This window comes from Streptomyces sp. NBC_00846 (assembly GCF_045207325.1).
In the GTDB taxonomy this organism is placed as follows: Bacteria; Actinomycetota; Actinomycetes; order Streptomycetales; family Streptomycetaceae; genus Streptomyces.
On record NZ_CP108846.1, the window covers coordinates 3,444,452 to 3,502,122 of the forward strand.

43 protein-coding genes, 1 tRNA gene and 4 pseudogenes (1 of these 48 cut by a window edge) are annotated in these 57,671 nt (G+C 67.9%); 19 read left to right on the plus strand and 29 right to left on the minus strand.

What is annotated here, in order from left to right; all coding sequences use genetic code 11:
* The 9 genes from OG936_RS15875 to OG936_RS15915 all read right to left on the minus strand — a co-directional run.
* A protein-coding gene (locus OG936_RS15875) for a DHA2 family efflux MFS transporter permease subunit (protein ID WP_406495431.1) crosses the window boundary here: on the minus strand, positions 1–1,440 show its 5' portion. 84 nt of this gene lie to the left of the window's left edge; the window shows 1,440 of its 1,524 coding nt (coding positions 1–1,440); its start codon is at positions 1,438–1,440; the stop codon falls past the left edge of the window.
* 97 nt (positions 1,441–1,537) lie between these two features.
* On the minus strand, positions 1,538–2,704 hold the full coding sequence (locus OG936_RS15880) for a MalY/PatB family protein (protein WP_406495432.1): 1,167 nt from the start codon (positions 2,702–2,704) through the stop codon (positions 1,538–1,540).
* Between the two features lie 96 nt (positions 2,705–2,800).
* On the minus strand, positions 2,801–3,832 hold the full coding sequence (gene fbaA / locus OG936_RS15885) for a class II fructose-bisphosphate aldolase (protein ID WP_406495434.1): 1,032 nt from the start codon (positions 3,830–3,832) through the stop codon (positions 2,801–2,803).
* 213 nt (positions 3,833–4,045) lie between these two features.
* Positions 4,046–4,585, minus strand: coding sequence for an orotate phosphoribosyltransferase (gene pyrE / locus OG936_RS15890; RefSeq protein ID WP_266747121.1), 540 nt, complete (start codon positions 4,583–4,585; stop codon positions 4,046–4,048).
* Between the two features lie 149 nt (positions 4,586–4,734).
* Complete coding sequence (locus tag OG936_RS15895) at positions 4,735–5,532, minus strand: aldose 1-epimerase (RefSeq protein WP_406495435.1); 798 nt, start codon at positions 5,530–5,532, stop codon at positions 4,735–4,737.
* Between the two features lie 22 nt (positions 5,533–5,554).
* Entirely contained in the window at positions 5,555–6,652 is a 1,098-nt protein-coding gene (locus OG936_RS15900) for a hypothetical protein (RefSeq protein ID WP_406495437.1), read from the minus strand.
* Positions 6,653–6,810: 158 nt separating this feature from the next.
* Positions 6,811–8,412, minus strand: a complete 1,602-nt coding sequence (locus tag OG936_RS15905) for a polyamine aminopropyltransferase (protein WP_406495438.1) — start codon at positions 8,410–8,412, stop codon at positions 6,811–6,813.
* A gap of 85 nt (positions 8,413–8,497) precedes the next feature.
* Positions 8,498–9,019: a DUF2617 family protein gene (locus OG936_RS15910; RefSeq protein ID WP_406495440.1), complete on the minus strand. Its 522-nt coding sequence runs from the start codon at positions 9,017–9,019 to the stop codon at positions 8,498–8,500.
* Positions 9,020–9,369: 350 nt separating this feature from the next.
* A complete protein-coding gene (locus tag OG936_RS15915; RefSeq protein ID WP_406495442.1) occupies positions 9,370–9,690 on the minus strand; it encodes a hypothetical protein in 321 nt (106 codons plus the stop codon).
* Positions 9,691–9,840: 150 nt separating this feature from the next.
* Between OG936_RS15915 and OG936_RS15920 the strand changes: the two genes are divergently transcribed.
* On the plus strand, positions 9,841–11,016 hold the full coding sequence (locus tag OG936_RS15920; protein WP_406495444.1) for a pyridoxal phosphate-dependent aminotransferase: 1,176 nt from the start codon (positions 9,841–9,843) through the stop codon (positions 11,014–11,016).
* A 137-nt stretch (positions 11,017–11,153) separates the two neighbouring features.
* On the opposite strand, the gene OG936_RS15925 is transcribed toward OG936_RS15920, so the two are convergent.
* Positions 11,154–11,714: a YbjN domain-containing protein gene (locus tag OG936_RS15925; protein ID WP_383752445.1), complete on the minus strand. Its 561-nt coding sequence runs from the start codon at positions 11,712–11,714 to the stop codon at positions 11,154–11,156.
* Positions 11,715–11,872: 158 nt separating this feature from the next.
* Positions 11,873–14,458, minus strand: a complete 2,586-nt coding sequence (gene clpB, locus OG936_RS15930) for an ATP-dependent chaperone ClpB (protein ID WP_406495446.1) — start codon at positions 14,456–14,458, stop codon at positions 11,873–11,875.
* A gap of 119 nt (positions 14,459–14,577) precedes the next feature.
* On the opposite strand from clpB, the pseudogene OG936_RS15935 reads away from it, so the two are divergent.
* A pseudogene (locus tag OG936_RS15935) lies at positions 14,578–15,039 on the plus strand (nitrilase).
* Positions 15,040–15,197: 158 nt separating this feature from the next.
* Here OG936_RS15935 and OG936_RS15940 read toward each other — a convergent pair.
* Positions 15,198–15,518, minus strand: coding sequence for a (2Fe-2S)-binding protein (locus tag OG936_RS15940; protein ID WP_266747139.1), 321 nt, complete (start codon positions 15,516–15,518; stop codon positions 15,198–15,200).
* Between the two features lie 475 nt (positions 15,519–15,993).
* Between OG936_RS15940 and OG936_RS15945 the strand changes: the two genes are divergently transcribed.
* The 3 genes from OG936_RS15945 (at position 15,994) to OG936_RS15955 (ending at position 18,565) form a co-directional block, all read left to right on the plus strand.
* Positions 15,994–17,001: a helix-turn-helix transcriptional regulator gene (locus tag OG936_RS15945; RefSeq protein ID WP_406500470.1), complete on the plus strand. Its 1,008-nt coding sequence runs from the start codon at positions 15,994–15,996 to the stop codon at positions 16,999–17,001.
* A gap of 164 nt (positions 17,002–17,165) precedes the next feature.
* Positions 17,166–18,155, plus strand: coding sequence for a LuxR C-terminal-related transcriptional regulator (locus OG936_RS15950; protein WP_406495447.1), 990 nt, complete (start codon positions 17,166–17,168; stop codon positions 18,153–18,155).
* A gap of 188 nt (positions 18,156–18,343) precedes the next feature.
* Positions 18,344–18,565 carry a hypothetical protein gene (locus OG936_RS15955; RefSeq protein WP_406495448.1) on the plus strand — a complete coding sequence of 74 codons (222 nt, stop codon included), beginning with the start codon at positions 18,344–18,346 and terminating at the stop codon, positions 18,563–18,565.
* Between the two features lie 36 nt (positions 18,566–18,601).
* On the opposite strand, the gene OG936_RS15960 is transcribed toward OG936_RS15955, so the two are convergent.
* The 4 genes from OG936_RS15960 to dnaK all read right to left on the minus strand — a co-directional run bounded on the left by OG936_RS15960 (position 18,602) and on the right by dnaK (position 22,831).
* Positions 18,602–19,048: a heat shock protein transcriptional repressor HspR gene (locus OG936_RS15960; protein WP_406495450.1), complete on the minus strand. Its 447-nt coding sequence runs from the start codon at positions 19,046–19,048 to the stop codon at positions 18,602–18,604.
* A gap of 1 nt (position 19,049) precedes the next feature.
* Positions 19,050–20,237, minus strand: a complete 1,188-nt coding sequence (gene dnaJ / locus OG936_RS15965) for a molecular chaperone DnaJ (protein WP_406495451.1) — start codon at positions 20,235–20,237, stop codon at positions 19,050–19,052.
* Positions 20,238–20,330: 93 nt separating this feature from the next.
* Entirely contained in the window at positions 20,331–20,981 is a 651-nt protein-coding gene (gene grpE / locus OG936_RS15970; protein WP_406495452.1) for a nucleotide exchange factor GrpE, read from the minus strand.
* Positions 20,978–22,831 (minus strand): molecular chaperone DnaK, encoded by a 1,854-nt coding sequence (gene dnaK / locus OG936_RS15975; RefSeq protein ID WP_406495453.1) that lies wholly within the window; start codon positions 22,829–22,831, stop codon positions 20,978–20,980. Before dnaK ends, grpE begins: the two co-directional genes overlap by 4 nt.
* A 423-nt stretch (positions 22,832–23,254) precedes the next feature.
* On the opposite strand from dnaK, the gene OG936_RS15980 reads away from it, so the two are divergent.
* The 3 genes from OG936_RS15980 to OG936_RS15990 all read left to right on the plus strand — a co-directional run bounded on the left by OG936_RS15980 (position 23,255) and on the right by OG936_RS15990 (position 27,384).
* Positions 23,255–23,890 carry a sugar transferase gene (locus tag OG936_RS15980; RefSeq protein ID WP_406495455.1) on the plus strand — a complete coding sequence of 212 codons (636 nt, stop codon included), beginning with the start codon at positions 23,255–23,257 and terminating at the stop codon, positions 23,888–23,890.
* Between the two features lie 102 nt (positions 23,891–23,992).
* Entirely contained in the window at positions 23,993–26,260 is a 2,268-nt protein-coding gene (locus OG936_RS15985; RefSeq protein WP_406495457.1) for a (Fe-S)-binding protein, read from the plus strand.
* A gap of 185 nt (positions 26,261–26,445) precedes the next feature.
* The gene (locus OG936_RS15990) at positions 26,446–27,384 is read left to right on the plus strand and encodes a Yip1 family protein (RefSeq protein ID WP_406495459.1); all 939 of its coding nucleotides are present in this window, start codon (positions 26,446–26,448) and stop codon (positions 27,382–27,384) included.
* A 109-nt stretch (positions 27,385–27,493) separates the two neighbouring features.
* Here the strand turns inward: OG936_RS15990 and OG936_RS15995 are convergent, their stop codons facing one another.
* A complete protein-coding gene (locus tag OG936_RS15995; protein ID WP_406495461.1) occupies positions 27,494–27,994 on the minus strand; it encodes a phosphoribosyltransferase in 501 nt (166 codons plus the stop codon).
* Between the two features lie 6 nt (positions 27,995–28,000).
* Positions 28,001–28,576, minus strand: coding sequence for a dCTP deaminase (gene dcd / locus OG936_RS16000; protein ID WP_383752386.1), 576 nt, complete (start codon positions 28,574–28,576; stop codon positions 28,001–28,003).
* 466 nt (positions 28,577–29,042) lie between these two features.
* Here dcd and OG936_RS16005 point away from each other — a divergent pair.
* Positions 29,043–29,116: transfer RNA gene (locus tag OG936_RS16005), tRNA-Gly, on the plus strand.
* 219 nt (positions 29,117–29,335) lie between these two features.
* On the opposite strand, the gene OG936_RS16010 is transcribed toward OG936_RS16005, so the two are convergent.
* Together OG936_RS16010 and OG936_RS16015 are read right to left on the minus strand one after the other, a co-directional pair.
* Entirely contained in the window at positions 29,336–30,541 is a 1,206-nt protein-coding gene (locus OG936_RS16010) for a tyrosine-type recombinase/integrase (protein WP_327259046.1), read from the minus strand.
* A complete protein-coding gene (locus tag OG936_RS16015; protein WP_327259045.1) occupies positions 30,541–30,753 on the minus strand; it encodes an excisionase family DNA-binding protein in 213 nt (70 codons plus the stop codon). The genes OG936_RS16010 and OG936_RS16015 overlap by 1 nt, the downstream gene beginning before the upstream one ends.
* A gap of 2,120 nt (positions 30,754–32,873) precedes the next feature.
* On the opposite strand from OG936_RS16015, the gene OG936_RS16020 reads away from it, so the two are divergent.
* The 4 genes from OG936_RS16020 (at position 32,874) to OG936_RS16035 (ending at position 37,022) form a co-directional block, all read left to right on the plus strand.
* Positions 32,874–33,320 (plus strand): MobC family plasmid mobilization relaxosome protein, encoded by a 447-nt coding sequence (locus OG936_RS16020; protein WP_327259044.1) that lies wholly within the window; start codon positions 32,874–32,876, stop codon positions 33,318–33,320.
* Complete coding sequence (locus OG936_RS16025) at positions 33,321–35,015, plus strand: relaxase/mobilization nuclease domain-containing protein (protein ID WP_406495464.1); 1,695 nt, start codon at positions 33,321–33,323, stop codon at positions 35,013–35,015.
* Between the two features lie 711 nt (positions 35,016–35,726).
* The gene (locus tag OG936_RS16030; RefSeq protein ID WP_327349570.1) at positions 35,727–36,680 is read left to right on the plus strand and encodes a hypothetical protein; all 954 of its coding nucleotides are present in this window, start codon (positions 35,727–35,729) and stop codon (positions 36,678–36,680) included.
* A 168-nt stretch (positions 36,681–36,848) separates the two neighbouring features.
* Positions 36,849–37,022, plus strand: coding sequence for a hypothetical protein (locus OG936_RS16035; protein WP_327259041.1), 174 nt, complete (start codon positions 36,849–36,851; stop codon positions 37,020–37,022).
* 109 nt (positions 37,023–37,131) lie between these two features.
* On the opposite strand, the gene OG936_RS16040 is transcribed toward OG936_RS16035, so the two are convergent.
* The 5 genes from OG936_RS16040 to OG936_RS16060 form a co-directional block, all read right to left on the minus strand.
* Positions 37,132–38,370, minus strand: a complete 1,239-nt coding sequence (locus tag OG936_RS16040) for an MFS transporter (protein WP_327259040.1) — start codon at positions 38,368–38,370, stop codon at positions 37,132–37,134.
* A gap of 366 nt (positions 38,371–38,736) precedes the next feature.
* Positions 38,737–39,180: an NUDIX domain-containing protein gene (locus tag OG936_RS16045; RefSeq protein ID WP_327349561.1), complete on the minus strand. Its 444-nt coding sequence runs from the start codon at positions 39,178–39,180 to the stop codon at positions 38,737–38,739.
* A gap of 30 nt (positions 39,181–39,210) precedes the next feature.
* Positions 39,211–40,002, minus strand: coding sequence for an SDR family NAD(P)-dependent oxidoreductase (locus tag OG936_RS16050; protein WP_406495467.1), 792 nt, complete (start codon positions 40,000–40,002; stop codon positions 39,211–39,213).
* A complete protein-coding gene (locus tag OG936_RS16055; RefSeq protein WP_406495469.1) occupies positions 39,983–41,047 on the minus strand; it encodes a hypothetical protein in 1,065 nt (354 codons plus the stop codon). Before OG936_RS16055 ends, OG936_RS16050 begins: the two co-directional genes overlap by 20 nt.
* Positions 41,048–41,097: 50 nt before the next feature.
* Positions 41,098–43,005 carry a nucleotidyltransferase domain-containing protein gene (locus OG936_RS16060; RefSeq protein ID WP_327349568.1) on the minus strand — a complete coding sequence of 636 codons (1,908 nt, stop codon included), beginning with the start codon at positions 43,003–43,005 and terminating at the stop codon, positions 41,098–41,100.
* A 581-nt stretch (positions 43,006–43,586) separates the two neighbouring features.
* On the opposite strand from OG936_RS16060, the gene OG936_RS16065 reads away from it, so the two are divergent.
* From OG936_RS16065 to OG936_RS16075, 3 genes and pseudogenes are all read left to right on the plus strand, one after another.
* Positions 43,587–44,906, plus strand: a complete 1,320-nt coding sequence (locus OG936_RS16065; protein WP_406495471.1) for a tetratricopeptide repeat protein — start codon at positions 43,587–43,589, stop codon at positions 44,904–44,906.
* 640 nt (positions 44,907–45,546) lie between these two features.
* Positions 45,547–48,294, plus strand: coding sequence for an AAA family ATPase (locus OG936_RS16070; RefSeq protein WP_406495473.1), 2,748 nt, complete (start codon positions 45,547–45,549; stop codon positions 48,292–48,294).
* 85 nt (positions 48,295–48,379) lie between these two features.
* Positions 48,380–48,599 (plus strand): annotated as a pseudogene (locus OG936_RS16075) (IS5/IS1182 family transposase); the annotation flags it as partial.
* 29 nt (positions 48,600–48,628) lie between these two features.
* On the opposite strand, the gene OG936_RS16080 reads toward OG936_RS16075, so the two are convergent.
* On the minus strand, positions 48,629–50,095 hold the full coding sequence (locus tag OG936_RS16080) for a hypothetical protein (protein WP_406500782.1): 1,467 nt from the start codon (positions 50,093–50,095) through the stop codon (positions 48,629–48,631).
* 1,028 nt (positions 50,096–51,123) lie between these two features.
* On the opposite strand from OG936_RS16080, the gene OG936_RS16085 reads away from it, so the two are divergent.
* Both OG936_RS16085 and OG936_RS16090 read left to right on the plus strand, forming a co-directional pair.
* Positions 51,124–52,812 carry a hypothetical protein gene (locus tag OG936_RS16085; RefSeq protein ID WP_406495475.1) on the plus strand — a complete coding sequence of 563 codons (1,689 nt, stop codon included), beginning with the start codon at positions 51,124–51,126 and terminating at the stop codon, positions 52,810–52,812.
* A gap of 137 nt (positions 52,813–52,949) precedes the next feature.
* The gene (locus OG936_RS16090) at positions 52,950–53,195 is read left to right on the plus strand and encodes a hypothetical protein (RefSeq protein ID WP_327349564.1); all 246 of its coding nucleotides are present in this window, start codon (positions 52,950–52,952) and stop codon (positions 53,193–53,195) included.
* 202 nt (positions 53,196–53,397) lie between these two features.
* Here OG936_RS16090 and OG936_RS16095 read toward each other — a convergent pair.
* Positions 53,398–53,940: pseudogene (locus OG936_RS16095) on the minus strand (tyrosine-type recombinase/integrase); the annotation flags it as partial.
* A 1,062-nt stretch (positions 53,941–55,002) separates the two neighbouring features.
* On the opposite strand from OG936_RS16095, the gene OG936_RS16100 reads away from it, so the two are divergent.
* Complete coding sequence (locus OG936_RS16100; protein ID WP_406495476.1) at positions 55,003–56,778, plus strand: hypothetical protein; 1,776 nt, start codon at positions 55,003–55,005, stop codon at positions 56,776–56,778.
* Between the two features lie 130 nt (positions 56,779–56,908).
* Here OG936_RS16100 and OG936_RS16105 read toward each other — a convergent pair.
* Positions 56,909–57,190: pseudogene (locus tag OG936_RS16105) on the minus strand (site-specific integrase); the annotation flags it as partial.
* Positions 57,191–57,228: 38 nt separating this feature from the next.
* Positions 57,229–57,528, minus strand: a complete 300-nt coding sequence (locus tag OG936_RS16110) for a hypothetical protein (RefSeq protein ID WP_406500783.1) — start codon at positions 57,526–57,528, stop codon at positions 57,229–57,231.
* Positions 57,529–57,671: the final 143 nt, after the last annotated feature.

The following is a 57,671-nucleotide window of genomic DNA, read 5'->3' on the forward strand; positions in this document are numbered from 1 at the left end:
CCGCGGCTTCGCCTCCTCGTCCGCCGTTACGGCCGGCTTCCGTACGGTCGCCCAGGCGATCAGCGAGCCCAGTACGAGCAGCCCGGCGCACATCGGCATGGCCCGCCGGAACGTCGAGGCGAACTCGCCGGCGTTCCGGTAGGCCTCCGGTCCCATCCCGGCGAGCAGCGGCAGCGCGGCCACCGCGATCAGCCCGGCGGCGCGGGCGGCCGCGTTGTTGATCCCGCTGGCGAGGCCGGCCCGTGCGGTGTCCACGGAGGCCAGCACGGTCGCGGTCAGTGGGGCCACCACGGTGACGAGTCCGATGCCGAGGACCCCGACCGCGGGGAGCACATCGGTGAAGTAGCCGGAGACGGAGCTCGATCCCGGCCCGACCCGCAGCATCAGCAGCATTCCGGCCGCGGCGACCAGGGGGCCGACGGTGAGCGGGATGCGGGGCCCGATGCGCTGTCCCAGCTCGCCCGAGGCCGCCGAGAACAGCAGCATCAGCACGGTCGCGGGCAGCAGGGCCGTGCCCGCGCCGAGGGCCGAGTACCCGGCCACGACCTGGAGCTGGATCGCCGAAAGGAAGAAGTAGCCGCCGAGCGCCGCGTAGACGCAGAGGGTGACGATGTTGACGACGGTGAACTGCCGGGACGCGAACACCGACGGCGGCAGCATCGGGTCCGGCCGCCGCCGCTCCACCCGCACGAACGCCGCCCCGAGCACGATCCCGCCGACGGCCGCCCCGATCACCGCACCGGACGCCCCCTGTCCCGGCGCCTCGATCAGGGCGTACGTCACCAGGGCGAGGGCGAGCGCGCCGAACACGGCGCCCAGCACGTCGAAGCGTCCGTGCGCACGCGGGTCACGCGATTCCGGTACGTGGCGCAGCGCCACCGGCAGGCAGACCGCGGCGAGCGGCACGTTGAGCAGGAACACCCACCGCCAGCCGGGCCCGTCGACGAGCCATCCGCCGACGAACGGCCCGACGGCGGCGCCGACCCCGCCGAGCCCCGACCACAGCCCGACGGCGCGGGCCCGGTCGTCCGGATGGAAGCTCGCCTGGATCAGCGCCAGCGAACCGGGAGTGAGGAGCGCCCCGCCGATGCCCTGGAGGGCACGGGCGGCGATCAGGACGGCGGCGTTCGGCGCGATGCCGCACAGCACGGACGCGGTGGCGAACCAGACGACGCCGACGACGAAAACCCGCCGCCGTCCGTACCGGTCACCGAGGGCGCCCCCGAGGAGGATCAGCCCGGCGAGCGTCAGCATGTAGGCGTTGACGGTCCACTGGAGGGCGGCCAGGTCGGTGCCGAGGCCCTTGCCGATGCGGGGCAGGGCCACGTTGATGACGGTGGAGTCCAGCATGGCCATGCTGGAGCCGAGGACGGTGGTGAGGATGATCCAGCGTCCGGGTGCGGAGGCGGCACGAATCCCACCGGCGGGTGTCTCGCCCATGCGAGCAGCATCCCCGCTCCCCGTCCACGCGGCCAGTTCACAGCGCGCCACCACCCGCACACCCCGGATCAGCGCGCCATCACCCGCACACCCCGGATCAGCGCGCCACCACCCGCACACCCCGAATCAGCGCCTCCACGCCCGCCTCCGCCTTGGACCGGGGGCACCCGACGTTCAGCCGTACGAAGCCCTCGGCCCCGTACACCGTCCCTGGCATCACCGCGACCTTTTCCCGCTCGATCAGCACCCGCTGCAACGCCTCGTCGTCGACGACACCCGCCGGGCGCAGATCGATCCAGGCCAGGTATCCGGCCTGCGGCGGCTCCCAGCCCAGTTCTGGGAACGCCCCGTTCAGCCGTTCCGCGACCAGCGCCAGGTTCCCGGCGACATACGCGCGGGCCTCGTCCAGCCACGCCCCGGCCTCCCGGTACGCGGCGATGTGCGCGGTGAGCGACAGCACCGCCGGGGAGGCGAGCCCCTCCGACGTCTCCATGCGGCGCAGGAACTCCGTCCGGTCGGCCGGGTCGCCGATCAGTCCGTACGAGCCGGTCAGCGCCGGGAAGTTGAACGCCTTCGACGCGGAGGAGATCAGCGCCCAGCGCCCCTCACCGCCGACCCGCGTCCACGGCACGTGCGCGCGCCCCTCGTGCACGAAGTCCGCGTGGATCTCGTCGCTGATCACCGCGACCCCGTGCCGGGCGGCGAGCGCCGACATCTCCCGGAGTTCGGCCTCCGCCCACACCCGGCCCGTCGGGTTGTGCGGCGAGCAGACGAGCAGGACCTTGCTGTCGGAGCGGGCGAGCTCGCGTTCCAGCGCGGCCGTGTCCCCCACCGGCACGCCGCGCAGTTCGCGCCCGAGCCCGGTGATCGCCTTGCGGAAACCGTCGTACGTCGGAGCGTGGACGACGACGCCGTCGCCGGCGGCCGTCCACATCTGCAGCAGCTGCGAGAGCTGACTCAGCACGGACGGCCCGTACACCAGCTGCCCGGCGTCTATCCGGGTCCCGTGCCGGGTCGCGTACCAGTGGGCTATCGCCGAGCGGAAGTCGTCCTGCTGCCACATCGTGTAGCCGAACACCCCGTGGTCGAGCCGGGCCCGCAGCGCTTCCAGCACCTCCGGCGCGGTCTCGAAGTCCATGTCGGAGATGGTGAACGGCAACAGTCCGTCCACCCCGAACCGGTCCGCGACCCCGTCCCACTGGACGCACCAGGTGCCCCGGCGGTCGACGGCGGTGTCGAAGTCGTAGCGCGCACTGGAACTCACGGCGATCCCTCATCCCTCTTCTCGGACATGCCGTGGGCCCGGCACCCCCAGGGTCTCTGGGGGTGCCGGGCCCACGGCCACGCTTCGTGCCGGCCGCTACTTCAGCTTGGTGCCGGTGGAACGCAGGTTGGCGCAGGCCTCCGTGACGCGCTTGGCCATACCCGCCTCGGCGGACTTGCCCCAGCTGCGCGGGTCGTAGACCTTCTTGTTGCCGACCTCGCCGTCGACCTTCAGCACACCGTCGTAGTTGCGGAACACGTGGTCCACGATCGGGCGGGTGAAGGCGTACTGGGTGTCGGTGTCGAGGTTCATCTTCACGACGCCGTTCTCCAGCGCGGTGGCGATCTCCTGCTCGGTGGAGCCGGAGCCGCCGTGGAAGACGAAATCGAAGGGCTGGCTACCGGCTGTCTTGCCGTACTTGGCGGCGACGCCCTCCTGGAGGTCCTTCAGCAGCTCGGGACGGAGCACGACGTTGCCCGGCTTGTAGACGCCGTGGACGTTGCCGAAGGAGGCGGCCAGCAGGTAGCGGCCCTTCTCGCCCAGACCGAGCGCCTCGGCGGTACGCAGCGCGTCGTCGACGGTCGTGTACAGCTCGTCGTTGATCTCGTGCGTGACGCCGTCCTCCTCGCCGCCGGTCGGGGTGATCTCGACCTCAAGAATGATCTTGGCGGCGGCGGCCTTGGCGAGCAGCTCCTGACCGATGGCCAGGTTGTCGGCGAGGGTCTCGGCCGAACCGTCCCACATGTGCGACTGGAACAGCGGGTTCTGGCCCTTGGCGACGCGCTCGGCGGAGATGTCGAGCAGCGGACGTACGTAACCGTCCAGCTTGTCCTTGGGGCAGTGGTCGGTGTGCAGCGCGACCGTGACGTCGTACTTGGCGGCGACGATGTGCGCGAACTCGGCAAGGGCGACGGCGCCCGTGACCATGTCCTTGTTGTACTGGCCGCCCAGGAACTCCGCCCCACCGGTGGAGATCTGGACGATGCCGTCGCTCTCCGCCTCCGCGAAGCCGCGCAGTGCAGCGTGCAGGGTCTGGGTCGACGTCACATTGATGGCCGGGTAGGCGAACTTGCCTGCCTTCGCCCGGTCGAGCATCTCGGCGTAGACCTCGGGGGTTGCGATGGGCATCTGTCCGCTCCTTGGGATGTGCGGGTGTGCGTTGCTGGTTCCCTGACCTGGGGGCGACGTCATCGTCGCCCCCATCTTCCCAGACTCTCGCTCCGGCTCCACCCGGCCAGGTGCCCCCGTGCCCGGGCAGCCCATCCACGGGGACGCGCCAAGGGTGGGCCGTTTCACGTGAAACAGCCCACCCTTGGAGAAAGCTGCAGGTCAACCCATACGTCAGGCGAGATCGAGGTCCGCCACCGTGTAGGCGTGGACATACGGGAGACCGGCCTCGGCGATGGCCGGAGCCGCACCCCGCTCCACGATCGTGGCGACGGCGACGACCTCGCCACCGGCCTCACGCACCGCTTCGACGGCCGTCAGCGGCGAACCGCCGGTCGTCGAGGTGTCCTCGACGACGAGACAGCGGCGGCCCTTCACGTCCGTGCCCTCGATACGGCGCTGCATCCCGTGCGCCTTCTGCGCCTTGCGGACGACGAACGCGTCCAGTTCCTGCCCGCGCGCGGCGGAGGCGTGCAGCATCGAGGTGGCGACCGGGTCGGCGCCCAGCGTCAGCCCGCCCACGCAGTCGTAGTCCAGTTCGGCGGTGGCGTCGAGCATGACCTGACCGACCATCGGAGCGGCCTTGCCGTCCAGCGTGATGCGGCGCAGGTCGATGTACCAGTCGGCCTCAAGACCCGAGGAGAGGGTCACTTTGCCGTGTACCACGGCCTTGTCCTTGATCTGCTGGAGCAGCTCAGCACGTACGTCAGTCATGGCTACGAGCTTAAGGCGCCCGCTTCACGGCCCCCGCCGACCGGTCTGACGGCTCCCACCGGAGCACGCGGCCCGAGCCCGAGCCCACGCCCGGATCAGAGCCTGTGCCCGAATCAGAGCACCCACCTGGATCAGAGCCCCCACCCGGATCAGAGTCGGCGCCAGCTCCAGGTTGTCGCGATCTCCAGCGGTTCGATCGGGGTGACGTACTGGGGGGCGGTGTTCAGGCCGTTCGGCGGACCGGACTGCGGCTCCACGCAGACCGCCTCGGCCTGCTCGTCGTAGATCACGACCCACTCGGCCCGGCTCTTCACGGTCAGCTCCAGCTGTTCCGGCCAGGTGAGCGTCACGTCGACGCCGTCCGGCATCCCGAAGCAGTCGTCCCACGGGCCGGGCCGGGGCGCAATGCGGCGGCCGGTCGGCAGATGGTTCTCGCCCCGCTCCTCCTGCCAGGCCGCGTCGAAGGCCAGCTGTACGTCCTTGCCGCCGCCGAGATCGCGCAGGAACCAGGGGTGCCAGCCTGCCTGTGCCGGGAACGAATCCCCGTACGTCTCGACGCCGAAGGCGAGCGTGAGCGAGTCCTCGGCCAGTTCGACCGTCTGGGTCACCCGGCCCGGATAGGGCCAGGGATCGGCGAGGTCGTAATAGAACGCGGCCTCCCGCTCGCCCACCCGGGCGGTGCTCCAGGCCGTGTCCCTGCCGGTGCCGTGGATGGCGTGCGGCGGGGCGTTCAGCGGCAACCGGTGCAGGACGCCGCCGTTGCGGAAGAGCCCGTTCTCGGTGCGCCCGCACCACGGCACCATCGGGAAGCAGCCGTACCGCTCCCCCTGCCGCAGCAACTCGGTGCCACCGATCCGCAGGCTGCTGATGCGACAGCCGTTGTCGGGGCTCACGGTCAACTCTGCGTCGCCGACGGACAGCCGGACGTCCTTCTCGCTGCTACTCACCCGACCGACATTACTGGCGCGGCTACCTCCGCCGCCTCAGCGCCCGGCTCACCACGACCGCCGACGCGAGCGCGAGTGCCGCGGCGGGGGCGACCCAGCGGAGTGTGGCGCCCGCGGTGGTCGAATCGGGTGACGGTACGGGCGCGTACCGTCCGCGCGGCGGCGCGTGGTCGACCTCCTCGGCGCTGCGGCCGATCATGGTCCGCCTGGCGTGCGCGGCCTCGGCCGGGGGGCCGTCGGGGACGGTGAACTCCACCGCCGCCTCGGGATCGAGCGACGGCGGGGGAACGGGGGCGTCGAAGACGGATCCCGTGCCCGGGGGCTTCTCACCGGCGGGCGCCTCGTCCGCGGCGGCGTCATCCGCACCGGAGTCGCCAGCATCGTCCGCGGCGGCGTCATCCGCACCGGAGTCGCCGGCATCGTCGGCGGCGCCGGTGACATCGGTGGCGGCGTCGGCGAGGTCCGCGCCGGAGTCGTCGGCGGCATCCGGAGCGGCGCCGCGGGCGCGGGTCACGCCGGTCGTGTCGGCCTCCTCGGCCGCCTCCTCGATGGCCTGTTCCACCGCGTCCCCGACGGACCGCTCGGCGTCGTCGAGAACCTCACCCACCGCCTCGCCGTCCGCCTCACCACCCGTGGAGCCGTCACCGCCCGTGGAGCCGTCCGCACCGCCCTCCGCCAGCGTCTCCGTCACCAGCTGCTGTGCGAAGCGGTCCAGCAGGCGGCAGGCCGCCGTGAGCGCCGCCGCCGGGTCCAGGTCCAGGATGCGGCCCTCGCCGCTCGCCGTACCCACGAACCCGATCGCCGTACCGCCGTCCTTCCGTGTCAGGCCGATCGTCAGGACCAGCTTCGCCGAACCGGTCCCCCGGGCCTCGACGCCCTCGCCCGTCACCAGGATCTCGGCCCCGTCCGGACCGTCCTGCGGGGAAGGGGTGAACCGCAGCGCGCCGCGGTACGTGATCGTGTGGCCGTCGACCCGGACCTTGAGCCGGCCGGACAGCAGGCCCGCGGACGCGCCGGCGTCCTGCTGGAGCCCCGGTACGCAGCGCGCGACGCGGGCGGGATCGCCCAGCGTCCGCCGAAGGGCCGGGACCGGAACCGGAACGAACACCTCATGCTCCATGGAAACCGAGCCTACTCAGCCCCGGCCGTCCCGTCAGCGATTCCGCGTCGCGGGGCCGCCGGGCTCACGGCGTACGAGGCCCGGCCCACCGCTCCTCCCCGCACCCTTCCCGACACACACCGCGCCCGGCCAAACACCCCTCCCGCACCGCGCTCGGTTCACCGCTCCTCCCAGTACCGCGGATGCACCAGCGTCGACGGCGGCAGTGGCCCGCGCGGCCGGGCGCTCTTCGCATCCCGCCCCGCGCGCACCAGCGAGGACTGTGTCAGCGACCGCAGCTTCGGCACCCCGGGTCCGAACCGGAGCGCGGGCGCCGTGCCCCGGCCGGCGAGGACGAAACCCCAGCCGCCCTCGGCCCGCGCCCGGTGCGTGGCCCGGTCGGGGCCGGCCGCGAAATCGGAGAGCCGGCCGCTGATCCGGTACGGGCGGGTGCGCAGGCCCGCCGCCCTCATCGACGCCTCCACCGTCCAGTACGTACGCGGCCGGGTGACCGGCGGGCCTCCGTGCACCACCAGCCGGCCGCCCGGGGCGAGGGTCTCGGCGATCAGACCGTAGAACTCCGCCGAGTACAGCTTCGTGCTGTCGGAGATCCCGGGGTCGGGCAGATCGGAGATCACCACGTCGTACCTGCCGTGCGCCCCCCGCAGCCAGTTGAAGGCGTCCGCGTCGACGGCCGTCAGCCGCGGATCACGGAACGCGTGGGCGTTCAGCGCCGAGAGCGCGCGGTCGGTACGGGCCAACCGGGCGAGACCGGAGTCGAGCTCGACGAGGGTGACGCCGCGTACCTCCGGGTAGCGCAGCACCTCCCGGGCGGCCAGGCCGTCGCCCCCGCCCAGGATCAGGACGCGGGCGCGCGGCCCGCTCATCGCCGGATGCACCAGCGCCTCGTGGTAGCGGTACTCGTCGCGCCCGCTGACCCGCAGTCGCCCGTCCAGATACAGATCGAGGGAGCCGCGGCCCGCCCCCGTCAGCACGACCTCCTGCACCCCGGTCTGCACCGCGACCCGCACCCCGTCCCCGTACACGGCACGCCGCGCCGCCCGCTCGAAGTCGTCGACCAGCGCGGTCGCGGTGGCGAGCGCGGCGATCACCATGACGTTGACGAGGATCAGCAGCCACCGGGAGCGTGAGGTGAGGTCCCGCCGGAACACCCACAGCACCAGCGCCCCGCCCGCCGCCGCGTTGACCGTGCCGGTCAGCAGCGCCCCCGTGAGCTGGCCGAGCACCGGCAGCAGCAGAAAGGGGAACGCCAGCCCGCCGACCAGCGCGCCCACGTAGTCGGCGGCGAACAGATCCGCGACGGTCCCGCCCGCGTCCTGCCGGTCGACCCGCTGAATCAGCGTCATCAGCAAGGGGATCTCCGCACCGATCAGGACGCCGATCGTGAGCGAGAACCCGACGAGGGCGAACCGCGACTCCCCGATCCAGGCGAACGACGCGTACAGCACGATCGCCGAGGAACCGCCGACGAGTGCGAGCACCGCCTCGATCAGCCCGAAACCGACCGCGGCACGGCTGCGTAAACGTTTCGCGAGGAGCGAGCCGACGCCCATCGCGAACACCATCACGGAGAGCACGACGGACGCCTGGGTGACCGAATCACCGATCAGGTAGGAAGCGAGCGCCACCAGTTCGAGCTCGTACACCAGACCGCAGGCGGCACAGACGAAGACAGCGGCCAGCACGAGACACCGGCCGGTCCTCGGCCGTACGGGAAGACACGCCGCGCCCCCTCGCAGCGGCACCTGCTGGTCGATCATGAGGCGAACGCTACGTCACAAGAAGGTGGCCGCCTGTCACCCACAAGGATGTAAGTGGCGTACTCACCGAGGAGTTGGGTCCGTGTCAGCGTGCTGTCGCAGGAATCCGCACCCCCACTCGGGTACGTGTCACCACCAACTGCCCCTCCTGCGGATACGCATGCCAGGTGCGCCACCGCACCTGGCCCTCGGTCCGCTGGCCGAGCATGGCGGTGAAGGCGTGCGGGCTGCCGGGGAACGTCCCGGCGAGACCGTGGGGATGGTCGGCCACGAGCGCGAGGAGCTCCTGCGCGCGCCCGGCGAACGAGCCCGCCGAGAGCGTCTCGACGCGCGCCGCGAACTCGTACTCCCATTCACCGAGCCGTTTGGCGACCCCGAGCGGCAGCGGTGTGCTGCTGCCGGGGATGCACGCGACGGTTTCGGAACAGGTACCCCGGTCCTCCTCCAGGAGGACCTGGTGGGAGGCGCCGAGCAGGCGCATCTGAAGCCGGGCACCCGCGAGATCGAGGTCGAGCACGGCCAGGGCGGGGAGCGGTTCGCGCCCCAGCGCCCAGGCCAGGTCGGCAGCACGGGTGTCGGAATAGGCCGTCTGGAGGGTCGTGAGCATGGGTCGGCTCCGCTAACAAGCGTGGACACATGGACAGTGGACGCCTCCGACGTGCTTGCACGCGGGAGGGGGGAAGCGCCCGATCAGGTCCAACTAGGGTCCGAGGGCTGGATGTTCTCTCCATCGAGGGAATCACGAATAAGCCGCATCCACAGGGTTTTTACCCAACTTGCCGCGGTTTCCATCCCCTCGGGGGGCTCCCGGGTCATCTGTTCACCGGCATCTCGCAGAACGCCCAACAAAAAGGTGTCCGGCGGGAGTTCACCCGCCGGACACCTGTCGGGCACCGGACCGCGAGGGTCCGGCACCGGGCAAAGGACATCGCCCGGTCGCGGACCAGCTGCCCCGTGTCAGCTGCCTCCGCCGCATCCGCCCCCGCCGCCGCCGCCGCACGACGAACCGCCACCGCACGAGGAGTGACCGCCGCCGCACGAATGTCCCCCGGAGTGACCACTGGAGTGACCACCGGAGTGACTGCTGCTGCCACCGCAGGAGGAGCCACCGCCGCTGTCACCGCCCGCCCACCAGCTGCCGCCCGCGGCGCTGCCACCGCCCGCGCCCCGGCGCGCGCTCCGTCCGCGCGACTTCTTCCTGCTCCCGGCCCCCTTCACGAGCGAGACGATCAGTCCGATCACCGCCGCCGCGATCACCACTCCGACAAAAGTCCCCACCGACCTCACGTCCTTCCGTTCCCCCGAAGCGAGGTCCCCCGCTTCCGCCGTCTGCTCGGTCCGCTTCTTGCGTGAGTGGGGGATGCCCTCGCCCCCGCACGGCCAAAGCAGACTTGAGCAACTCCAGAGCTTCCGCGCAGGATGGCCGCCATGACACAGGGACGACCGCTGCTCAACCGCCGCCTCGCAGAGTTCGGCACGACGATCTTCGCGGAGATGTCGGCGCTTGCCGTACGGACCGGCTCCATCAACCTCGGCCAGGGCTTCCCCGACACGGACGGCCCTCAGGAGATCCGCGAGGCCGCGATCCGTGCCCTGCGCGCCGGGCACGGCAATCAGTACCCGCCGGGCCCCGGCGTACCCGAACTGCGCACCGCGATCGCCGACCACCAGCAACGGCGCTACGGGCTTGTCCATGACCCCGACACCGAGGTCCTGGTCACCGCGGGCGCCACCGAGGCCATCGCCGCGGCCCTGCTGGCCCTGCTGGAGCCCGGCGACGAGGTCATCGCCCTGGAGCCGTACTACGACTCGTACGCCGCCTGCATCGCCATGGCGGGCGGCAGCCGCGTCCCCGTCACCCTCCACCCCGACGCGGCCACCGGCACCTACCGCCTCGACCTCGACGAACTGCGCGCCGCCGTCACCCCCCGCACCCGGCTGATCCTGCTGAACACCCCGCACAATCCCACCGGCACCGTCCTCACCCGTGCGGAACTCGGCGCGATCGCCGCACTGGCCTGCGAGCGCGACCTCCTGGTCGTCACCGACGAGGTTTACGAACACCTGGTCCTCGAGGGCGAGCACCTCCCGCTCGCCGGGTTCCCCGGGATGCGCGAACGCACCGTCACCATCGGCTCGGCCGGCAAGACGTACTCCTTCACCGGCTGGAAGGTCGGCTGGGTCACCGCGAGCCCCGAGCTGGTCACCGCCGTCCGCTCGGCGAAGCAGTTCCTGACGTACGTGTCCGCGGGCCCGTTCCAGTACGCGGTCGCCGAGGCACTGCGCCTGCCCGACAGCTACTACGACGGGCTGCGCGCCGAGCTGCGGACCAAGCGGGATCTGCTGAGCGACGGCCTCACCGAGGCCGGTTTCGAGGTCTACCGCCCGGCCGGCACCTACTTCGTCACCACCGACATCCGCCCCCTCGGCGAGAGCGACGGCTTCGCGTTCTGCCGGTCCCTGCCCGAGCGGTGCGGGGTCGTCGCCATCCCGAACGCGGTCTTCTACGACCACCGGGAGCAGGGCGCACCGTTCGTACGGTTCGCCTTCTGCAAGCGTGACGACGTGCTGGCCGAGGCGGTGTCCCGGCTGAAGCGGCTGTAGCGGCTGAAGTGACTCCGGCGGCTCCAACGGCTGTAGCGGCTGAAGCGACTCCGGCGGCTGAAGCGGAACGCGGTCCGGCCCGGGGCGGTGGTCATGAAACCGCCGCCCCGGGCCGGACCGTCACTGCTGTGCGGGGCTCAGGCGCCCGGAGGGGTCGGGTCCCCGCCGTCCGTCTTCTCCTCGGCCGGCGTCAGGCCCAGACGCTCCAGCAGCCACTTGTCGAACTCGATCGAGGCGCGCACCCAGCTGACCGTCGACGAGACGAAGTGCTCCAGGCTGACGCCCGTACCGATGAGCATCTGCGCCTCACCGATGAGACGGACCGAGACCTCGGTGTCCTCGGAGCCCTCCTCGGGCTCGTGGGTGTGCGTGTAGACCTTGGGCCACAGGGTGCGGCGGTTCCAGTCGTCGATCGCGTCGAGAAGGACCGGACGCTGGTCCGCGGCGTGCGGGCGGTCGTAGAACGTACGGACCGAGAAGACCTGCTGCTCGTCCTCGCCGCGGAACATGAAGTACGTGCGGAAGTCCTCCCACGGCGCCGCGAGGTCGCCCTCGTCGTCGACGACGTACTTCAGCTCCATCTGTTCGAGGAGCTGCTTGACGAGGTCCTGGTCAGGGACAACGGGGCCCTCGGGTCCTGCGGCCTGCGGTTCGGGCTGGCCCCCGAAATTAGGAATCGAGGACGGATCGATGCTCACCGTGTTTTTCCCTTCGTGCGGTTGCCGCCATCCTCTCCCATGGCGGGCGGGGGATGGCAAGCCCGGACGGGCCCGATCCGCCACGAGCTGACACGCAGCCGGTGCGGACCGGGCCCGTCCGGGACCGTACATGGTGACCACCACGGGGGCCGGGGCGGCTACGACGCGGGGCCGACGCGCAGGCCGTCCCCGACCCGGTTCACCCGGACGGTCTCCCCGTCCTTGACCTCGCCCGCGAGGATCTCCTTCGCCAGCCGGTCGCCGATCGCCGTCTGGATGAGGCGGCGCAGCGGCCGTGCTCCGTAGGCCGGGTCGTTGCCCTCCTCGGCCAGCCAGGCCAAGGCCTCCGGCGTGACGTCCAGGGTGAGCCTGCGCTCGGCCAGACGCCCCGCGAGCCGGTCGATCTGGAGCTTCGCGATGTGCGAGAGCTCGTCGCCGGACAGGGCGGAGAAGACCACCAGGTCGTCGAGCCGGTTGAGGAACTCCGGCTTGAACGAGGCCCGTACGACCTCCAGGACCTGTTCCTTCTTCACCTCGGGCTCGGTCAGCGGGTCCATCAGGAACTGGCTGCCGAGGTTGGAGGTCAGGATCAGGATGGTGTTGCGGAAGTCCACCGTCCGGCCCTGTCCGTCGGTGAGCCGGCCGTCGTCGAGGACCTGGAGCAGGATGTCGAAGACCTCCGGGTGGGCCTTCTCGACCTCGTCCAGCAGGACGACGCTGTACGGGCGGCGGCGGACCGCCTCCGTGAGCTGGCCGCCCTCCTCGTAGCCGACGTAGCCGGGCGGGGCGCCGACCAGCCGCGCCACGCTGTGCTTCTCGCTGTACTCGCTCATGTCGATGCGGACCATGGCCCGCTCGTCGTCGAACAGGAAGTCCGCGAGCGCCTTCGCGAGCTCCGTCTTGCCGACACCGGTCGGGCCGAGGAAGAGGAACGAGCCGGTGGGACGGTCGGGGTCGGAGATTCCGGCGCGGGTACGGCGTACCGCGTCCGACACCGCCCGTACGGCCTCGGTCTGCCCGATGAGGCGCTTGCCGAGCTCGGCCTCCATGCGGAGCAGCTTCTGGGTCTCGCCCTCCAGCAGCCGGCCGGCCGGGATGCCGGTCCAGGAGCCGACGACGTCGGCGATGTCGTCCGGGCCGACCTCCTCCTTCACCATCGTGTCCTTGGCGGCCTCCTGCTCGGCCTCGGACGCCTCCGCCAGCTCCCGCTCCAGACCGGGGATCTCCCCGTACAGCAGCTTGGAAGCGGTGTCGAAGTCGCCGTCGCGCTGGGCGCGTTCGGCCTGGCCGTGCAGTTCGTCGAGGCGTTCCTTCAGTTCACCGACGCGGTTGAGGCCCTGCTTCTCCTTCTCCCAGCGGGCGGTGAGGCCGCGCAGCTCCTCCTCCTTGTCGGCGAGGTCGCGGCGGAGCTTCTCCAGGCGCTGCCTGGAGCCGGGGTCGCTCTCGTTCTTGAGGGCCAGCTCCTCCATGTGGAGGCGGTCGACGGCCCGCTGGAGTTCGTCGATCTCGACGGGCGAGGAGTCGATCTCCATGCGCAGCCGGGACGCCGACTCGTCGACCAGGTCGATGGCCTTGTCGGGGAGGAAGCGGGAGGTGATGTAGCGGTCGGACAGGGTCGCGGCGGCCACCAGCGCGGAGTCCGCGATGGAGACCTTGTGGTGGGCCTCGTAACGGCCCTTGAGGCCGCGCAGGATCGCGATGGTGTCCTCGACGCTCGGCTCCGCCACCAGCACCTGCTGGAAGCGGCGTTCCAGGGCGGCGTCCTTCTCGATCCGCTCGCGGTACTCGTCGAGCGTCGTCGCGCCGACCATGCGGAGCTCGCCGCGGGCCAGCATCGGCTTGAGCATGTTGCCCGCGTCCATGGCGGAGTCGCCGCCGGCGCCCGCGCCGACGACGGTGTGCAACTCGTCGATGAAGGTGATGATCTGCCCGTCGCTCTGCTTGATCTCGGAGAGGACGGTCTTCAGCCGTTCCTCGAACTCACCGCGGTACTTGGCGCCCGCGACCATCGCTCCGAGGTCGAGCGAGACGAGCCGCTTGTTCCGCAGGGACTCGGGGACGTCACCCTTGACGATGCGCTGGGCGAGCCCCTCGACAACGGCGGTCTTGCCGACGCCGGGCTCGCCGATGAGCACGGGGTTGTTCTTCGTACGCCGCGACAGGACCTGGACGACGCGCCGGATCTCCTGATCGCGTCCGATGACCGGGTCGAGCTTGCCTTCCCTGGCGGCGGCCGTGAAGTCCGTACCGAACTTCTCCAGGGCCTTGTACTGACCCTCCGGGTCGGGTGTGGTCACCCGGCGTCCTCCCCTGCTCTTCTCGAACGCGTCCAGCAGCCTCTTCGCACTGGCCCCCTGAGCGCTCAGGATCTCACCGGCCCGGCCGCCCTCGGCGGCGATCCCGATCAGCAGGTGCTCGGTGGAGATGTAGTCGTCGCCGAGCTCCTTCGCGCGCTGCGCGGCGTCCGCGATGACGGCGAGCAGCTCACGGTTGGGCTGCGGCGGTGCGACGGTCGACCCGGTGACGCTGGGCTCCGCGCCCAGCAGCCGCTCCGTCTCGGTGCGTACAGCGATCTGGTCGGCCTCGACGGCGGCGAGCAGGTCGATGATGTTCTCGTTGTCCTCGCCCGCGAGCAGCGCGAGCAGCAGATGCCCGGGGGTCAGATCGGGATGTCCGTCCTTCACGGCCCTGCTGGTGGCCGCGTTGATGGCGTCCCGGCTCTTGTTGGTCAGCTCGGCGTCCACGTGCGCTCTCTCCTCCTTGCGTTGACTGGTCTCTCCGCAACACTGACTGAGTCAACGTGCACAAAGTTGAGTCTATTCCACTCAACCTAGTCCATCGCCTCTTCCGAGTGCGATTCCGGGTGCGATTCCGGGTGCGATTCCGGGTGCGGTTCCGGTTCCGACTCCGAGTCAACCGGCCGGAGAGAACCCCCGCCACCGCAGGGGCGGGCCACGGATGCGCACTCCCTGGTCTGTTCCCCATGGCAGTCGACGTGACCGATCCGAGCCCCGTGGTGCCGGTGGGCGTGACGTACGACCCCGCGGCCGGGCTCGCCCGCGTCATCACCGGCAAGGGCGGCCAGACAAGGGCAGCCAGAAGGTCGCCGGCATCCTGGCCGCGGGCCGGTCCGGCGCCCGGGTCGCGGGCTGCCAACCGCGGCCGCTGGGCGCTCCTGGAGGGCCGCGCGACGGTACGCACGGAACCGGGCGTGATCGCCGACGCGGTGCGCCGCTACGCGGAACGCCACGAACGCACACTGGCACCCGACCCGGACCGGGTCGTCATCGAGATCGCCCTGGACCGGGCGCTCGGCAGGGCGTGAGCGGGACTTCGGGCTCCGGGCTCCGGGCGGCTGTGGCCCGAGGCTTCCCGGGGCTTCCGGGGGCTTCCCGGGGCAGCACAACGGCGCCATCGCGTTCAGGTCACGATGACGCCGTTGTGTGGGGGAGTGCCGAGCGACATGTAACGACGGGGGATCGCTCAGGCACTGCGGGGGGTGGCGGAAATAGTCTCTGGCTCGAACAGCTGGTGGTCCCGGCGGTCGAGGTTGACGAAAATCATGTCGTACCGAATCGCGCAGCGAACGGGCTGCGGAGCTCCGCGCGGCTTACGGAGGCACCGGTAGGCACGCACTTCGTCGTCGTCTTCACGTGCGACGACGATGGGGTCGCCGAACAGAGTGACCATCAGCGAGTCGCCACAGCGGGGGATGGCAGTGACGAGATCGATGAAGTGCCAGCCTGATCGGTAGGCCGTAGCCATTTCCCGCCGGAAGGTCCGGTCGTCCGGCGGGATGGTCACGCGCCTGCCGACTTCCCTGGAGCTATGTCCCAGGCCAGGTCGGATGCCGCCAAGTTCCCGCTCCGCGCGCCCGTAGTGCCGGCGGGGAGCATGTCCCAGGCGAGGTCGGGGGGTGCAACGGCCACCCCAGCCGCCCCGGCGGGCACACTGTCCCAGGCAAGGTCAGGGGGTGCAACGGCCTGCACCTGCACTCCAGCCGTCCCGGCGGGCGCACTGTCCCAAGCGAGGTCGGGGGGTGCAACGGCCACCCCAGCCGCCCCGGCGGGCACACTGTCCCAGGCAAGGTCAAGGGTACCGATCGCCCCGAATGTCAGCCCGGCGGAGAAGGCCGCAGCAAGCACCGAGCGAAGCATCTTGTTACTCATAGTGGGCTTCGTCCTCACTTCCAAGGTTTCCTCTCCCCCGCATGACAAGACGATTGCTCATTGAGGCACGTCAACGCCACAGAAGCGATGCATCATGTTCCTGCAGATTCATGTTCCTGGGGGGTGGGCAAATGGTCGTAAATGAAACAAACGCGACACATCATCACCCCGTCAGTGCTCTATGCGCCGAGGGAGCACGGCTGTACGCCAGCGCGCTGAGCGTTGGCAAGATAATGCGCACCGAGGTGGCGGCGGCTCCCTGCCTGCTGGAGTTCGCGCTGCTCCACCCCGACCCCGACGACGACACCTGGCTCCGGCCGGCGCCGCCGTCCGCCGCACTGACTCAGCTGCTGCACCCGATAGAGCGTGAGATCCAGGACCGTCGACGTCTCACGGTCGAACTGACTGATGCGTTCGAACCTTTCATGGCCATCAGTGCCCAGGCGCCGCCGACCACCCATGCGATCACGGTGCTCGAAGGCATCGAACGAATCAATGCGTCCATCGAACTCGCCCTGACCGAGTGCAAGTCGGAAGTTCTCACCATCCAGCCCGGCGGCGGGCGCAGCGAGGACGCACTCAACATCGCGATGGAACGCGGGAACGTCCTCACGCAGCGCGGCGTCGGCATGCGCACCCTCTACCAGCACACGGCCCGGCACAGCCATGGAACCCTCACCTACGCGGCACGCATGGCAGAGGGGAAGGTAGAGATCCGCACCCTCGAAGAGCTCATAGAACGGCTCATGATTTTCGATCACACCGTCGCTTTCATCCCTGCCACGGACGATCGGAGAGTGGCGCTGGAACTGAGACACCCAGGCATTGTGGAGTACCTCGTCAGCGTCTTCGAGCAGTTCTGGCAGCGCGCAGTCCCCCTGCAGGAGCAGATCCCGTACGACCCGACACTCGAAGGCATCTCCGGGGTGCAGCACTCCATCGCGAAACTCCTCGTCGAAGGTCACGTCGACGAGGCCATCGCTCGCCGCCTCGGCATGAACGTACGGACATGCCGCGCCCATATCGCCAAGCTCAGCACCGCTCTCGGGAGCAACAGCCGGGCGCAGCTCGGCTACCTGATAGCCCGGTCAGGAATCCTGGAACAGGGACCGCCCTGATAGGACCAAGGCGGGCCAAGGGGGACCGCCACCGCAAACCATGGGGAGAACGACCGCGGCCCCCGACGCCGGAGAGGTTCATCACCGGGTACGACGAGCTTCTCCTGCCGCCTACGCTTTCACCACCGTCATCTTGCTGCACTGCCAGAAGTGGGGGGTCACAGATGGGCAGAGACGAGGACGAACTCGCACACTCCCACGGAGACGGCGCATTGTGCGAGGCGGCCCTCCAGCTCTACGCCGAGGCACTGAGCACCGGACGGATCGCGCGGGCCGCGCTGGAACGCGCCCCCTGCCTCACCGAGATGGCACTGCTTCACCCCGATCCGCAGGACAGCGCCTGGATGCTTCCCGTACCGCCCTCGTCCGGCCTGGCCCATTTGCTGCAGCCCCTCACCCGGGAGATCCACGAGCGGGTGCGGATCGCCGCCTCGCTCACCGAGGCACTGGCTCCACTGGCCTCCATCGCAAGCGCGGATCCCAACCTTGCCATCACCGTGCTCGAAGGCAGGCCTCTGATCGAGTCGGCCATTGCCGACACCACGCGTGGGGCCAGGCAGGAAATCCTCACCCTGCAACCCGGCAGCACCCGGCCGCCCGAGCAGCTACAACTCGCCCTGACGAACGCCAGGTCGACGCTGGACCGAAGCATCCCCCTCCGCCACATCTACCAGCACTCGGCGCGCTACAGCCCGGAGCTCAGGTCCTACGTGGGCCAGATACCCGCAGGAATTCTGCAGGTGCGCACCCTGGAGCAGACCATCGAGCGCCTCCTCATCTTCGACCGCGCCGTGGCCTTCATTCCCGCCACCCCCGACCGCGACGTGGCCCTGAAGATCCGCCACCCCGCGCTGGTCCGCTACTTCGTCCAGGTCTACGAAGTCCTGTGGGCGCAGGCCACGCCGCTCACCGAGAACCTGCCGACAACGACTCCCGGCGCCTCCGTCACCGCCGTCCAGCTCAGCATCGCCCGTCTCCTCGTCGAGGGCCACGTCGACGAGATCGTGGCCCGCAAACTGGGCATCAGCGTCCGCACCTGCCGCGCACACATCTCCCGGCTCATGCGGACGCTCAACGCCTCCAGCCGCGCTCAACTCGGGGCACGCCTCATCCAGTCGGGAATGGTCGACGAAGAGCCTCGCTGCGTCCCGTGAGCGTCACAACGAGGCCGAAGACACCGACGACACATGCAACGAAGATGAGAGCCGGCCGCGCGTTCCGCCCCTGTGCCCCGCCCGGAAAGGCGTCCCACCGGCCCTCCGCGTACATGCTCAGGTCACTGCCGTCGTGGACGTAGCCTCCGCGTTCCGGTTCGGACGGCGCCCACAACACGTTGACCGTGGTGCCGTTGCGGGGCCTGCCGAAGGTGTACGCGCCCTTCATCCCGGTAGCCGCGTACGGCTTCCTCGCTCATGTCCTTCCGCACCGCGCGCAACAGCTGCACCACGGTGGCGGCGCTCACCTCAGCGCCTCGCGCTTCTCGATGGACCGGATGGACCGGATGGACTCGATCGACTCGATGAACGAAGGAAAAAGGCCCGTCACCCGTGAAGCACACGGGTGACGGGCCTTGTCCGTCGTGCGGATACGCCTGACCCGCTCAGCTCTTCGGCCGCTTCGGCCGCCAGACCACCAACGCGCCGGTCTGCTGCACGTCCTGGTACGGCACCAGATCGCGCCGGTACGAGGCATGCACCTGGGCCTCTCGCTGCTGCATCGCCGCCGCCGCGCCGTCCACCGCCGCCGAGAGTTCGGCGACGCGCTGCTGGAGGGCCGCGACCTGGTTCTCCAGCTCGATGATGCGCTTGATGCCGGCGAGGTTGATGCCCTCGTCCTGCGACAGCTGCTGCACGGTGCGCAGCAGCTCGATGTCGCGGGCCGAGTAGCGCCTGCCGCGCCCGGCCGTGCGGTCGGGCGAGACCAGGCCGAGGCGGTCGTACTGGCGCAGCGTCTGCGGATGCAGGCCCGAGAGCTGGGCCGCGATCGAGATCACGTACACCGGTGTTTCATCGGTCAGTTCGTACGGATTACGTCGTCGGCCGTCCACCTCAAGCTCCCTTCGCTGCCTGGAAGAGTTCTGCCCGCGGGTCACGGCCCGCAGTCGCCTTCCGGTAGGCCTCCAGTGCTTCCCTGGCCTCGGTGTTCAGGTCCCTGGGCACTGTCACCTCGACGGTGACCAGCAGATCGCCCCGGGTGCCGTCCTTGCGTACGGCGCCCTTGCCCCGGGCGCGCATCGTACGCCCGTTGGGGGTGCCGGCCGGCAGTTTCAGGGTGACCGGCGGGCCGCCGAGCGTGGGCACCTTCACCTCGCCGCCGAGCGCCGCCTCCGTGAAGTCGACGGGCACGGTGACGGTGAGGTTGTCGCCCTTGCGGCCGAAGACCGGGTGGGCGTCGACATGGACCACGACGTACAGATCGCCGGCCGGTCCACCGCGCTCGCCCGGACCGCCCTTGCCGCGCAGCCGGATCCGCTGACCGTCCGAGACGCCCGCCGGAATCCTGACCTGCATGGTCCGGGAGGACTTCGCCCGTCCACTGCCCTTGCAGACATCGCAGGGGTCCTGGGCGATGAGGCCCCGGCCCTTGCAGTCCACGCAGGGGTCGGTGAGCGAGAAGCCGCCGCCGGTGCCGCGCGACACCTGCCCGGTGCCGAGACAGGTCGTGCAGACCCTGGGGGTGCCGTTCTTGTCACCGGTGCCGGAACACGCCTTGCAGGGCGCCTGGCTGGACATCCGCAGAGGGACCGTGGCCCCCTCGACCGCCTCGGTGAAGCTGAGCGTCACCTCGGACTCGATGTCCTGGCCGCGGCGCGGCTGCACCCGCGTCCCCGTACCGCCCCGGTTGAACAGGCCGCCGAAGACATCGCCCAGACCGCCGCCGCCGCCGAAACCGCCGGCTCCGCCGCCCTGGCCCCCGCCCTGGGCGCCTCCGAAGAGGTCGCCCAGGTCGAAGTTGAAGTTGCCTCCCGCGCCCGGGGGGCCGGCCCGGAAGCCGCCGTTGCCGAAGAGAGCGCGCGCCTCGTCGTACTCCTTGCGCTTCTTGCTGTCGCCGAGGATGTCGTTCGCCTCGGAGATCTCCTTGAAGCGCTCCTCCGCCTTGTCGTCGCCCTTGTTGGCGTCCGGGTGGAACTCGCGGGCGAGCTTCCGGTACGCCTTCTTGATCTCGGCGTCGGTGGCGTCCTTGGGGACGCCGAGGACCTTGTAGTAGTCCTTCTCGACGAAGTCCTTCGTGCTCATCGACGTCCCTCCTTCCGGACGATCGGCCATGCGACCGGCCCGTTGGCCGTTCGCATGGCCGGGCGGTGGGCCGCGAGGTGGTCAGACGGGATGTCAGACCTCCTCGGTGCCACCGCTCTCCTCGTCGGTTGACTTCTCTTCCTTGGCCGCGGCCGGTGTCGCACCCGGCTGGGGTTCGGCCACCGCCACCCGCGCGGGGCGGATGGTGCGCTCGCCGATCCGATACCCCGGCTGCAGGATCGCCACGCAGGTCGTCTCGGTGACGTCCGGCGCATACGAGTGCATCAGGGCTTCGTGGATCGTCGGGTCGAAGGGCTCGCCCTCCTTGCCGAACTGCTGCAGGCCCAGCTTGGCGACGACCGTCTCCACTGATTCGGCCACCGACTTGAACCCGCCCACGAGCTCGTCGTGGTCCCGAGCCCGGCCGATGTCGTCGAGCACGGGCAGGAGCTCGGACAGAAGACCCGCTACTGCGATCTCCTTGACCGTGGCCCGGTCCCGCTCGACGCGACGGCGGTAGTTCTGGTACTCGGCCTGGAGCCGCTGGAGGTCGGCCGTACGCTCGTTGAGCGCCGTGCGGACCTGGTCCAGCTGTGCCGTCAGACCGACTGTCTGTACTCCGTCCCCGGCCTCCGGCGCCTCCTCCTCCGGAGAGGAGGAGGCATCCTTCGGCTCAGCTCCGTCGGAGGCAGCGCCGGAGGGGACGTCGGGCTTCTCCTCGAAGCCCGGAGTCTCCTCGGTCACGCCGCACCGCCCTTCGCGTCCTTCTCGTCGTCCACGATCTCGGCGTCGACGACGTCGTCGTCGGCCTTGGCCTGCTGGGCGCCCGGCTGCGGGTCGCCCTGCGGGCCGCCGTCGGCCTGGGCGTTGGCGTACATCGCCTGGCCCAGCTTCTGGGAGACGGCCGCGACCTTCTCGGTGGCGGTACGGATCTCGGCGGCGTCCTCGCCCTTGAGCTTCTCCCTCAGCTCGGTGAGCGCGGTCTCCACCTCCGTCTTCACGTCACCGGGGACCTTGTCCTCGTTGTCCTTGAGGAACTTCTCCGTCTGGTAGACGAGCTGCTCGCCCTGGTTGCGCGACTCGGCGGCCTCGCGGCGGCGGTGGTCCTCCTCCGCATACTGCTCGGCCTCCTCACGCATCCGGTTGACCTCGTCCTTCGGCAGCGAGGAGCCGCCGGTGACAGTCATCTTCTGCTCCTTGCCGGTGCCGAGGTCCTTGGCGGCGACGTGCATGATGCCGTTCGCGTCGATGTCGAACGCGACCTCGATCTGCGGGACGCCACGCGGGGCCGGCGGCAGGCCGGTCAGCTCGAACATTCCGAGCTTCTTGTTGTACGCCGCGATCTCGCGCTCGCCCTGGTAGACCTGGATCTGGACGGACGGCTGGTTGTCCTCGGCCGTCGTGAAGATCTCGGAGCGCTTGGTCGGGATCGTGGTGTTGCGCTCGATGAGCTTCGTCATGATGCCGCCCTTGGTCTCGATGCCGAGGGACAGCGGGGTGACGTCGAGCAGCAGGACGTCCTTGACCTCGCCCTTGAGGACACCGGCCTGGAGCGAGGCGCCGATGGCGACGACCTCGTCCGGGTTCACACCCTTGTTGGCCTCCTGGCCACCGGTCATCTCCTTGACGAGCTCGGCGACGGCCGGCATACGGGTCGAGCCACCGACGAGAACGACGTGGTCGATCTCGGTGAGCTGGATGCCCGCGTCCTTGATGACGTTGTGGAACGGCGTCTTGCAGCGGTCCAGGAGGTCGGCGGTGAGCTGCTGGAACTGCGAGCGCGTGAGCTTCTCGTCCAGGTGCAGCGGGCCCTCGGCGGACGCCGTGATGTAGGGCAGGTTGATCGTCGTCTCGGTCGAGGACGAGAGCTCGATCTTCGCCTTCTCCGCGGCCTCGCGCAGACGCTGGAGCGCCATCTTGTCCTTGGACAGGTCGACGCCGTGCCCGTTCGCGAACTGCTTCACCAGGTAGTCGACGACGCGCTGGTCCCAGTCGTCACCACCGAGGCTGTTGTCACCGTTGGTGGCCTTCACCTCGACGACACCGTCGCCGATCTCCAGCAGCGATACGTCGAACGTGCCGCCACCGAGGTCGAAGACGAGGATCGTCTGGTCGTCCTTGTCGAGCCCGTACGCCAGCGCGGCGGCCGTCGGCTCGTTGACGATACGCAGGACGTTCAGGCCCGCGATCTCGCCGGCCTCCTTCGTCGCCTGACGCTCGGAGTCGTTGAAGTACGCGGGAACGGTGATGACCGCGTCGGTCACCTTCTCGCCCAGGTACGACTCGGCGTCCCGCTTCAGCTTCTGCAGCACGAAGGCGCTCATCTGCTGCGGGTTGAAGCTCTTGCCGTCCAGGTCGATCTTCCAGTCAGTGCCCATGTGGCGCTTGACGGAGCGGATGGTCCTGTCGACGTTGGTCACTGCCTGACGCTTGGCGACCTCGCCGACCAGCACCTCGCCGTTCTTCGCGAAGGCGACGACGGACGGCGTGGTCCTGGCGCCCTCTGCGTTGGTGATGACGGTGGGCTCGCCGCCTTCGAGAACGCTGACGACGGAGTTAGTCGTGCCCAGGTCGATGCCGACCGCACGTGCCATTTCAATTCCTCCAGCTTGACTACTTGAGTGCAACTGGCTCAAGGATGCACGACCCGCGCCTCAGTGTCAACAGAGTTGAGTCGAGCGGACTCAACTATCGTGCACGCACTTCGCGCGCATCGAGAGATCACCAACGACACCCACCCGCCCTGCGGGCCGGGCAGCCCCCACCCACCATCGCCCCATGGGATCGTTCTGTCACAAAACGGCGCCAAGCACGCAAACCAGGCAATCGATCGGCTCGATCCGCCCGACCCCAGGCAGGTGCGAACGATGCAGAGGCAGAGACAGAGACAACAGAGGCAGAGGCGCACCCGGACACACGGACAGGGACGGGAGTGGAGACAGGCAGAGCGGGTACGGCGGTGGCAGCGACAGCGACAGCGGCTGCGGGCACGCGCGCGGGTGCGGCAGTGGCCGTCGGTGCGACGATGGGCGCCGGTACGGCAGTGGCAGCGGCCGTCGGCCAAGCGCGTACTGGATCTGACGCTCGGCTCGATCCTGCTGGCCCTGGCCGCCCCTCTGCTCGCCGTGGGCACCCTTGCCCTCGCGGTACAGCGCCCTCCCGGCGGGGTGCTGACCCGATCACCCCGGATCGGCCTGTACGGCCACCCCTTCGTACTGCGCTCGCTGCGCACCCGCCGGCTGCGGCTGGATCTGCTCTCCCGGCTGCCGCACGTCGTACGGGGAGACCTCTCCCTGGTCGGGCCGGTACCCCTGACACCGGACGACGACCGGGCCGCCGGAGCCGTCGGCCCGAGCACCGCCGGCACCCCCGCGTCCACCCCCGCCCCCGCTGCGAGACACTGGCGGCAGGAACTGAAACCGGGCCTCACCGGCCTGGCGCAGGTACGTTCCCGTTCCGGAATGCCGTGGGACGAGCCCGCCCTGCTCGACCAGCACTACGCCGAGCACCACTGGGTGGGACTCGACCTGGCCATCCTGGCGCGAGCCGTGCACGCTCCCCTGTGCCGGGCGGCCCACGGACTCACCCGGCGCGGCAAGACGCACCTGAGCGACACAGATCACCGCCGGTGCGGCTACAGCGCGGCGGAATAAGTGGATAGTGTCAGCACAGACTGATTAAGTTACTGCTTAGTAATTGCCAGTATCCCCTTATAGACGCTGGATCCCACCCTCGCAGGCCCGAGGAGCCCCCAAATGCAACTCGCCGCGATCATCGTGTCGCTGGTGCTGACTGTGGTCGGCGTTGCGCTCATCGCCCGAGCCGTCGCGCAGATCTACCGGTTCGTCACGCTCGGACAGCCGGTCCCGGCGGGCAGCCGCACCGACAATCCGAAGCAGCGCACGATCACCCTGGTCAAGGAGTTCCTCGGCCACACCCGGATGAACCGGTGGAGGATCGTCGGCTTCGCGCACTGGTTCGTCGCCATCGGCTTCCTGACGCTGCCGCCGACGCTGCTCCAGGCGTACGGGCAGCTCTTCAAGGCCGACTGGGTCCTGCCGGTCATCGGCGACTGGCCGCCGTTCGAGATGTACACCGAGTTCATCGGTCTGATGACGACGGTCGGCATCCTCGTACTGATCGCGATCCGGCTGCTGAACCTGCCCTCGCGGGCCGGCCGCAAGTCCCGCTTCGCGGGCTCCAAGGCCTGGCAGGCGTACTTCGTCGAATACGTCATCCTCATCATCGGCCTGGCCATCCTGACCCTGCGCGGTCTGGAAGGCGCGATCCACCACGTGGACGGCTACGAGGCGTCGTACTTCATCTCGTACCCCCTGGTCCTCGCATTCAAGGGCCTCGCGCTCGGCACGCTGCAGAACCTCATCTACTTCACCGCGTTGATCAAGATCGGCACCTCGCTGATCTGGATGATCACGGTCTCGCTCAACACCAACATGGGTGTCGCCTGGCACCGCTTCCTCGGCTTCCCGAACATCTGGTTCAAGCGGAACGCGGACGGCGCGGTCGCGCTCGGCGCGCTCCAGCCGATGACGTCCGGCGGCAAGGAGATCGACTGGGAGGACCCGGCCGAGGACGCCGTCTTCGGTGTCTCCCAGGTCGAGCAGTTCTCCTGGAAGGGCATCCTCGACTTCTCCACGTGCACCGAGTGCGGTCGCTGCCAGTCGCAGTGCCCGGCCTGGAACACCGGCAAGCCGCTCTCCCCGAAGCTCCTGATCATGTCCCTGCGCGACCACGCGCACGCCAAGGCCCCGTATCTGCTGGCCGGCGGCGGCAAGGACATGGAAGGCAACGAGAAGGCGTCCGCGGAGCAGCTGAAGGACGTTCCGGCTGCGGCCCTCGCGGAGGCCGAGCGGCCGCTGATCGGCACGGTCGAGGAGAACGGCGTCATCGACCCGGACGTGCTGTGGTCCTGCACCACCTGCGGTGCGTGCGTGGAACAGTGCCCGGTCGACATCGAGCACATCGACCACATCGTCGACATGCGCCGCTACCAGGTGATGATCGAGTCCGCGTTCCCGTCCGAGGCGGGCACGATGCTCAAGAACCTGGAGAAGAAGGGCAACCCCTGGGGTCTCGCCAAGAAGCAGCGCGTCGAGTGGACCAAGGAGGTCGACTTCGAGGTCCCGATCGTCGGCAAGGACGTCGAGGACCTGTCCGAGGTCGACTACCTGTACTGGGTCGGCTGCGCGGGCGCTCTGGAGGACCGCGCCAAGAAGACCACCAAGGCCTTCGCGGAGCTCCTCCACATCGCGGGCGTCAAGTTCGCGATCATGGGCGGCGACGAGAAGTGCACGGGTGACTCGGCCCGCCGCCTGGGCAACGAGCCGCTGTTCCAGCAGCTCGGCCAGGAGAACGTCGCGATGCTGAACATGGCGTTCGGCGAGGACGACGAAGACGCGGAGACGAAGAAGCCGAAGTCGTCGAAGAAGATCGTCGCGACCTGCCCGCACTGCTTCAACACCATCGCGAACGAGTACCCGCAGCTCGGCGGCGAGTACGAGGTCATCCACCACACCCAGCTGCTCCAGCACCTCATCGACGAGGGCAAGCTGATCCCGGTGACGCCGGTCGAGGGCCTGATCACCTACCACGACCCGTGCTACCTGGGCCGTCACAACAAGATCTACACCCCGCCTCGCGAGATCATCGCGAAGGTCCCGGGCCTGAGGAACGAGGAGATGCACCGCCACAAGGAGCGCGGCTTCTGCTGCGGCGCCGGTGGTGCCCGGATGTGGATGGAGGAGCGGATCGGCAAGCGCATCAACAACGAGCGCGTCGACGAAGCTCTGTCGCTCAACCCCGACATCGTCTCCACGGCCTGCCCGTTCTGCCTGGTCATGCTGACCGATTCGGTCAACGGCAAGAAGAACGACGGCACGGCGAAGGAGTCGATCCAGGTGGTCGACGTATCGCAGCTGCTGCTGGACTCCGTGAAGACCCCGGCCGACCCGGCCGGGGAGACGGAGACGGCGGACGCACCTGAGCCGGAGCCGGTGAAGTAGCTCGGGCTGTCGTGCGACAGAAGCGGCCGGACCTGCCTCGGGGGCAGGACCGGCCGCTTCTGCTTCCACCCCCCCGGGCATCCCTCCGGAGCATCCCCTAGGGGATGTCACAGCTCGGCCGCAATGGCGGGCGGGATTCCCGGGCCCGCTCACCACACCCGCGCGGACCAGGTACGTTCGATGACGTGGCTGGATTCAGGATCGGACGCGGCCGGGACAACCGCACCCCGCAGCAAGCGCAGCAGCAACCGCAGCAGCAACCGCAGCAGCAGCCGTACGGCACACAGGCACCACCGCCGTACGCGCAGCAGCCATGGCCGCCGACGGGAGGCAACGGCGCCCCGCCCCCGTACAACAACGGCGGCTACGGCAACAGCAGCGGCTACAACGGCGGAGGCGGCCACGGCGAACCCGAGTACTTCGGCGACCCGTACCAGCAGCCCCACCACCCCCACGGATCACCCCAGCAGGGCGACCCGCACGCCAACTCCCCCGGCCACACCCAGGCGTTCAGCATCGGCGAGGACCCGTACGGCGACGGCAACACCTACCGCGCCGGCCAGGCCCCCGCCCAGCCCGCAGGCCCGCGGCTGCCCTGGAAGGACCTGCTCACCGGCATCGTGCTGCGCCCGGGACCGACGTTCTGGCAGATGCGCGACTACCCGGTCTGGGGCCCGGCGCTCATCGTCACGTTCCTGTACGGCCTGCTCGCCCTCTTCGGCTTCGACCAGGCCCGGGACGACGCGATCCACGCGACGATCTCCACGGCGGTCCCCTACGTCGTCATCACCGGCATCTGCTTCGTCATCGGCGGCCTGGTCCTTGGCGCGGTCACGCACACCCTCGCCCGCCAGCTAGGGGGCGACGGCTCCTGGCAGCCGACCGTGGGCCTCTCCATGCTGATCATGTCGATCACGGACGCCCCGCGCCTGATATTCGCGCTCTTCCTCGGCGGCGAGAACTCCCTGGTCCAGATCCTCGGCTGGATCACCTGGCTCGCCTCGGCCGCGCTTTTCACCTCGATGGTGAGCAAGTCGCACGACCTGCCGTGGCCGAAGGCCCTGGCCGCGTCCGCGATCCAGCTGCTCGCACTGCTGTCGATCATCAAGCTGGGCACGATCTGACGCCCCCGCCCGCACAGATGTGAAGGAACCCCTGGTCCTGGGACCAGGGGTTCCTTCACATCTGCAGAAGCCGGGAGCAAGCACACACGCCACGCGTAACGCGTCACGCTCACGCGTCGAGAACCTGCCCGCTGCGCCGTACGACGGGCTTGTCCACGCTCCACGGGAAGTTGATCCAACGATCGGTCTTCTTCCACACGTATTCGCATTTCACCAGCGAATGCGGCTTCTCGTATATGACCGCGCTGCGCACCTCGGCGACATGATCGATACAGAAATCGCGCACCAGCTTCAGCGTCTTCCCGGTGTCGGCGACGTCGTCGGCGATCAGAACCTTCTTGGCCGAGAAGTCGATGACATTCGGAACGGGCGCCAGCATGACCGGCATTTGCAGGGTGGTACCCACCCCGGTATAGAACTCCACATTCACCAGATGAATATTCTTGCAGTCCAAGGCATAAGCGAGCCCGCCCGCGACGAACACCCCACCCCGCGCGATGCTCAGCACGACATCGGGCTCGAACCCGTCGTCGACAACAGTCTGCGCCAGCTCACGCACGGCATGACCGAAACCCTCGTACGTGAGGTTCTCCCGCACCTCACCGCTCATCCGGCATCACACCTGGGTCCGGTGGAAATTCATGAACGACCGCGACGCGGTCGGCCCGCGCTGGCCCTGGTACCGCGATCCGTACCGCTCGGAGCCGTACGGGAACTCCGAGGGCGAACTGAGCCGGAACATGCACAGCTGTCCGATCTTCATCCCCGGCCACAGCTTTATCGGCAGCGTCGCGAGATTCGACAGCTCCAGGGTCACGTGCCCGGAGAAACCGGGGTCGATGAACCCGGCGGTCGAATGCGTCACAAGACCGAGCCGCCCCAGCGAACTCTTGCCCTCCAGCCGCGACGCGAGATCGTCGGGCAGCGAGATGACCTCGTACGTAGAAGCGAGCACGAACTCACCGGGATGCAGGATGAACGGCTCGTCCCCGTCCGGCTCGACCATGCGCGTCAGATCAGCCTGCTCGACGGCTGGATCAATATGTGGATAGCGGTGGTTCTCGAACACCCGGAAGTAGCGGTCGAGCCGCACATCGATGCTCGACGGCTGCACCATCGACGCATCGAACGGATCAATGCATACACGTCCGGCGTCGATCTCGGCCCGGATGTCCTTATCTGAGAGAAGCACGCCCCGAGGATACGCAGAACGCGCGGGCCCACCCCAATCCGGGACCGCCCCGCGCGCCTGACACCGCTCCTACCGCTGCTCGAACACCACAGGCACGGCATGCCGAAGCCGCGCACAACGAGGACAGCGAATGAGCCGCCCGGGACCGATCCGCCCGGGCCCGAGCTGCTGCATCGGGAACGAAGCGGTAGCGAAAACGTGACCTTCGGCACAGCGGACGACGGTGCGCTCCATGGAGTCCATCAAGTCCCTTCCCCAACAAACCGTGGACGAGAACGCCACATTAGGGGATGAACAGGACGCCACTCCAGGCGGCACTCCGACCCCCCACGCTACGCCCCCAACTCCCGCCCCCGGCACCCGTATCCATCCTCCCGCGCAACAAAAAGGCCCCGCGGCTCAAACGCCGGGGACCTGGCATGGGGTAGAGTGTGCAACAGTGCGCGACGGATCAACGATGCGCTTCGCGGGTGTAGTTTAATGGTAGAACATGAGCTTCCCAAGCTCAGAGCGCGAGTTCGATTCTCGTCACCCGCTCCATAATGAAGGCCCTGGTCAGAGACCAGGGCCTCGTTTGTTGTCTAGACCATTTTCCTGGCGCGTGCCATTCGCGTGCCATAAGGGCCCTTCCGACCTGCACCAATGGCATACATGGCGCCCCTGAGGGCGAGAGCCCCGCCATTCAGTCCCATATCTCGAGATCCACTTCAAGTGGTCTGCGTCACATACGCGGTGCGGGCAATCTGCGCCCCTGCGCGATCAACGCCGCGCAGCCCGTGGGGCGGATGGTCCGGGCGGGCGCGGCACCAGCGGGTGAACGGTCGCGCCACCCCTGCCCGAGGCTGCGGACGACTGCTGGCGGCGTACATCGAGATCGATGTCGGCGGCGAGCCTGCGCTGGTGCTCCTTGGTGGAGTGCTGGTAGATCAGTTGCGCGCGTTCGGAGGACTGGCCGGCTCGGACCATGAGGTCCTTGAGCTTGGCCCCGGTGTCAGCCGCGAGCGTGTTGCCCGTGTGCCGCAGGTCGTAGAAGCGGAAACCCTCGGGCAGCCCGACCTTGTCCCGGGCCCTGCGCCACTTGCGGCCGAAGGTGGTACCGCGCAGCACCGCTCCCCTCTCACCGACGAAGACCAGCCCGTCCGGCCCCGGCTGGGCGAACCACTCCAGGTGCCGGCGGACGTCCTCGTGCAGGAAAGACGGCAGCACGATCTCCCGTCTGCCCGCACGCGACTTGGGAGCGCCAACCACGCGGTGCCCGGTGTTGAGCTCCGGCGCGGCACGGCGGACCCAGAGCGCGCCGGCGTCAAGGTCCACGTCCCGCCGGCGGAGCTCGGCAAGTTCCTCGGGCCGCATCGAGGCGAAGGCGCCGAGCAGAACCATGAGGCGCCAGCGCAGACCGATCACCTCCGCTGCCGCGAAGACCTGCTCGACGGTCGCCACCGGCCGCTCGTCGGCGTCCTCACGGCCCGCCCCGCGGATCCGGCAGGGGTTCTTGCGCATCATGTCGTCCTCGACTGCGGTCTCCAGCACGGCTTTGAGCAGCCGGTACGACTTGGCCACCGTGGTCGCGCCGGTGACCGACAACCGCTCCGCTCGCCAAGCCCTGACACGAGCAGGACTGATCACGTTGACGTGCAGGTTCCCGAACGTCGGCTCCAGGTGGAGCCGGAACAGCCGGCGGTACAGCTCGGCCGTGGTCGGGGCGACGCCTCGTTCCACGATCCAGCGCGTGGCGTACTCGGCGAACAAGACCTCGCCGGCGGTCGGGTCGAGCCAGTCGCCCCGCATCTGTTCCGCTTGGACCTGGACGAGGAACGCCTCCGCGTCCCGCTTGGTCTCGAAGGTGTCCGGGGCTGGCCGCAGGGTGTCGTCCGTGCCGGGGTAGCGGGCCTGATAACGCCCTGACGGCAGTTGTCGTATCGCGCCGAATGTGCGGCGCGGCGCCTTCCGGCGCGAGCGGGCCATCAGGCCGCTGCCCTGTGCCCGGAGCGGCGGGTGCGCACCGGCTCAACCGTCCACGCCTCTACGTAAGCGTCGAGCGCGCTGTCGGAGATACGGACGTGCTTCCCGACCTTGACGTAGCGGATACGCCGCTCGGAGACGAGGCGACGGATGAATCGCTCACCGACGCCGAGACGTTCGGCTGCCTGGGCCACGTCGAGGAGGCGATCAGTCATTCGGGGCCACCGCCTTCCATGTGTCGGCGGGCCGTGGGGTGGTGATCACTGCAGGTCGGGGCAAGAGGGTTCCTTCTACGAGGCGGCGGGGCGACGACCGAGTTGTCCATGCGGGCGGGTGAGGTGGCGCGCCCGCTCGAGGCAGGCGTCTGGGCACCACAACCGCATAGAGCTACCGCACGACTTCCCCGCTGGGACTCTTTCGGCATCCCGTAAGTGATACCTCTGCATTGGCGGTTTGGTTAACCGGCGATCTGCGGCTATGTTCCCTCGATTCCTGCCAGGTCCCCCGCACGCTGGAGCCGAGAATGCGAACCGGCAGTCATAGGTGAAAGCCGAAACCTGGCCTGGTCGGGGGCACCCGCGGCACGCACTTTTTCGTCAACCGCCGATTCGGGCCTACCGTTTAGGGACCGCATGCCGCTAGGTGTTCGCCACCAGCTGTTCGCTTTCCAAGAAATAGCCCTGGACTTGCGCGGGACGATGTGGCTTCCTTCTTGGTCCGGCCGCTGAGACGAAGGCCGCGTGGATCGATCTTGGATACGTCGACCCCATGGGGCGGCACCGCCCTCACGGCGGTTCGCGGCCGCACCCATCACCCCCTGCTTCGAGGAGCCGCCGAACCATGAGCCACGATGCCCGCGCCTGGGTATGGGACCACAGCCTCAGCAAAGGCACCGCCCGCATGGTCCTCACCTTGATCGCCGACCGCTGCATCGATCACAACTGCACGGCCTACGCCTCCGTCCCAGCCCTGATGCGACGCGCAAACGCGTCCCGCAGCGCCGTCCGTGACGCGCTGGACAGACTGGTCGCCGACGGAGAACTGATTCGCCTCGACAGGCGCAAAGGACCTCGCGGGGAGACGTATTACCACCTCCCCAAGGCCGCCCATTTCCTGGCTGGGGAGGACTGGAAACCGACCCTCCAGGAGGATCGGATTGCAACCCCCGAGGTACCGGAATCCGGCACCCTCAGCCGCAATACGACAGGGCCGGAATCCGACCCCGGGGATCAGAATCCAACCCCGGGGGGTACCGGATTCCGGTACCTCGGGGGAACGGAATCCGACCCCCAGAACAGAAGTGAACCAATAGGAACCAGTAGGTACAGCAGCAGTGCACCAATCCCCGCTGTCCAATGGCAGATCGACGCGGGCACCGAGTCCTGGCTGCGGCGCGAGGGACACCTCACCCGCCTTGGCGAGGAGGGCGTACGGGTGGCGGACGACAAGTGGCGCGCCTTCCGGGCCAGCGGGGCACCACGCACAAGTGCCGCGTGGGGCGCCGACTGGCGAGCATGGATCACTCGCGAGCGAAGCCCCGCCCCCGTAGGGCCGCATTCAGCCGCCACGCCCAGCGGCAGACCGGTGAGCACAAAGATGACCCGGTCGGAGGCACACATGGCGGCTCTAATGGCAGCACTCGACGAACCGGTCGCGGCGATGTAGCCCTTACTTCCCCGGCTGATCCGCGAGGTGAGGTTGACCGCCGGGACCGGCCCCACGCATCTCGGTCCCCTGGGGACCGTCCCCCTGACACCCCGTCGGGGACCGGTCCCCTACTCAAGCTGGGGCCGGTCCCTACCAAACGATCCTCGGTCCCCGGCTCCTTCGGGGACCGGTCCCCGGATACTTCTGGCCACCTTGGGGACCGGTCCCCGAAGAAACGGGTGAAACCGCAGGCCAATGGGCCTCCCCTTCACCAAATCGACGGTCCCCGAATTCGCTCCTCAACACTCAGGGTCACGGGACCGGGGCAGCGGGGACCGACATCCGCCGCAGCCGGTCCCCGCTGCTCGGGGGACCCGTCGTAGCGACGACCGGTCGCACGCCTCCGCGCTCAGAAACACCGCCGGGTTCCGTCCACGCAGCCCATCAGAACGACCGGGGCCTGCGACCAAGCAACGTTCGAAGCCGAACCCTCACCTCAGAGAAGAGACCAATGCGCGACGCACATCGCAGAATCCCCGCCGGACCGCGACAGACGAAGCCCACCCAGGCCCCAGGCGGAGCAAGGTATGACGTTGGACCGTCCAAGGGCCGGTCCAACACAGCCTCCGCCCCGGGGGTGGCGGAGGTTCCCTGGAGCGAGGGCGCTCCAGGGACAGGGGACGGGGTCATGCGCGCCGCCGACGAGACCGCGCTGCACCGCGTCGCCCACCGCCGCGCCCGACAGGACGTGCAGCGCAAAGAGCGTGTCGACGTCCGCTACAGCGTCGACGAGAAGACCGACATCCTTGCCGAGTCCCGTCGGCTCGGCCTGGCCGGCGCGCACTTCGTCGGCGCCGTCGTCATGGCCCATCTGAACGGCGACCTCGTACTGCCGGGACAGCGCACCGCTGTCGATGATCTGATCGACGAGCTCGCGGCCCTGCGCACGCAGGTCGCCAGGATCGGCACGAACGTGAACCAGATCGCACACCGCCTCAACTCCGGCTGCGATCCACACCCTGGGGACACGGCCGTGCTCGCCGAGGCCGGACGGATCGTGGCCTTGGTCAAGCAGGCGGCTGCCGCCATCGACACCTTCGCCGATGAGGCCGCCACAAACCGTCGGGCGGCCTGATTGATCGCGAACATCGTCAAGCCCGGCCACAAAACGAGGGGCGTACTGAACTACCTGTACGGGCCCGGCCGGGCCAACGAACACACCGACCCCCACCTCGTCGCATCGTGGGACAGCTTCGCCCCCGACCCCGGCCGCGACCCCGACGCCACCCTCGCCCAGCTCACCGCCGTCCTCGACCTGCGCGTCAAGCAGGCCGGCGACAAGGCGCCGAAGGACCACGTGTGGCACTGCTCGATCCGGGCCGCGCCCGAAGACCGCCCCCTGTCCGACGACGAGTGGGCCACCATCGCCCGCCGGGTCCTGAACGCCACGGGCATCGCCCCGGCTGACGACCCCGACGCCTGCCGCTGGGTAGCCGTCCGCCACGCAGACGACCACATCCACATCGTCGCCACCAAGGTCCGAGGCGACCTCCGCCCACCCCGAAACTGGAACGACTACCTACGCGCCGACAAGGAACTCGCCGCCATCGAGAAGGAATACGGCCTGCGCCAAGTCCTGCGTGGTGACCGGACCGCCGCCAAGCGGCCCACCCGTGCCGAACAGGAGAAAGCCCACCGCACCGGCCACCAGACGACGGCGCGCGAACGTCTGCGCGTCACCGTCCGCACCGCGGTCTCGGTCGCCACCAGCCCCGAGGAGTTCCTCGGTATCCTCTCCGGCACCGTCGGCGTACTGATCGAGATCCAGCGCTTCCCCTCCGGCGACATACGCGGCTACAAGATCGCCGTCGCAGGCGATACCAACGCCGCTGGCCAACCCATCTGGTTCTCCGGCTCCAAGCTCGCCCCCGACTTGTCCTTCCCCCAGATCCGCGAGCGGCTGACCGCCACCGAACCGCAGCCGAGCGGTCACAGCAGGCCCAACCCGTGGCACCAGGCCACCGCAGCCGCCGAACGCATCCCCCACCACCTCAACCACAGCGACGACGCAGCCGCCCAGGCGCACCTCGCCGCCTTCGGCGAAGCCCTCGACGCCCTACCTCGCCTCGCCCCGAAGGAGATCCAACCCCAACTCCGCCAGGCCGCCATCACGTTCGAGCGCGCCACCTGCTCCCGCATCCAGGCCGGACACCACCACGCCCGCGCCCTGCGCGGAGCCGTACGCGCCATGCGCACCGAACCCGTCACCGGCGACGGAACCACGCTCGCGATGTTCCTCGACGTCGCCCTTCTCGCCGTGCTCGCCGCCGCCCGCTGGCACCAGCTCCACCACCACGACCAGCAGGTCGCCGCCGCCCACCAGACCCTCCGCCACCTCCAAGCGGCCTACGACCATGCAGCCCCCGCACTCCTGGGCGCGCTCGCCCACCGTCGGCCACCACGGCAGACAATCGAACGGTCCGCCCACCAGCTACGCGAGGCCGCACCCACCCACGCCCAACAGATCCTCGACGACCCGGCCTGGGATGCTCTGACCGCAGCACTCATCGACGCCGCCACCGCCGGCCACCAGCCGGAACGGATCCTCCAACAAGCCCTCGCCCAGAGGAACCTGGACGACGCCCGATCGTCCGCCCAGATCCTCACGTGGCGCGTGATCCGCCTCGGACAGAGGCCAGCCCCCAGCGCCCGAGCCCTGGCCGCCCAGGCCCGCAGCAACATGTCCGCCACACCGCAGCATGGTCACCCAACAGCTGAGCCCCGCCGCCCTCACGGCCCCAATGGCCCCTCTGCGACACGCAGCCGCTGATCAGGGAGGTCTCCCTGCTCCCGTGTGGCCCCGGCTTATGGCACGCCGGGGACTCGTCGGCTTAGGTTCGAGGTGCGGCGGCTGATGGCGCCACGGCAGCCCAGCTCGGACGGAAGTGATCGCATGGAAAGCGGTCCTGACAACATCCCCCTCTTCTGAAGTGCTGAAGGCCGGACGGCAGCGATCGTTCGCTGCCATCTTGGACACGTGGCCGCACGAGAGACCTTCGAGGATGTTGGTGGCCGCCCCTACTGCATGTACACACCATGTGAGCGCATGGCCGCGGTACGGGCGAAGCATGCTGCGGAGCGAGGAAGGAGAAGCCTGCCGGGGGACTCCGGCCACAGAGAATCCGGCGGGAGTGGGCGATCTGCACTGGCATGAATCCTCACGCCTGTGGGCCACCGCCGAGCAGCGCGGCGACCACAGGGCTTGGCACCCGCCCTGGTTGATGGGGATCTTTGAAATCGGCCAGGGGCGCTCGTTGCCTCATTCGGTACGACTTTCCACGGAGTGAGGAGCCTCGTGTGCACGGGCCCGCTGTTACAGGACGGGCTCTGACGGTACGAACGCCTGGAAAGCGCCGATGTGTGGCGGCCTTTCGCCTACGGACTGAATGCAGTGCAGCGGGAGATAGAGGCGGGACACGCTAGGTGTCGGGGGTGGGGGCTAGGGTCGGCGGCGTTATGGCCATCAGCAGCAGGAGACTCCATGCCGTCAGGGCACACGCAGCAGGAAGCCGCCCAGGCCCGGCCGACCGGGGCCCGGCCGCTGGCTCCGCTTCCCTTCGACGTCGAGGCAGTCTTTCCGGAGCTGACCGGTACGGCCCGCGAGGTCACCCTCCTCTACCCCCGGGCCGGGCAGCCTGGCCCGGGTGACAGCTCCATCGGCGGGCCGCTGCTGTGGCCGGCCGACGAGCCCTGGCCGACGTGCGCCGAACCGGACCACTACAAGCCGCTCGACGCGCCTGTCGGGCCGGAGCCGGTCGCGATGGTCCCGGTAGTCCAGCTGTACGCACGGGATGTGCCCGGCCTCGTCTTCCCCGCCGGCACCGACCTCCTTCAGATCCTGTGGTGCCCGCTCGTGCACGAGGACGACGAGTACGCGGCCAACCCCCGGCTCTACTGGCGCAGCACGACGCTGACGACGGCCGGCGCCGCTGCCGGGGAGCCGCCTCGCCCGCACACCGTGGAGGAGGACTACCTGCCCCGCCCGTGCACGGTGTCCCCCACTCCGGCCGTGGAGTACCCGAACTGGGACCTGCCGGAGGGGCTCGGTGAGCTGCTCGACCAGCGGTTTGAGGCCCTGCAGGAGGAGCGGGGCTTCGACTACTTCGATGTGGCCACGACGCAACAGAGCAAGGTCGGCGGCTACCCGGGGTGGACCCAGGAGCCCCGCTGGCCCGACTGCGCAGGCTGTGGCACCCGTATGGAACATCTTCTCAGCGTCACCGCGACTGAACCAGGCATGGGCCGGTGGCTCCCCCTGGATGACTGGGACCCCCGCCAGGACGGGGCCGCGACCCCGTCCTGGCGGGCCGAGGCAGATCCCTCCGCCCTCGACGCGTTCGGGCACGACATGGGCCTGGGCGATCTCGGCGGCATGTACTTCTTCGTCTGCCGCATATGTCCTGACACCCCGTACAGTCACTGCTACGACTGCTGAGGCCCGCCCGGTTGGCTCGCGCGCCCACGACGTAACTGGCCACCCGGGCTCCAAGGCCCCTCCCCCTGACGGCTGGCCGCAGGTCAGCACGGGTTTGTCTGGGGAATCAAGCTGAGCAACTCTGAGGGCACGCGGAGCGCCGGGTGGGGAGATTCAGATATCGCCATCATGGTCAGGGACCTGCTCATCCCCACCGGCCGCCGCAAGGGCCAGAGCCCCGGCCTCTCCAGCATCTACCGGGCGCTGGCCGAGCACGAGAAGACCCAGCCGTGCCCGAAGGACGTCGAGACGGCGCACGCCGACTTCGCCGCCCTCCAGCAGCGCGACCGCAGCCCCAAGTAGTTACTCAGCGCTCCACGCCACCTGGCGGTAGCTATACGAGAACGGGGCTGTGGTGGCGGTCGGCGGCGGCCCGGCCACCGCCGATCTGGCGGGTCGATCGATCTGGAGGTCATGGGGTGGCGGCTCGCCACGCGGGATGCAGTGCGGGATAGAGGCTGACCAGGAGATAACCAGCCGCGATCACGAGCAAAGCTGTGGTGAGGCTGGTCATGGCGACCAGTAGGCCGGCGCCGAAAATGCCCACCGGCACCGCGGCCACAACCGCGGCCATGATCGCGCCGGACACGCGTCCCCGGAGCTCCGAGGGAATACGGCCGAACTGGACGGCGGCCAACAGCGGGTTCACTGGTCCAGCAGCGATGCCGGCGAGAGCCATGGTGACGACAAGCGTGGGAGTTCCGGGCATCGCAGCGATGACGAAGAACTTCGGGGCCCCGGAAATGAGCAACGCGCCGGTCAGGATTACGTGCTGGGGGAACTGATGCCCAACTGCACCGAACAGGACCGCGCCCGCCAGGGCGCCGGCGCCGAAGGCAGCGACCGAAAGCCCCAGGGCGAGCGGGTTGTCGAGCACCTGCTTGGCCAAGGTGGGCAGCAGCACGGTGAACAGGGCGTTGTCGGCCATGTTGGCGAACATGAACACCACGAGGATCCGGGGCAGCAACGTGTCCTCGCGGATGAACCGCAGCCCTTCCCTGAGCTCCGCGAAGTACCGTGACGTGCCTTTCGACAGGTGCGGAGCCTTGCGAGGCGACGCTCGGGGCACAGTCAGTCCCACGATCAGGGCCGATACCAGGAAGCTGGCCGCATCCATGTACAGCACAAGGATTGGCCCGAGAGCTGCGACGAGCACGCCGCCGAGCAATCCGCCGGTGAGCTGGGCGACACGCATCACTGTCTCGTGCGCGCTCATCGCCCGTTCCAGCCGCATACCGCCGGCTTCGGCCAGGTCGGGCACGAGGGAGCGGCGGGCTGTTGTGCCTGGAACGTCGAGCATCGAGCCGGCGAACGTGAGGACCAGCAACAGCCAGAACGGCAGGTGGCCCAGCATGTACAGGACCGGGATCGCAGCCACCGTCATCCCGCTGGCCAGGTCGGCATGGACACTGCTGCGGATGAACCCCATGCGGTCCACCAGGGGGCCGCCGAAGATCCCGGCCAACACCACGGGAACGAAGTAGGCGACGCCGCTCAGCCCGGCCCGTGCGGGATCACCGGTGGTCTCCAGCACGAACCAGGGAATCGCGATCAGGGCGATCCGGTTTCCCGCGACCGAAACCGCCTCGGCTGCCAAAACAGCGCCAAGCGCTCGCCGTGCCTCACCCGTTGACGTGCCTGAAGAAGTCACCTGGTTGCCTGCTCCCGGCCCATGATGGTGGCCTGGTCAGTCGGAAAGTACCAGTCCATGGGGTCGGGCTGCCTAGGAGGCGTCCTCAGGTGTGGCCATGCCGGTTATTTTTTAACCGTGAAATGCACGTGATCAATGACTTGGGCGTGCGAGTCTGCCCCAGCCCAAGTCGAGCCGGGGCAGCGCCCGGAAGCATCACCCGATGGGGTGTGACGGCAGCCCAGGCGGACGAGACGGTGCGTCGGCGAGGCCCCTCGACCAGGACACGCCACGGCGAGTCTACGAGCGTCCGCGGCCGTCGCCGTGCCGGGTTCCCGAATGGAGGACCTCGCCCGTTGAGACAGTCCATTCCCCGCTTCTGTCCTCCTAGTTCGGGATGACCCTCGCCTCGGCAAAGACCCCGTCATCGACGGCGTCCCGCAGGATGTGTGCGATCTCTTCGGGCTTGAGGTTGATGCCGCCGATCCCGGCCGCAGTCAGCGGGATCTCCTCCAGCGCGTATTCGCCCCGGCCTTCGGCGCTGAACTCGGGTCCGGTTCGGTCATCGAAGGACCATGCCTCAATGCGGGCGAGGTAGAAGAGCTGTCGCTCGTCGTCAGTCTCCAGCGTGTGCAGGAGGCGGACGATGTCGGCCTTGCCGGCGATCTCCTCATGGATCTCCCGGTGGAGAGCGGCCTCCCGGGACTCGTCGGTGGCCTCGACGCCGCCTCCGGGCAGGACCCAGTAGACGGGGATGCCGGGCCGGGTGCGGCGGATGACCAGCATCGTGTCGTTCGGGGTGACGAGGACAGCGCGGACTCGCTCGATCATGTGGTGCTCTTTCCTTGGTTGTTGGCGGTCTCAGTGCAGCAGCCAGCCGCCGTCGACGTGTACGGATTGCCCAGTGATGAACGACGCGGAGGGGCCGACGAGGAACGCGACCAGGGCCGCCACGTCTTCGGGTCGCCCACGGCGGGGAACGCACTGCCGCTGGATCTGGTCTGCGGGGCGGGCCCGGAACTGGGCCGGGATGGCGGTCTCGGCCTCAACCTGGATGGCTCCGGGCAGGACGGTGTTGACGCAGACGCCGTACGGGCCGAGTTCGCGGGCGAGGGAACGAGTCAAGCCCAGCAGCCCGGCCTTCGCGGTGCTGTACGCGACGAGGTTGGTGCGGCCGGCGCGGGCGTTGACGCTGCCGATGTTGACGATCCGGCCCCACCGGCGTTCGACCATGCCGGGGGTCACCGCGTGGCAGATGCGGTAGTGGGCGGTGAGGTTCACGTCGAGGGAGTAGTTCCAGGCGGCCTCGTCGGTGTCCTGCCAGGGGACGCGGGGGTAGGAGCCGGCGTTGTTCACGAGGATGTCGATGGGGCCGATCTCGGCGCGGACGAGGTCGGTCATGGTCTGGACGGCGCCGGGGTCGGTCAGGTCGGCGTTCACCGCGATCCCGGGGCTGCCGTCTCGCTCGAAGGCGGCGAGGAGGGCATGGGCGTCGGGGTCCTGGCCGAGGTGGTTGACGGCGACGGTGGCTCCGGCGGTGGCGAGTGCCCGTCCGATTTCGGCGCCGATGCCGGTGGCGCCGCCGGTGACGAGGGCGATGCGGCCCTGCAGGGGCCGGGCCTGGAGAGGGCTTTCAAGCAGGGGCAGGGACATTGCAGCTCCGTTCGCCGGGGTTGGAATGAGGGGCCGGTTCGGTGGTGAAGAACGTGTCGAGGGTCGTGAGCGGGTCCTGGCTCTCGGCGAGCTTGATCAGTACGAGCAGGAGGTCGTGGCCGGTCAGCCGGGCTGCCGGGATGACGCCGAGGATGCGCAGGGCGAGGAAGGCGTGGAGCCCGTCCTGGCCGGTGCCGCTCTGCCCCCGCAGACCGTCCAGGGACCGCGTGATGGCCGCGCGGCGGCCGGGCCCGGTATGCCAGGAGTACCGGACGTCGATGTGCCGGGTGCCCTGGTGCAGCTCCAGGTGCTCGATGCGTGGGCGGGACTGGGGCTGCAGAGCGAGGCGGAGGGTGCGGGCGTACACGTCAGGCTGGTAGCGGGGAACGAGCCAGCCGCCCAGGGCCATCAGGTACCAGAGCAGGTTCGCGGCTTCGCCCGCGGCGGTGTTGCGGCCGGCGAACTCGAAGTCGAGCCAGCACAGCGGGTCGGCGATGTTGGGTTCGGTGGGGTCCCCCTGCGTCAACCCAGCAGGCCACCGTCGGTCGGGGGCCAGCACGTGGCGGACGCTGTCGATGATGTCGGCGACGTTCAGCGTCAACTGCCTGCCGTTGGCCGTGACGGTGAAGTCGGCCAGCTCCCGGAGGGTGAGGGTCGTATCGGTGTGGGGCAGGGCGATCGGCAGGTCACGGCGCAGGTACCAGCGGTCCAGTCGGCCACCCGGACGGACGCGGTCGAGGTAGAGGTCCGGGACGCACTCGGCCAGCGGCACGCTCTTCCCGGTCTCCTCGGCCGCCGCCCGCAGGTCGGCGCACACGCCGTCCACGAGGCGGTCCAAGCGGGGCTGCACGACCGGATCACGGTCAACGAGGGCGATCACGTCACCCATGAGCAGCTCGCACCGGCCGGTGGCGAAGACGTCCTCGTAGGCGAGGAGCTGCCTGTCCGGTAACGCGATCTGCCCGTGAAGGACCGGAACCGCGATGCGGGAGGCGAGCCGCGTCCACCCCTTCGCCTCGGCTTCGGCCTGCTCACGGGTTGCCACCGGCTTATGGAAGGCGCCCGTCGGCGTCGGAGCCCGCCTGGCGCTTGCGCTCACCGCGTCTCCCCGGGGAGGGTGTCCAGCCAAGCCTGGAGAACGAGGCGCGCGAGCGCTTCGGCGGCGGGCCGCTCGGTACGGGCAGTGGTCACCATGCTCGTGTCCTGCCGTCCGGCGTCTAGGAGGACGGTGAGGGCGTCGCTGTCGGAGGGGCACTCGATCCCGCTGAAGCGGAGCTGGATCTTCGCGAGCAGCGCGGTGACCTTGTAGAGGCCGCGAAGGTCGGGGGTTCCCTTGAGGAGCTGGCGGCGGATCTCGATGGCGGCCTGGATTCCGTCGCGCAGGCTCACGGTGACGTCGGTGGCCGCGTCCGGAGCGGGCAGGGCCAGTCCGGGGGTGGACCACAGGGGGACCAGCGCCCCGCTGCCGATGAGCGCGAGGACGTGGAGGAGCCGGGAGGTGACGGCGCCGGCCCGGCACTCGGCTCGGGTCAGTACGGTCATGCCCAGTTTGACCCCGCCGAGTTCGGCCTCCAGATCCGCGAGGATCTGGCGCATCTCGTCGAGGGATGAGGTGTCGGCCACGACCAGGACGTCGAGGTCGCTCCAGCCGTGCTGGTACTTGCCCCGGGCGCCGCTGCCGGTGACGGCCAGCAGGTCGATCAGCGGGCGCAGGCCGGTGGTGCGGTCGAGGAACTCGGCCAGGTAGGACTCCAGGTGCACGGGGAGTCCGAGCGCGTTGACCGGCATGGTGGAGGGCTGGTGCTCCGGCCAGCGGCGGTCGAGCGCGATGCGGTCCAGCCGCCGCTCCAGCTCCAGGCGCGGCCCGTCGTTGGCGATGACCTCGTGGGCGATCGAGACGATCTTGTCCGCACCTCGTGCGCTCTTGACGAGGTCACGATCGACGACGTCCTGGGTCCCGGAGGTGCCCCGCCGGGCGCGCGTGGCCTCGGAGGCGTCCAGGTACGCGACGGTGAGCTGAGGTCCGAGCATCCGGGCGAGTTCGGCGGTCGAGTCGAAGTCGTGCAGCGACTCGATGCTGACGGAGTCGAGGAAGTGGTGGGCCAGGCAGAAGCGGTCCAGCGCGTCCACGATCAGCTCGGCCTGCACGACCGATCCCAGCCGGTACGGGTCATGGATCCCCGCCCGGTCGGCCGCGTCCTCGATGAGGTACCCGATCTTGAGGCGGGCGTGGCCGTGCTGGGTACGCAGGTACTCGCCGACCGTACTCTTGCCGCTCTCCGACATGCCGCCAAGCGCGATGACATGCACTCCTGCCAGAGCCCTCCCGGGCACCTCCGGATGCAGGGGCGCCAGAAGCCGGCGGACCTCGTCCTGGACGGCGACGGTCGGCCGATCGCCGATGCGGATCGCCATCGGGAAGCGTCCCTCGTCGACGAGGCGGTTGATCTGCTCATGGAGGTGGCGCTGGTACGCCGCGTAGATGTCGGTGACGGTCACCTCGTGGGCCAGGCTCCGGCGGGTACCTTCCTCCGGGTCGTCACAGTGCAGGAGGACGAAGGCGTGCTCGCTCTCCTCGGCGGCTCGCAGGTCGGTCTCATACGGGGCCAGCAGGAGTCGGGCTCGGTCTGCGGCCTGCGCGGCGTCCAGGTCGTCTCGTACGGCGACCGTCGCGGCGACGGACGCCTCAAGCATCGGGATTCCCCGGTCCAGCAGGCGCACCGGCGCGGAGAAGGGGTGCCGGGAGCGTTCCAGGTAGGAGGTGGCGAGGACGTCGGCGACCTCCTCGACCGGGCCGGTCTCGAACCACCAGCGGGCCATGCCGTCGGCCTTGATGGCGGTCCAGCGGGGGTCGTAGTGGTCGAGCGGGCCTGCTGAGGTCACGGCCGGGCCCATGCGCCGGGCGAGGATTCCGATCTGCTTGGTCTTCCCGGTGTTGTCGGGGCCGCTGAACGCGACCGACACGGGGAGGGGATACGTGTCGCTGTTGTACTGACTGGACATCGGCTTCCCTTCACTGATGATGCGGAGCGGGTACGCCTGCAGGGCGCCGTGAGCGCCCTGCGGCAAGAACTCGATGGGGCTCGGACCTCGCCCCGGTCGAGAGGCAAGGGCGCGCCGGAGTGCCTATACGGCGCCGTCGGCCAACGGAGCGTCCTCGGCGCTGAGCGTCGTCTGCGCCAACGGGGACCTGTGCGGAGGAGTGCTCGGTGTGGGCCAGAAGTCCGACCATGGCGAGCCCGGCAGCCGTGCCGAGGGCCCACACCCAGCTCAGGGCGGTCTCCAGCGGGTCGGGGACGTGGGAACGGCTCATCGGACCGCCTCTCGGACGGCGGAGCCTCGCGTCGCACTGAGCTGGCGCGAGAGCGGAATCGTGCGGGTCCGTGCGTTGTCAGTGGGCATCGCCACCGTCGGTTCCTCTCAACGTGTCCGGGCAGGCGCCAACAGGCCCTGAACAGGGCCTATTCGAGCCATTCGGAGATCTGCGGAGTGATGTTCAGTGAACGACGGGCCGCACTCCCGGGACAGGGCCCAGGATGTAGTCCTGCGTAATCCCGCGTAATCCAGGTGGGGAGGGTGACGGGGTGCCGAGGAACCCGGCCGTCGCGGAACTGATCAAGCGGGCCTGCCAAGAACGCGGCTGGGGCCCCTCGGAGTTGGCGCGTGCCCTCGGCCTCGCCGAATGCGGTGACCCGCGCCGCCTGCAGCGCCAGCACGCCCGGCGGTGGATAGAAGGCGAACGAACCCCCGGCCACTGGTGGCCCTACATCGCGCAGGTGTTGGCACTGGATCCCGAAGCGATCAACCTCCCGGAGCCCACGCCTGCGGCACCCCACACAGATACCGTTGCATCAGTCCTGCACCTGGGAAGGAGCGACGTGGAACGCCGGGAGTTCATCCTCGCCTCCAGCGGATACGCGCTGTCCGCACTCGGCCTGCCCGACATGGACAGCATCACCCGCCGAACCAAGACCGCCCTTCCCGGAGCCGTCCGCGTCGGCCAGGGCGAGGTGGCCGCCGTACGACACATGGTCAAGGCCCTCGGCGACTCCGCCTCCGAACTCGGTGGCGGGCACGCCCGCCACCTGGCCGTCCGCTACCTCACCCAAGACGTCGCCCCCTGGCTGGAGGGCCAGTTCACCGAAGCCACCGGCCGCGACCTGTTCGCCGCCACCTCTCAGCTCGTCCACCTCGCCGGCTGGATGGCTCAGGACGAAGGCGACACCCCCGAACTGCGCGGACTCGCCCAGCGCTACTACGCGCACTCATTCCGCCTGGCCGCAGAGGCCGGCGATCCGGAACTGTCAGCGACGGCTCTCCGCGGCCTCGCCGTCCAGTGCGTCGACCTCGGCTATCGCGCCGAAGCCGTCCAGCTCGGCGAAGCCTGCGTGGAGTACGGCCGCCACCTCGACAACCCGCGTGCAGTCGCCTATTACGAAGCCACCCTCGCCAACGCCGCCGCCCACGACGACGACCGCCGCATGGCCACCAAGCACCTCGCCCTGTCCGAGACCGCCATCAGCAAGCCGACCGCCGCAGCCGGCGACTCCTGGGCCGCCCACTACTCCCCCGGCCGCTGGGCCCACGAATCAGGCATGATCCTCTCCCGCCTCGGCGACCTCGACGCCGCCGAGGAACACCTCCACCTCGCCCTCGACATCCACGGCCTCGACCGCCGCCGCACCCGCGCCATCGTCCTCGCCGACCTCGGCGGCGTCCGCCTCCGCCAAGGCGATGTCGACGGCGCCATGGCCACCTGGCGCGACTTCCTCGACTGCGCCGACGGCATCCGCTCGGTGAAGGTCCAGGCAGCACTCCAGGACATGCGCGTCCGCCTGCGCCGGTACGGCGGCGTCCCGGAGGCTCAGGAGCTCCGAGAGCGGGCGGCCCGGCTCGTCGCCTAACTCACCGGAGCATCACCCGCGCTCACGCCGGTCATTCTTGGTAAGAGAACCGAGACAGGAGCCCGCTACGATCGCGCGGGCTACCCCTGAGCATGCAGACGATGACCGACCGGGCAGCACGCTGCCGGGGAAGGCCAGGCCCAGCCACGGCCGCGGCGCAGTAAAGGTCGAAGACAGCGGCGTTCTGCTGGGAGCCGTCACCTACGCAGCGCAGGGCGCCGCAGATATGGCGGTATGAACCACGCGTGGGGTCACTGAAGACGGGGCGCGACGTCGTTGCGATCGCACCTACGCAACCCATCGTCGTCAACGGGTCGCCCCCCGGGCGGGCGGTAAGGGTGAGTGGCGAGCCGGACGGATCTGCTCGCCACTTGAGGTACCTCGGAAACGTGTAGGTCAGGTCACGAGCGAGCGTAGCAAGGCGGAGAATCTTGAACAACGGCCTGTTTGTGGGCTCTTGAGTGGTTCCATTGTTTCCTGATGGTGTGGACCGGGGCGGGGCCGACTGTTCGGCAGCAGTCAGTGCATCTTCGCGGATGCTACGCAGTCCGCCTCGGCAAGACTCGGGTCGGGAGCAACCAGGACTCCTCGCCCCATTCGAAGGTGACGCACGATCCTTCGAGGACGTAGAGCGGGAGCTATGGCATCAGTAGAACAGCAAGTGAATAGCGCCGACAGCGTGATCTGCCAGAACCTTGCCAACTCAATAGGTGACCGGGGACTCCTCTCACAGAACGTGCTGGGGCAGCTCCGGAATCTCGTCGAGGGGCTTGCTGTCTGGGCACACCTCAACGATCGCTCGACTGAGTTTCACTACAACCAGGTCGGGCCAGCCCTGGATTTCGTTAGGCCGATTGCCAAGTTCAGGCTCCTCAGTAGATTCCACGGCTTGCTCCAGGCCAGCGTCTCGCACTACACGCTGGATCGCGATCCGTCTGAGCGATTGATGCTGAAGTATTACGAGTACCTACTCCGCACACGAGACTTGGCAAAGGATCTACTCGGAGTAGAAATCCTGCAGAACATCGAGCAGTTCCCGATCGACCTCGACCCCTCGCTGGGTGAGTACTATGAAAAAATCGCCGCACGCATCCGACGGCCCAAAGCAGCGACATCCTCAAGTTCACGTCGCGAGCGGTACTACATTCACAGCTCGCGCCCCTTCTTCGTCGCCGACAGCATTTACTATGAAGTGACGTTCTATCTCGCCCACAACCGGACGAGCAAGTTCGATCGCATCATTGGTTTTACTGACATCGACATCACCGACAAATACGCAGCCAGTCTTGAATTGGAGAGCGACTCGATCGAGGTCCTCGGACAGGCGATGCCGATCACTCTGATCCGAGCATGGGATGTTTCGATCCGGCCGTGCGAATTCAATAATTTCGCACGGCTTTTCGATGTCGCGCACGAGAGCGTCAGGACGTCGCATTCAGAGTATCGCAACCTGATGAACTACCTAACAACAACCCGATCAAACCTGCTCGATCTCATCGATATGACAGAAGCGGCTTACGGCTCACTCCGCTCCTGGGCAATAGGCGGCACTCAACGAGATGCGGCTATCTTCCCGATTCTCGATCGCGCACGGTCACTCATCCGAAACGACCGGCCAGGTTCTCACTTGTTGCGGTACCTCATGCTCCGGATGAACAATCGCCTCATCAGGGCACAATTCCATTATGAAAAATGTTCTGCGCTCTCCGGATTGTTCGTTTCCCAAGGCTGCAGGCCATTCGATGCGATGCCGTTCTGCACATCACCACGCGGACATAACCCGCCCTTTGGGGACCTTACCGAGAGTCTGGATGCGAGGGCTCGACCTCACGAGCTCCTGGCTAGACGAGTCCGGGGAAATGTCGAGCAGCACGGCGTGATCTATACGCCGACATCCGAGCTGGAGGACCTCGGTGACGTCGACAAGCTGATCGCACACCACAATCGGACGCTTCCGCCCACCGACCGGCACAAGCCGCGGAGGCTGGCTCATGAAAATGGGCACGTGTTCATCACCGGGTACGAGGACGGCACGGTTTCGATCACCAAAAAGCTCCAGGAGATTTCCGCTAGCGGTGTATCCCAACACTCCAACGATGTGCAGGCATGGATTGACGCGAACCCAGGTGCTATCGATGACCCTTTGAAGGCTCAGGCACTGATGGAATTGTTTGAGCACTCGAAGGTCGCCCTCGTATACGGTGCGGCCGGTACGGGAAAATCAACGATGGTAAATCATATCGCGAATTACTTCGAGAATTCGCGAAAACTGTTTTTGGCTCACACTAACCCGGCTGTCGACAACCTGAAGAGGAGAGTACAAGCATCGAACGTCGAGTTCAGTACGATCACCAGACACACGCGCAACATCACGTCGGGCAGCGAGAAGTATGACGTACTAGTGATCGACGAGTGCAGCACGGTAAGTAACGCAAGCTTGCTTGATGTTCTCGAGAAGACATCTTTCGACCTACTCGTACTCGTTGGCGATGTCTATCAGATCGAGTCGATTGAGTTTGGCAACTGGTTCGATATCATCCGGTCATACATCACGAGCGAGTCCGTATTCGAACTCACAGAACCTTTCAGGACGACCGATCCGGGACTTCTCACCCTGTGGGGTAGAGTGCGGAACTTGGACGACCACATCGAAGAGTCGCTCTCCAAGAATGACTATTCAAAGGTTCTGGGAGAATCACTATTTGAGCACCGAAGTGACGACGAAATCGTCCTCTGCCTCAACTATGACGGTTTGTACGGCATCAATAACGTTAACCGATTCCTGCAGGCGATCAACCCAAATCCGGCTGTGACTTGGGGTGAGTCTACATACAAGGCCGGCGACCCCGTACTTTTCAACGAATCCGATCGATTCAGTCCCGTCATCTTCAATAACCTGAAAGGAGAGATCGTCAAGATTGATCGCGCGCCCGGACGTATCACCTTCGATGTAAACCTCGAGCGAGATGTCGATGAAGCTGCAGTGCTTTTCACGGATCTACGCTGGGTGGAAGGCTCAACGGTCCAGTTCGACGTCCTCGAACGCGGCAACAGTGACGATGATGACGACTCGGTCAACACCATGGTGCCTTTTCAGATCGCTTACGCCGTATCGATTCACAAGGCGCAGGGCGTTGAGTATAAGTCAGTCAAGGTTGTCATCACCGATGCCAACGAGGAGAGTATCTCCCATAGCATCTTCTACACCGCGATCACCCGAGCTCGGGAGCGTCTCGAAGTGTTCTGGACTCCGGAAACACAGCATCGGATCCTGGGCCACCTCGCAGTGCGCGAGAACATGAAAGACGAGCAACTGCTGAAGGTCCGCCGAGGCTTGATCCCTGTTGAGAAGCGGCCGAAGCGCCAAAAGATGCGGCAGCTACCGTAGGCGCCCGCCGCCGCTACCCAGGCGTGATACTCCGAGGGCTGCGCGGCTGATCCGCAGTCGAGCGTGCCCCGTCCGTGCCCTTCAAGGCGGCTATCCGGGGCACCGGGCTCGTGATGCCGCATCGACGCCGCAAGGGCGAGGAGTTGCCCGACTGGAAGCAGGCCCACAAAGAGTGCCACAAGCAGGTCCGCGCCCGCGTCGAGCACGTCTCTGCCCGCATGAACACCTGGAAGATCCTGCGCGACTGCCGCCTCAAAGGCGACGGAGTCCACCACGCCATGCTCGGCATCGCACGGATGCACAACGGGGGAAGGTCCCGCAGATTCCAGCATGGTTACTTGCGGCTCTGGCCACGCATCACGTCGAGCACATCCCCAGGGGACAGTCGGTCACGGTACAAAAGCACCCAGGCGACGGCGCCGACCACGGCAACGATCTGCGTGGACGCGGCGGCAGACAGCTCCGACAAGCCCGCCGCGATGGCGGCACCGGTCATGGCCACGCCGAGGATGACCAATCGCACCCATTCCCGATCAACCGCAGGTTCTACGCCGTCCACGTCCCTGGGATCGAGCAAGGCGAGTGTGTTGCCGCTCGCGTACCGTTCAGCAATCGTCACCAACACGCGCGCCATTTCCTCGAAGACTTGGCCTGTGTTGTCGTCGATGTCCTGCCGTGCCTCTAGCCGCCGGATTACCCCCACTACCTCGGCCGCGTGCTTCCGGTAGTCCCGCCGAAGCGCACCGCGCACCGGACCGTGTCTAACTTTCCATGCCGACCACACAACCCGCTCAGCCCCGGAAAGGTCCACGCGAGCGACATAGAAAGTGCTACGAGTTCGCGTAACGGTCTGGTAGTAGCGCCGCGCCGAGCCCACACGGGCAAGGCAGTCGACCAAGACCGCGACCGGCCGGGTACAACTGGCCACCCCCGGTCGCAGGCTCATTAGCGACCGCAGCCACCACCAACGAGGAAGGGGGTCAACGAAGCCTGGGTTGCGCTTATGGCCGTCCCGAGACGGACCAGGACGCCGACCGAGAACTCCCCTCACGGCCCTCAACGCAAGGAGTAGCACGAGGACGAGAACAAGCCCGATCATCGCAGTAGCTGCCTCGGCAGGCCGGCCTTCCGGGGCTGCGAGAGCTGGAAGATACTGAGCGGCTTTCCCCCAGATCGCCTCACCGAACGCCCGGAAGATCGCCACTACCGTCACCACTATGCCCGGCGGCTCGCCGGTCAGGGCGACCTGCCGGGCTGGCCCCCACAGGCCGCCGCTAGGCGCCCACCACGGAACGGGCGCATGCCCACTCTCCGCCCACGTGTGGGACAACCATCTGGTGACGGTATCGACGAGGCTCCCGAGGTTGAGCAACACCAACAGCAGGAAGTACGCCTTGAAGATGTACGCGACCGCGGCCAGCGGGACGGCCTGGTGCCACGAACGCAGCACGGTACGCACTTGCCGACTGACAGGGAACAACCTGCTGGCGTCCTGGCCGAAATCCCGCCGTGCCCAGACCAGATGCTGCGCAGCACCGCGCCTGCTCCGCCGGAGGTAGGCGCCTCCAAGGGTCCGTCTGTACACCCGCAGGCACATACCGAGCAGAAAATGTCCGGCACCTTCGGCTAGAGCGGCTGTCCGCTCCAGGAACCGCCGGACCCGCAGCATGTCGCGGGGGTCGACCTGCTTCGATATCGACCAGAGAATCGCGCCCAGCAGCAAGGGCCAGAAGACCAATCTGAACACGATCAAGGCCGCTTCGATGACCACTATCAGGGCTGACCACAAAAGTTCGAGCACCCTCGCAGTCTCGCTGACGGCACTGACAGCGCGGTCTGTCGGCCTGTTGCCTTCCACACTCGTTCAGCTATCGCGAACCCATCTCGATCGACGTCGGCTCAACGCAAGGTCCACTGCGATCGCCACGAGATGCACAACCGGGCGGGTGCGCTCTGCGGGCACCTCGCAGTGAAGCGCCCGCCGGAGAACGGCTGGTGTCCTGGGCCCAACCGACTGACCGTTCACGCTCCTCCGCCCCCGCGTCTGTGCCTTGAAGCAGCTCGGCACCATCGGTCACCCTCACAGGAGGCGTGCCACCACGTGCCAGTAGGGACGGTGAACAGCGGTCAACAGGGGGTCGACCCGAGGCAGCCCCCATAAGACCACCGCCCACATTTTCGCAGGTCAAACGCCATATTCGTAGTCAACCGCTGAGTGATTCCCAAGCGCAGAGCGCGAGTTCGATTCTCGTCACCCGCTCTTTAATGAAGGCTCTGGTCAGCGACCGGGGCCTTTCTTGTTGTCTAGACCTCTTGTCGAGTGTCGTGCCCTCCGCATGCCCCAACTCCCGACGAGACCGGTACTTCAACAGCGCCCTCGACGCTTGGGAGCCGCACCAGGAATGCTGCCGACACACGCTGCGCGGTGACTTGAGTCATGCCGCCCACCGTCTGTGCCGACCGAACGTGCTAGCACGTCCACGGCCCGCCTTTCAAGACGATGTGGCTTCGTAGCGTGTCGGCCGACGCTGAGGTGCTTCTGAGCCAGACGCAGTCATTCACCAGCGAAGCCGATGCCACGTGGCACAGGGTGGGGCCCTCAAGAAGCGTCCGCGGGGGAGGTGGCAGATGCCGCTGCTGTCATGGAGGACGGTGGCACCCACCGGAAGCCCGCACTGCGCAGGTCCGCAGGAGCCGGCCGCTGTCCCCGGAGTCCCAGTGGACAGCGGGACCGGGAAGCCAATCGCCTACGTACCCGGGCAGCGCCCCACCCGGACCACGTACGCGCGGCGAGATCCGGTGCCGAGTACGAACTCCGTGATCCGAGGAATGGCTGGCTCCGTACATGAGCGGGTCAACCGGATTGGGCAAGCACGGGACTGGCTCGGGCGATGGCAGGACAAGATTCAGGGGAGGCCCCAACGGCCTATCCGGGATCTGGACGAATTCACCGGCGAATCCCTCGCACAGTGGGCCTTGACGAACGTGCTGTACGCGCGCAAGCGGCCGGCACCGTCCTTCGGATTCGGGCTGGCGCCAGTGCTCACACACAGCGTTGCAGCACGACGGCAGCGTCGGCTCCGGGGCGCACTGTTGTTGGCAACGCTGGTCTACCTGGGGGGCTCCCATCCACGAGGGCTGGCAGCGATTGTCGCCACGGTGTTGCTGTGGCAGTTCTTCACCGGGCGGGCCTGCCGGGCGATTCTGCGCTGGGGTTTCAACGCACTCGTACCGGCTGTCCTTCTGGCTGCGGCGCTATTCGCCCTCTGGACTCTCGTCAAACCACATCTCCCACTGCTGAGCGATGCCGCCCTGGAAGGATTACTTGTCGCGCCGCATCTACTGATCGCTATCACTGCGGTCCACTTGCTTGACCGCTGGGCGTGTCACGCCTACGTGCAGTCGCTGCGTCTTGGCCGCGAACACATCGCCACGCGTCCCTTCCTCGCGCCGTTCGCCGCCAAGAGAATCACGGCGCACAAGGTCACTGAGCAGTGGCAAAGCATCGCGTACCGCAGGGAAGGCAGGGTGGATCGCTTCGTCGGAGCCGGCCTCGACTCGTGGCCGAAAGGGGCTACCCGTATCCAGCTCACGTCAGCCCGCACCAGTGAGGACGAAGAAGGCGACCCGCCCCTGGCTACAGCCGACTTGTCCGACCTCGACGCGAGTCAGAAATTCGAGGCGGACGAGCTGCTCGACAAGGTGCGCGACGAACTGGAGGAGCTGCGAGGAGCTCTCGTCGAAACCCATGCCCTGCCCAATTGTGATGTGGCCGAGTTCCTCGGCATCCCCGAGGGCCGGTGGAAGAGCTTGGGCCAGATCAGTGGAGGCGGCGGCGATAAGTCGGAGTGGCCGGAGGCCACTGAGATGTGCACCGAAGCCCGGGATGCCCCCACCGGCCACTTCTCCCGGAGATACCTCGCCGCGCAGGTCGTCGCCTGGGACGGCCAAATCGTCGTCACGGTCTTCGCGCATGCCGCCCTGGAAGGCAACACGCTGCACTTCGTCACCCGCCCCCACGTCCTGGCACCGCTGCTTCCCTCGGCAAACGTAACGCCCGCCAAGGGCTGGGATCTCGCCAGGAAACTGGCAGAAACACCGCTCCATGCATGCGGAGATACCGTGGCGCTCGCGTCCCGGGCATACACGAACATCGGACGCGGACTCGGGCTGCTGACCGCAGTAACCACGGCCGCTGCCGCTGTCCGCGAGAAAGACGACGGCCGGCCGGTGAGCCTGAGAGAACACTGCGGTCGGGAGACAACTGAGGACATGCACCAGACCGAGGACGTGCAGCGCTACGTGTCGATCCTGCAATCGCGGATGTTCAGCACGGTGAGCGCTTTTCTCGCCGACCACGGTCTGGCAACCGGCGAGTTCAAACGTCAGGCCATCGCCATCACCCAGAACTTCATCAGCGGCGACAACAACCAGGTCAACACCGGCAATATGGGCGGCGGCATGCAACAAGGCCCCATGCCTGGCGGTCCGGCAAACAGAACCGAGAAGGCAGGTTGATCATGAGATTCGGTCGAGCAAACGCTGGTGGTGGCACCAACGTCACCGGCAGCGGCAACCAGGTCAACACCGGCAGAGTCGGTGGCGACATGCGCCAAGTCCAAGTCTCGGGGACTGCAGCAGACGATCCCAGGCTGTTGGCTGCACAGACCAGACTCGCCGAGCTGGTAGCTGCCCTCGACACCCACGCTGACGAAGTGCACAGCATCGACAGTTGCCGCCAGGCCGTAGCCAGGATTGACGAGGAGCTACGCGAGCCGACGCCGGACGGGCGCCGCCTCACCGAGACCCTGGAGATGCTGAGCCTCGCGCTCGGGTCTGCCACGTCCCTGACCTCGCTCGCCGGATCACTTCGAAGTGCGATCGAGGCACTTCTCAGCTGAAGAACCGGATCGCCCCTTCATGCTGCGAGAAGGCCAAAAGCCAGCTGGAGGCCAGGCGGCACGGCTACGTGGGCAGGGCCGGTCGGCCCTGCCCACGTCCGCCTATTTCTCTCGTGCAGCCGAGCGGGCGCGCTCCCTCCATCTTCCGGCGTCCCTCCTGCACCAGGGCGTCGATGCCTCCGGCGACCTCCAACTGCCGCTACCCATCGGAGTGCTGATAGATCAGAGCTGCCTTCTCCGAGGACTGGCCCGCGCGGACCATCGTGTCCTTGAGCGTGGCGCCGGACTGGGTGGACAGGGTGTGGACGGTGTGACTGAGGTCGTAGAAGCGGAAGTCCTCCGGCAGGCCGACCTTGGTCCGAGCCCTGCGCCACTTGCGGCCGAAGGTGGACCGGCGGAAGGGAGCGGGCTTCTCCCCGACGAACAGGAGCCCGTCGGGTTCCTTCTCGGCGTACCAGTCGAGGTGACGCTTCACCTCGATGTGCAGGAAGGCCGGGAGGAAAACGGTTCGCCTTCCGGCGGCCGATTTCGTGTCGCCTTCGACTCGACGGCCGGTGGTCAGCTCGGGTGCGGCGTCACGGATCTTGACCGCAAGATGTTCGAGCGTGACGTCGGGCCGCCGCAGGGCAGCCTGCTCCTCCGGGCGCATTGGCCCGTAGGCGCCGAAGTAGACCATCAGCCGCCACCTCGGCCCCATGGCGTCGGCGAGTGCGTCGACCTGTTCGACGGTGGCCGTCGGGCGTTCCACCGGCCCAGAAAACGCCCATCAACATCGCCGGAACGCCCACGAAAAAGTTCCGGCCACCGAATTGCAGTGCCCACGCGTTGAACCGCAGCGCGGTCCGTACTCGGGCCACGACGGGCCTGCGGACCCCGAGCTTGATGAGCGCCGCCTGCATATCTGCGGACTCTTTGTCTGCTCGCGTGAATGCTTTGCGCCGCCGTCGCGCCTTGAAGGCCCTTAACGGTCGTATGCGTTTCACCATGGCTGGAGGACCGCACCGCGTGCTGACAACCGGGGGCGTATCCGCCAGATACCTCCGGGGCCTCGTGCCACAACGTGCCAGTAGGGGCGGTACACAGCGGTCAACAAGGGACCTGCCGAAGCAGCCACGATCGCCCCGCCGACACGCATTCCTGCAGGTCAGACAGCATATGCACGGTCAAATGCCGGGTGATTCCCAAGCTCAGAGCGCGAGTTCGATTCTCGTCACCCGCTCCATGAAAAGCCCCAGGCCAGCGGTCGGGGGCTTCTTTGTTGTCCGGATGCCGGGCGGCACAGGGGAAGCCAGCCGAGGGCGGAGACAGGAAGCATGCTCTCCTGCTCACCCGCACGAGCCTTGCGATCACCGATCACCCGATGAGCAGTGTTCAGTCCGAGGAGGCCAGGGTTGGCTCGATAGGCACAATGACTCCTGCGATTCCCGTCAGCAACTTCTCCAGAGGTTGCTCCATCACCGCCACGATGAACGTAGCGTGCATAGCCATGGGAAACCTCATACGCCCCCGGGCATGGGCGGAACGATCACCAGGTATGCCAGTGTTGCCAGGCGCAAGGTCGACCTGGCTCATCACACTTCACGCGCTGATCAAGGAGCTGTCTGCCAACAAGAAGCCGGCCTCAAGCGATCATGTGCCACCACCTCGGACCGGTGGACTGGACCGGCACCAGCTTCAGCGGCTCGTCCGCACCGGACTGCTCTCTCACGAGGGGGCGACCCTTATGCCCAGTGCCGCTGCCGTCTCTTGGCATCAAAGTGGCGACCCTGCCGTGCTCGTGGAAGCGCTCCACTGCAACGTCAGGTTCGTGGGCGAAGCCATGGACGCCTTGTCCTCCGGGCCTCGTACACATGATCAGCTGCTGGGGCTGGCCCGCGAAGAGTTCGACCTGCAGTGGGACACCGCGGCTCCTGTGCGCGACCGCACGGGGTGGCTCGCTGTCACGGGAATGGTTGACCTCTTCGACCGTCAAGTCCACCTGACAGAAGCAGGCCGACGCGTCTTGGCGACCATCGAGCTGGGAAAGCCCGATCCCGACGAGACCGACACCGTCGTGCAGCTCGCCCCCACACCCGGAGCCATCGCCATGCTTGTCGAACAGCTCGACGAAACCGGCCTCAGAGGGAGGGCGGACGGCGCAAATCTCTATATTCCGGGAGTCGCTGCTAACGGCGGGGTGTTGGATGCACTGCAGGTACTCACCGAGGCGGCCATTCCGTCGGTCAGTGACGCGGACTTCGTGCGATTCGTACAGAGCACCTTCCCCAAGGCCCAAACTGTGGCCACGGCACGAACGGCCAAGGACACCCTGAAGGCGCTCGGGCTGATTCAGCGGACGTCATCCGAGAGCTGGACCGCCACGCCGGCTGCCCTTGCTTGGGTCGAGTCGGGCGAACCGCTGGACCTTGCACGCACTGTTCATTCCGCGATCGCATTCTTCGGTGAGGTACTGGGAGAACTTGGCCAGACGGTTCGACCCACGACCGGCACGCTTACGGAACGCAGTTCGCTTTACCTCCCCAACCGCGGGAAGCCTCTGTCCCGCAGCGCGGTCAATACCCGTCTGAATCTGCTGGATGCCTGTGGGCTCGTCACCCGGCTCTCGCAGACCACTTACCGTACGACGGCTCTTGGGCGAGCGTTCAAGGAGTCGCTGCCCTGCTTCCAGCCGAACGGCGCCGCGGGTCGCGCTCCGTCCGACGGAGCCACCGAAAACCACCACGGCGACAGCCCTTCCGGCACCACTCACCAATCCATTTCCCTGGGTTCGCACATCGCGGCGGTGCTGGAGGATGCCGCACGGGACAGCGCGAACCCCAAGCGCTTGGAGAAGGCCGCCGTCGTCGCGCTGGGCTACCTGGGCATGCCGGGCCAGCACGTGGGCGGCCCCGGAGCGGTGGACGGCCATGTGCGCTTCGGTGTCGGTACGGACTCGCGGATCCTGGCCATCGAGGCAAAGACTTCAGCCACTGGTCCGGTCAGGGATCAGCCGTTGTTCGGGTTGTCGGAGCATCGAGTGGGGATCGGGGCACATATTCACCTCCTCATCGGGCCGGGCTTCGAACGTCGCATGCTCAAGGAAGCCGACGACGATCCCGCCATCGCCGTGATCGATACCGGGCTGCTGGCCGAAGTCGTCCGTCGCCAGGAACAGACACCGCTCACCCTGACCCAACTAGCACCCCTCGTTGACCCAGCCCTGAAGGCAGCTCAGCGCGGCGACGCTCTGCGCGCGTACTGGGAGGCCCAGGACATGCGCAGCCGACTCGAGTACGCCCTGGTCGACATCTTGAATGCCGAAGCAGAGGACCCACTGGAGGAGGGTGGCTGGCTCGATCTCACGTCGATCCGACGCGAGCTTCGGACTCGTGGGTACCACGTCGACGAGGGCACGGTCGTGGAAGCCCTCGAATTCCTGACTTCTTCCCGGATCGGCGTAGTTCAACGCTCTGAGCAGCGCTACCGCTGCGCGGCCAGCGTCCACACAGCAGGGCAGCGCATCAGGGCACTCGGATACCAGTGGGTAGCAGCGACACAACCCCATCAGCAAACGCGCTCAAGAGACGAAGCTGCCCATGCATAGCTGGCCTCTCGAGCAGATTGGGTCGCTGGGCACTGCCCCGAAAGCTGGGTCTCTCGAACAGACTTGAATACCGAATATCCGCGCCAGACGCCTGATTATCAGCGGCTTCACGCCGAGCCCTCACAAGCTAGTCCAGGCCGGCCGCCGCCTCACGCCGCCGCTCGAAAGTCCGAGTACTGGTAGATGAGCGCGGCCCGTCCGGTCGACCGCCCCGCTCGCACCATCGTGTCCTTCAGCGTGGCACTGGACCGGCTTACCAGGGTGCAACCGGTGTGACGAAGACCGTAGAGGACGAAGCCGCTGGAGAGACCCACCTTCGAGCGAGTAGCGCGCCACTTACGCCCGAACGTGGAGCGCGGAACGGCTTGCCGTTCTCCCCCACGAAAGACAGTCCGTCCGGGCGCTTCTCAGCGTCGGCCCGCCTGCCGGAGTGCCGCGGAAGAAGCCCGTCTACATGAGATTGGGCAGGGCAAGCACGAGGGCGGTCGAGAGGCAGATGCTGAGGATGAACTTCCGCCACCTGAAAGGACGTCGTCGACCCCTGGCATCCACGAGCTGCGCGATCCAGGCAGCCAGGAGCACGCAGAGTGACCCTAGTGAGGCATGCCCGAGATGGCCGCCCTGCAGCGCCGTGGAGAGGTAGAAGACGCCCGCCATCTGAACAGCGACCGTAAGCACTACGACAGCCAGGACGATGCCAGCCTTCCTCTCGGCTTCCTCCTCCTCCGGCGTAACGATCCTGGCTCGCACGTATCGAGGCATCGCTCTCCAACCAAGTCGAGAACAGACCGTATTGGTGATCACGCACCCTATCGAGATCCACGCCGATGACCCCAACCATGCGCCATCACCCCTGGCACACGAAGCGCGCGCCTTGCCTGTCGACGGAGAGG

Bases quoted from the DNA above. Each gene is read 5' to 3' on its own strand.
- OG936_RS15920 (WP_406495444.1), top strand. From the start codon at position 9,841: ATGACACAGGGACGACCGCTGCTCAACCGCCGCCTCGCAGAGTTCGGC.
- OG936_RS15945 (WP_406500470.1), top strand. From the start codon at position 15,994: ATGTTCCTGGGGGGTGGGCAAATGGTCGTAAATGAAACAAACGCGACA.
- OG936_RS16085 (WP_406495475.1), top strand. From the start codon at position 51,124: ATGGCTGGCTCCGTACATGAGCGGGTCAACCGGATTGGGCAAGCACGG.
- OG936_RS15985 (WP_406495457.1), top strand. From the start codon at position 23,993: ATGCAACTCGCCGCGATCATCGTGTCGCTGGTGCTGACTGTGGTCGGC.
- dnaJ (WP_406495451.1), bottom strand. From the start codon at position 20,237: ATGAGCACGAAGGACTTCGTCGAGAAGGACTACTACAAGGTCCTCGGC.
- OG936_RS16045 (WP_327349561.1), bottom strand. From the start codon at position 39,180: ATGATCGAGCGAGTCCGCGCTGTCCTCGTCACCCCGAACGACACGATG.
- OG936_RS16050 (WP_406495467.1), bottom strand. From the start codon at position 40,002: ATGTCCCTGCCCCTGCTTGAAAGCCCTCTCCAGGCCCGGCCCCTGCAG.
- OG936_RS15905 (WP_406495438.1), bottom strand. From the start codon at position 8,412: ATGATCGACCAGCAGGTGCCGCTGCGAGGGGGCGCGGCGTGTCTTCCC.
- OG936_RS15910 (WP_406495440.1), bottom strand. From the start codon at position 9,019: ATGCTCACGACCCTCCAGACGGCCTATTCCGACACCCGTGCTGCCGAC.
- OG936_RS16035 (WP_327259041.1), top strand. From the start codon at position 36,849: ATGGTCAGGGACCTGCTCATCCCCACCGGCCGCCGCAAGGGCCAGAGC.
- OG936_RS16070 (WP_406495473.1), top strand. From the start codon at position 45,547: ATGGCATCAGTAGAACAGCAAGTGAATAGCGCCGACAGCGTGATCTGC.
- fbaA (WP_406495434.1), bottom strand. From the start codon at position 3,832: ATGCCCATCGCAACCCCCGAGGTCTACGCCGAGATGCTCGACCGGGCG.
- OG936_RS16020 (WP_327259044.1), top strand. From the start codon at position 32,874: ATGCGCGCCGCCGACGAGACCGCGCTGCACCGCGTCGCCCACCGCCGC.
- pyrE (WP_266747121.1), bottom strand. From the start codon at position 4,585: ATGACTGACGTACGTGCTGAGCTGCTCCAGCAGATCAAGGACAAGGCC.
- OG936_RS16060 (WP_327349568.1), bottom strand. From the start codon at position 43,005: ATGTCCAGTCAGTACAACAGCGACACGTATCCCCTCCCCGTGTCGGTC.
- OG936_RS15900 (WP_406495437.1), bottom strand. From the start codon at position 6,652: ATGGAGCATGAGGTGTTCGTTCCGGTTCCGGTCCCGGCCCTTCGGCGG.
- OG936_RS15995 (WP_406495461.1), bottom strand. From the start codon at position 27,994: ATGAGCGGTGAGGTGCGGGAGAACCTCACGTACGAGGGTTTCGGTCAT.
- OG936_RS16030 (WP_327349570.1), top strand. From the start codon at position 35,727: ATGCCGTCAGGGCACACGCAGCAGGAAGCCGCCCAGGCCCGGCCGACC.
- dnaK (WP_406495453.1), bottom strand. From the start codon at position 22,831: ATGGCACGTGCGGTCGGCATCGACCTGGGCACGACTAACTCCGTCGTC.
- OG936_RS16015 (WP_327259045.1), bottom strand. From the start codon at position 30,753: ATGACTGATCGCCTCCTCGACGTGGCCCAGGCAGCCGAACGTCTCGGC.
- OG936_RS15950 (WP_406495447.1), top strand. From the start codon at position 17,166: ATGGGCAGAGACGAGGACGAACTCGCACACTCCCACGGAGACGGCGCA.
- OG936_RS16010 (WP_327259046.1), bottom strand. From the start codon at position 30,541: ATGGCCCGCTCGCGCCGGAAGGCGCCGCGCCGCACATTCGGCGCGATA.